Raw genomic sequence first — 56184 nt, forward strand, 5'->3', positions numbered from 1 at the left:
GGCTGCTTTCCAGCCCGTCCGGCGCCTGACGACGAACCGGCACCAATGCTCCACGGGCGACATGGCACCATGCGTGCATGTCCTCCGTGTTGACCGACATCTGCCGGTATCCGATCGTGCAGGCTCCCATGGCCGGCGGCGCGTCCTGCCCGCAGCTGGTCGCGGCCGTCGGTGATGCCGGGGGGCTCGGCTTCCTCGCCGCCGGGTACAAGACCGCCGACGGGATGTACCAGGAGGTCAAACAGCTCCGGGGGCTCAGCGGAGCTGCGTTCGGGATCAATCTGTTCATGCCGCAGCCGCACCACGACGACCACGCCGCCGTGGAGGTGTACCGCGAACAGCTCGCCGGTGAGGCGGGCTGGTACGGCACCCCGCTCGGCGACCCCGACGCGGGTCACGACGACGGGTACGAGGCCAAGCTCGCGATACTCCTCGACGATCCCGTCCCGGTCGTGTCGTTCACCTTCGGCTGCCCCACCCCCACCACCCTCGACGCCTTCACCCGCGTCGGCACCCTCACCGTCGTCACGGTGACCACGCCCGAGGAGGCCCAGACCGCCGAGTGGTCGGGCGCCGACGTCGTCTGCGTCCAGGGCGTCGAGGCCGGCGGACACCAGGGCACGCACCGCGACGACCCCGCCACCGACGGCGCGGGTATCGGGCTGCTGTCGCTCGTCACGCAGGTACGGGACTCCGTACGGCTGCCGATCATCGCGGCCGGCGGGCTCATGCGCGGCGCCCAGATCGCCGCCGTCCTCGCCGCGGGCGCCGGCGCCGCCCAGTTGGGCACCGCCTTCCTCGTCTGCCCGGAGTCCGGTGCCCACGCCCTCCACAAGCACGCCATGACCGACCCGCTGTTCACCCGCACCGAACTCACCCGCGCCTTCTCCGGCCGGCCCGCGCGCGGTCTCGTCAACCGCTTCATGCGCGAACACGGCCCCTACGCCCCGCCCGCGTACCCGGAGGTGCACCACCTCACCGCCGGACTCCGCAAGGCCGCCGCCAAGGTCGGCGACCCCCAGGGCATGGCCCTGTGGGCCGGCCAGGGCCACCGGATGGCCCGCGATCTGCCCGCCGGACAGCTCGTCGACGTCCTCGTCGACGAACTCGAAGCCGCCCGCGCCTCGTTGACCCTGGGAAACGCCTCATGACCGCACCTGTCTTCGTCGTCGACACCCCCGGCGCCCTGCGGCCGGGCACCGTCACACTCGACGGCCCCGAGGGCCGCCACGCCGTCTCCGTAAGGAGGCTGCGCGTGGGGGAGGAGGTCGTCCTGACCGACGGCGCGGGCACCGGGGCCTACGGGACGGTCGCCGCCGTCCACGGCAAGGACCGGCTGGACGTGGCGGTCGGCGGCCTTCGTACGGAGGACGAGCCCGCGCCCCGTATCACCGTGGTCCAGGCGCTGCCCAAGGGCGACCGGGGCGAACTGTCCGTCGAGACGATGACCGAGACCGGCGTCGACGCGATCGTGCCCTGGCAGGCCGCGCGCTGCATCACGCAGTGGAAGGGCGAACGGGGCGCCAAGGCCCTGGGGAAATGGCGCGCCACCGCCCGCGAGGCGGGCAAGCAGTCCCGCAGGCTCCGCTTCCCCGAGGTCGCCGAGGCGATGTCCTCCAAAGAGGTCGCGGCGCTACTGGCGGCGGCCGACTTCGCCGCCGTCCTGCACGAGGACGGCAGCGAGCCGCTGGCCACCGCCGAACTCCCCGGTACCGGAAGCATCGTGCTCGTCGTCGGCCCCGAGGGCGGCGTCTCACCGGACGAACTGGCGCTGTTCGCGGACGCCGGCGCCACCCCGTACCGGCTCGGCCGCACCGTCCTGCGCACCTCCACCGCCGGCACGGCCGCCGCCGCGCTGCTGCTGGGCCGCACCGGCCGCTGGTCCTGATCGCGGGAGACCGGCGGGCGGATAGCATGCCCTGGTACGGAAGTACGCCTCCGTACAGAAGTGACCAGGGGCGACCGGCCGACCGATGAGGAGACCCGGACCATGGCGGGAGAACGACAGGCCGACTGCCTGTTCTGCAAGATCGTCGCCGGGGAGGTGCCCGCCACCGTCGTACGCGAGACGGACACCACCGTGGCCTTCAGGGACATCAACCCGCAGGCCCCCACGCATGTGCTGGTGATCCCCAAGGTCCACTACCCGGACGCGGCCTCGCTCGCCGCCGCCGAGCCGCAGATCGCCGCCGACATCCTGCGCGAGTCCGCCGAGGTCGCCGCCGAGGACAAGACCGCGGGCAGCGGCTACCGGATCGTCTTCAACACCGGCAGCGGCGCGGGCCAGACCGTCTTCCACGCGCACGCCCACGTCCTGGGCGGGCGCGGCCTCAACTGGCCCCCCGGGTAGGCGGCCGACACCTTGTCCGTACGAGAGCTCGTCGTCCTGGGCACCGCCAGCCAGGTCCCCACCCGGCACCGCAACCACAACGGCTATCTGCTGCGCTGGGACGGCGAGGGCATCCTCTTCGACCCCGGCGACGGCACCCAGCGCCAGATGGTGCGCGCCGGAGTCGCGGCGTACGACATCAACCGCATCTGCGTCACGCACTTCCACGGCGACCACTCCCTCGGCCTCGCCGGGGTGATCCAGCGCGTCAACCTGGACCGGGTCCCGCACGAGGTCACCGCGCACTACCCGGCGAGCGGACAGCACTTCTTCAGGAGGCTGCGGTACGCGACGGCGTACCGCGAGACCGTCGGCATCACCGAGGCGCCCGTCGACGCCGACGGCGTGCTCGCCAGGACCGCCTCGTACACCCTCCGGGCCCACAAGCTCTCGCACCCCGTCGAGTCCTACGGCTACCGGATCACCGAGCCCGACGGCCGCCGGATGCTCCCGGAACGCCTCGCCGCGCACGGCATCGAGGGGCCCGACGTGGGGCGCCTCCAGCGGGACGGCGAACTGCGCGGGGTGACGCTCGCCGACGTCAGCGAGGAACGCAGGGGCCAGCGCTTCGCTTTCGTCATGGACACCCGGCTGTGCGACGGGGTACACGCGCTGGCCGACGGCTGCGACATGCTGGTCATCGAGTCCACCTTCCTCGACGATGACGCGCAACTGGCCGCCGACCACGGTCATCTGACCGCCGGTCAGGCGGGGACGGTGGCGGCGGAGGCCGGTGTACGGCACCTCGTACTGACGCACTTCTCGCAGCGCTACGGGGACCCGGCGGAGTTCGAGCGGCAGGCCAGGGCGGCCGGTTACGAGGGCGAGCTGACCGTCGCGGCCGACCTCGTACGCGTACCGCTGCCCAAACGCTCCGGTTGACCCGCCGGGGCCCCGGCCGCTTTCCCGCACGGCAGGGGCCGTCGGCCGGTCAGGGCCGGGCGGTCGCCGGTCTCCACCCGTCGAGCACCTTGGCCGCCGCGTCACGGGTACGGCGCGAGGCGTCGTCCGTGAGCGCGGTCAGCGACTCGATCGCCCCGTCCGCGCCCGCCGGCGGGCCGCCGTACTCCCGCAGATACTCGCCCAGGCCGTGCACGGCCTGGTAGCGGACGGCCTCCTCCGGGTCGTCCAGGTGCGCCACGAAGCGCGCCCCGTCCGCCGTGTCCGGCTCGTCCAGCAGCGACAGCGCCGCCGCGCGGACCTCGGCATTCGCCGACCGCTCGTCCAGCAACAGCCTTATCGACGGCAGGACTTCGGGATAGTGGGCCAGCGCGCGACCGGCCTGCCAGGCCACCTGCGGGTCGGTCACCAGACAGTCCAGCAGCGACCGCGCCGCCCTGCCGCGGTCCCGGCTAGGCAGCCGGTGCCGGCCCAGTCGGCCCAGTTGGCCAAGGCCGTTCAGCCCCCCGGCCCGCACCCGTACGTCCTCGTCCCGCAGGAGCGGAAGGAGGAGATCGAGGTCCCGCCGGTCGCCGAGCCCGCCGACGGCCCCGGCCGCCGCCGCCCGGAGCTCGGGGTGGCAGGGCCACTGCGTGAGGACGGACCTCAGCCGCCGGACGGCGGCCGAAGTGCCCATACGGGCCAGCGCCTCCACGACGGTCGGACCCAGCTCGGGATGGTCGATCCAGCGCCGCGCCGCCGGCAGGGCGCGGTGCTCACCCAGCCATCCCAGGGTCCCGAGCAGCGCACGTGCGACATCCGGGTCCCGTTCGTCGTCCAGCCGCGCGAGCAGCAGATCGGCGGTTCCGCGCCTCGGACCGTCGCCCAGTTTGCGCACCACCGCCCGGCGCACCTCCGGGGCCGGGTCGTGCAGACCCTCGATCAGTGAGTCCCACAGCCGCGGCGTGCAGCGGGAGGGCAAGGTGTCCAGCGCACGGGCACGGGCCGCGCCGGATCCGTGCCGCGCCGAGCGAAGAAGCTCCGCTTTGACGTCGCTGTCATCCATCCGCTTCCACACCAGCATCCGCGCGTGCCCCCAGACCATGCTCTCGGGGTCTCCCAGCAGCCGCACCACCGCCTCGATGTCACCGATCGTCCCCAGTCGCGTCAGTGCGACGAGCGCGTTGAGGCGCACATGCCGGTCCTCGTCCCGCAGCAGCCGTGTGAACGCCTCCGTGACGGCCGGGCCGGTCAGCCCGAGCCGGTCGGCGGCGAGCGAGGCCCGGCGCCGTACACGCGGGTCGGCGTCCCCCATCAGACCGATCAGTAACTCGCCGGTGGCGGTGCTGGCGGTGGTGGCGGTGCCGACACCGCGGGCGGGCCCGCCGGGAGCGCCGAGGCGGCCGAGGCCGACCGCGGCGGCGGCACGGACCGAGGGATCCGGATCGGCGCCCGCCGCGACGAGCGCCGACGCGTCCCCGGCGCTTCCGGTCCGGCCGAGCCCCTTGGCCGCGGCGGCCCGCCGCCACGGCTGCGGCGCCGACAACTCCCGCAGGAAAAAGGCGATTTGATGTTCGTTGCTCATGATGCCCCCTTTCAGTGTGAGACGTCCGACGGGCGCGGGGGTTGCCCCCGCCGCCGTTCCCGTCACCGACGTGACCCGACCGCCCGGCACGCTCCTCACGCCGACTGTCAGTGCCATCGGGCACACTGTCCGGATCCGTACGCCGATCCGGGAGCGCGACCGTGACCCCACGTGAAGGAACGCCGCAGGAGCACACCGCCCATGTCGACCCGCTGGGCGCCCTGCGCGCCCCGGACGACCCGGACTGCGACGTCTACCTGACCGGCACGGTCTTCCTCGACATCATCTTCACCGGCCTCGCCAGCGCCCCCGTGCGCGGCACCGAGTCCTGGGCCAGGGGCATGGGTTCGAGCCCCGGCGGCATCGCCAACATGGCCAGCGCGCTGGCCCGTCTCGGCCTGCGTACGTCGCTCGCCGCCGCCTTCGGCGACGACCACTACGGCGAGTACTGCTGGGACGCCCTGGAGCAGGGCGAGGGCATCGACCTCTCGCGCTCCCGTACCGTCCCCGGCTGGCACTCGCCGGTCACCGTCTCCATGGCGTACGAGGGCGAGCGCACGATGGTCTCGCACGGCCACGAGGCCCCGCCGCCCGAAGGCGCCCTGCCCGAGTGCCCGCCACGCGCGCGCGCCGCCGTCGCCGCGCTCACACCGGGCCGCAGCGACGGGTGGATCGCCCGCGCCGCCGAGCACGGGGCGCGGGTCTTCGCCGACGTGGGGTGGGACGACACCGGCCGCTGGGACCTGGCCGGACTTCCCGACCTGGCGCACTGCGAGGCGTTCCTGCCCAACGCCGAGGAGGCGATGCGCTACACCCGTACCGACTGCCCCAGGGCCGCCGCGCGGGCGCTCGCCGAGCTGGTGCCGCTGGTGGTCGTGACCCTGGGCGCGGAGGGTGCGTACGCGGTGGACAGCGCCAGCGGCGCCACCGCCGAGGTGCCGGCCATCGGTGTGGAGGCGCTCGATCCGACGGGCGCGGGCGACGTGTTCGTCGCCGGGTTCGTCACCGGCACGCTCGCCGGCTGGCCGCTCGCCGACCGGCTCGCGTTCTCCGGACTCACCGCCGCCCTGTCGGTCCAGGAGTTCGGCGGATCGCTGTCGGCGCCCGGCTGGGCGGAGGTCGCCGCCTGGTGGAGTTACGTCCAGGAGTCGTCGGACCAGGATCCGGCGGCGCTGCGCCGATACGCCTTCCTGACAGGGCTGTTGCCCGCGCCGAGCCGGCCGTGGCCGCTGCGCAGGGCCGTGCCGACGATCGGCTTCGGGCGTTCCGGCTGATCTCAGGTACCCGCGATCGGACGTTCCGGCTGACCTCGGGTGCCCGCGCCGGCGCCGTCGGTTGCCGCTGCGCGGTCTATTGACTTGCCCCACACCACCTGTAAACATCCGAGGTGTCTGGTAGACAACGTTGTCAAACGGGAGGGGTCCACCATGTCCAGATTCGGCACACGTTGGCGAACGGCGGTGGGAACGGTCGCGGCGGCGGTGGTGGCGGGCATGCTGGGAGCCCCCGCCGCGAGCGCCGCACCGCCTTTGGTTTCGGATCCCACCGTCTATGTCAATCCCATGGTGGGCACGACCACTTCGGGAATGACCTTCCCCGGGGCGTCGATGCCTTTCGGCATGGTGCAGAACAGCCCCGACACGAATGTGGGAAATGCCGCGTACAACTACGACGCGACCACGCTGACGGGCTTCAGTCAGGTGCATCTCTCCGGTATCGGCTGCCCCGCGGGCAGTTGGATACGTGTGATGCCGACCGTGGGCGACGTGACCGACACCTCTCTGTCGGCGAACATGTCGAAATTCAGTCATGACACCGAGGTGGCGAAGCCGGGTTACTACGGCGTCACGCTCGAAAAGAACAACATCCGCGCCGAGTTGACGTCGACCACCCGCACCGGTGTGGACCGTTTCACCTATGACAAGGGCGCGCAGGACCGCAAGCTGATCGTCAATGTGACGGATGTGTGGGGCCAGACGTTCGCCAGCGACGTCAAGGTGGTCGGCGACAAGATCCAGGGTTCCGTGACGAGCGGTTCGTTCTGCGGGCCCGACCGGCCGAGCCGCTACACCCTGCACTTCAGCATGACCCTCTCCGAGCCGATCGCCGGCGTCGCCACCTGGAACCGCGGCGAGAAGGTCCCGGTCGCCGGGCGTACGGCGGCCACCGGCGGCGCCGTGATCTCCTTCGCACCCGGCGGCAAGGCCCCGGTCGTCACCCACACCGGCGTCTCGTACACCTCGGTCGAGGGCGCGGAGAAGAACCGTGTCGCCGAACTCTCCACGGGCTCCAAGGGTTCGAAGGGCGCCGCGGACAAGCTGAAGTCCTTCGACACGGTGCGCGCCGACGCCCACAAGGCGTGGCAGAAGCAGCTCCGGAGCGTACGGGTCTCCAGTGACTCGGACGAGGACCTGAAGACCTTCTACACCGAGCTGTACCACAGCCTGCTGCACCCGTCGGTCGCCCAGGACGTGGACGGCACCTATCAGGGCTTCGACGGAAAGAAGCACAAGGTCGCACCGGGCGACGACTATTACCAGATGCTGTCGATGTGGGACACGTACCGTTCCCAGAATCAGCTTGTCGCGTTTCTCGAACCCAAACGCGCGACGGATATCGCCCGTTCGATCCTGGCGATCTACGAACAGGGCGGCTGGGTGCCCCGCTGGTCGCTCGGTCAGGCGGAGACGAATGCGACCAGCGGTGACCCCGTCACTCCGTTCATCGTGACCCTCTATTCGCGCGGATTGCTCGACGACGAACTCTCCGAGAAGCTGTTCGCCGCGCTGTGGAAGAACGTCAACGAGGTGCCGCCGCCCGCCACCAACATCAAGGCGCGTGAATTCAACCCGCAGTACATCGAGAAGGGCTACATTCCCGCCGAGCTGAGTGCGAACGAGGCCGCTTCCATCGGTCTCGAATACTCCCTCGCGGACTGTGCGCTCGGCACGATGGCCATCGGTCTCAAGAAGTACGAGGAGGCGGACCAACTCCGCCCGCGCTGCGACGAGTTCGCGCACATCTGGAATCCGGACGCCGAGTCCAAGGGCTACACCGGATTCCCGCAGGTCCGCGCCGCCGACGGCAGCTTCGTACCGACCGACGCCGTCGTGAACGGCAAGGGCTTCAAGGAAGGCACCGCCTGGCAGTACCAGTGGCTCGGCCAGCAGCACCCCGAGGCCCTGTTCGAGCTGATGGGCGGCGCCGACGAGGCCGAGAAGCGGCTCGACACGTTCTTCACCTTCCCGGCGATCGAGGACGACGTCTCGACGGCGGCGTCCAAGCACTGGGTGACCGGGCCGATCGACTACAACGGCCACTTCGAGTTCAACCCGAACAACGAGCCCGACTTCCACGCCCCGTGGATGTACGCGTGGACGGACAGCCCCTGGAAGACGTCCGCGGTCACCCGCGCCCAGCGGGCCCTCTACACCGACACGTACAACGGCGTTCCCGGCAACGACGACCTCGGTGCCAGCTCGGCGATGGCCGCGTTCGCGATGCTGGGCTTCTTCGAGGCGCAGCCCGGCTCCGGCAACTACATCTTCTCCGCGCCGATGTTCCCGAAGGCCGTCATCACCCGGCCCGACGGCACCCGGCTGACCCTGAACGCGCCGGGGGCGAAGGCGTCGACGATCCAGTACATCGACACGCTGACCGTCGCGGGCAGGAAGACCGGGCGCAGCTGGATCTCGGAGCACGACCTGCTCTCCGCCGGCACGGTGAACTTCAAGCTCACCACCGACGGCGCGAGCAGCGACTGGGGCCGCGGGGCGGAGAACCGGCCGCCCGCCATGCTGGGCGCGCAGGAGGCCCCGGCCGCGAAGTCCTCGGTGAAGCTCAAGGCATCGGACGACTCGCAGTGGTACGGCACCAAGGACCCGGTCGAGCTCACCGCCAAGGTGACGCTGGACCCGAAGGCCGAGCCGGCCGGGACCGTGGTCTTCAGGTCGGGCGGGCAGAAGCTGTCCACCGCGCCCGTGCGGTCCGGCAAGGCGGCCTACACCCTGAGGCCGGACACCACGGTCGGCAACAGGACGTTCACGGCCGAGTACGTCCCGGCCGAGGGGGAGCGGGCGACCGGCTCCACCAGCGACCCGGTCGTGGTGAAGGTCAGGAGGCGCTAGCTCCTGTCCGCCGGACAGGCCCGGGAAGTGCCTTGTCGGTCAGTCCGGCAGCAGATGTGAGACGAGGCCGCGCGCCCAGTCGAGGGTGAGAGGGGCGTTGGTGAAGACGGCCCGGTAGTAAAGAGGCGCGAGTACGGCGTCCGTGGTGTGTTCCAGGGTCGGGGGCTGATGCCCCCGGCCCTGTTCGCGTTCCAGGATGGCTTCGAGCTGCCGCTCGCGGTCGCCGCGGCAGGCCGCGGCGCCCTGTTCGCCGCCGGTGCCGATGGTGGCGCGTACCAGGGCGAGGGTGTCCGGGTCGCAGAGGTCCTTGGCGAGGTCGCACGCGTAGCGTTCCAGGTCGCCGCGGAGGCTTCCGGTGTCCGGCACCACGATGTCGCCGGAGAAACGGCTGGTCACGACGTCGGCGAGCAGATCACCGACGGCGCCCCAGCGGCGGTAGACCGTGGTGGCGTGCACGCCGGCGCGGGCGGCCACGACCGGGATCGTCAGGGGTTCGTTGGGCTCGTCGGCGACCAGTTCCTCGACGGCCCGGTGGACGGCCGCGCGGACTCGGGCGGAGCGGCCCCCCGGCCGGCTCCCGGTCGTTGAGGCGGAGGACGCAGTAGTGGGCACGTGGCCAGTATCGCATTGATCACTGCGACTAAAAAGCAGTGATCAATGCTTTTGTGTTAGCGTGAAGCCACTAACGCACAGATCGCTGCGAGATGACTATGTCTACTGACTCCGCCGTATCCGCCGACTCCGCCCTGTCCGCCGTGCGGCCCGACGAGGGCAGGCACCGTGTGCCACGCGGTACCGCCTTCCCCGGCGTCGCCGCCGTCTTCGTCGTCTTTCTGGCCGCCTCCAGCGTGCCGTCCCCGCTCTACCCCGTCTACCAGCAGCAATGGCACTTCTCGGCATGGGTGCTGACCGTCGTCTTCGCCCTGTACGTGGTCGGCCTGCTGGGCTCGCTGCTCGTCGTCGGGGCGCTGTCGGACCACCTCGGCCGCCGGCCGGTGCTCGCCGCGGCGATCGCGCTGGAGATCGTCGCGCTCGTGGTCTTCCTCGCCGCCGGGAACGTGGTCGTCCTGGCCGTCGCCCGGGTGCTTCAGGGCATCGCCACCGGTGCGGCGACGACCACGCTCAGCGCCACGCTCGTCGACCTCGAACCGCCGCACGCCCCGGGGCGCGCGGGGGTCGTCACCTCGGTGGCGCCCCTGACCGGACTCGCCCTCGGCGCTCTCGGTTCCGGTGCGCTGGTGGAGTTCGGCCCCGCCCCGACCCGGCTGGTCTACGGCCTGCTGCTCGGCGCCATGGTGCTGGCACTGGCCATGACCGCACTTCTGCCGGAGACCTCCCCACGCCGGCCGGGAGCCGTCGCCTCCCTGCGCCCACGAGCGGCGCTGCCCGCTCACCTGCGCGCGGACATCGTGCCGGTGGTGCCGGCCATGGTGGCCGCCTGGGCGCTGGCCGGGCTGTTCCTCTCCCTCGGCCCGTCCGTCGCGGGCGAGCTGTTCGGGCTGCGGAGCCGGCTGGTCGGCGGCGTCGTCGTGACGCTCCTGGCGGGCACCGGGGCGCTCACGGTGGCCGTACTGCGCACCCGTTCCGCGGCCTCGCTGCTGGCTCCCTCGTCCGCGCTGCTCGGGCTCGGCGTGCTGACCGCCCTCGCGGGAACGGTGACGGACCTCGTCTGGCTCGCCGCCGCCGGGACCGTCGTCGCGGGCGTCGGCTTCGGCGCCTCGGTACTGGCGACGTTCGGCACGTTCGCCCGGCTCGCCGGGCCGCACGAGCGCGGCGCGGTCTTCGCCTCCGCGAACATCATCAACTACCTCGGCAACAGCGTGCCCGCCGTGCTCGGCGGCATCGCCGTCACCGCCGTCGGCCTGCGGACCGCCACCGAGATCTACGCACTGGCGATCGTGGCGATCGTCTCCGCCGCCTTCCTCCTGCGGCTGGGCCAGCTGCGGGCCCAGCGCCGAGCGGTCGCGGCCCCGGGCGACTGAGGCCCCGGGCGAATGACGCTTCCCGGGCCACCGGCTCCACCGCTCCGTAGAGACCGCCGCATCCCTCCAGAAGCCCCATCCGGCACCATACGTAACGTACGAAAGAAGGAAGCACTGTGACCACCTCAAGCGCCACCACCGGCGAGAACCTCCATGTCCGGCGATCGGACCACACGACCATCCGGTACACCGCCACCGGACCCGCCGACGGGCCGGTCCTGGTCCTCATCCACGGCTGGGCGTGCGACCGCGGCGACTACGACGCCGTGACCGGCCACCTGCCCGCCGGCTACCGGGTCCTCGCCGTCGACCTCGCCGAGCACGGCGAGTCCCGCTCGACGCGAGCCGTATGGACCATCGAGGAGTTCGCCCGCGACGTGGCGGCGGTGCTGGAGGCCCAGTCCGTGACCACGGCCGTCGTGGCCGGGCACTCCCACGGCGCGGCGGTCGCCGTCGAGGTCGGCCGGCTGCTCCCCGACACCGTCTCGCACGTGGTCGCACTCGACGGGCTGCACTATCTGTCCCTGTTCCCGGCGCAGAGCGAGGAGCAGGCCGGCGCCCTGCTGGGCCTGTTCCGCGACGACTTCCCCACGGCGGTGCGCGGCCTGGTCGAAGGGGGCTCCCCGGCCGGGACCGACCCGGCGCGCAAGGACGCCTACTTCCAGAAGATGGTCAGGGTGCGCCAGCCCGGGGGTCTGCGGGCCATCGAGGGCCTGGTGCACTGGGACATGGACGCGGCGCTGCGCGAGACGAAGCAGCCGATCACCGTGTTCGCCATTCGTGATCTGATGGCGCAGGAGGCGATCGACCGCTACGCGGACCGCCTCGACATCGTGCTGGTCGACCTCGGGAGCCACCACTTCCAGGTGGAGGCTCCGGAGGGTACGGCGAGGCTGCTGGCCGGTGTCGTGGGCTGACGGGACGAACGCGCGCGGAAAAGCCCTACGGGCTTGTCAGTGCGGGGTCGTACGCTGGTACCCAGAGGTTGTCGAGCGGCGAGAACCCTGCAACGGGAGGTATGTGCAGGCCACAGTGCCGGCCCATGACTCAGACACCCACAGTTCCGACCCCCGCGCCCGGTCAGGCGCGAGCCCACTTCACCATCCCCGCCAAGCACCCGATGGTGACGATCCTGGGTTCCGGTGACTCGTTGCTGCGCGTGATCGAGAAGGCGTTCCCGGCCGCCGACATCCATGTCCGGGGCAATGAGATCAGCGCCGTGGGCGACGCGGCCGAGGTCGCTCTCATCCAGAGCCTGTTCGACGAGATGATGCTGGTGCTCCGCACCGGTCAGCCGATGACGGAGGACGCAGTGGAACGCTCGATCGCCATGCTCAGGGCGAGCGAGAACGGCGGCGCGGACGGTCCCGAGACTCCCGCCGAAGTTCTCACTCAGAACATCGTCTCCAGCCGTGGCCGCACGATCCGCCCCAAGACGCTCAACCAGAAGCGTTATGTGGACGCGATCGACAAGCACACGATCGTCTTCGGTATCGGCCCGGCGGGTACGGGCAAGACGTATCTCGCCATGGCCAAGGCCGTGCAGGCCCTTCAGTCCAAGCAGGTCACCAGGATCATCCTGACCAGGCCCGCGGTGGAGGCGGGGGAGCGGCTCGGCTTCCTGCCCGGCACGCTGTACGAGAAGATCGACCCGTATCTGCGCCCTCTCTACGACGCGCTGCACGACATGCTCGACCCCGACTCGATCCCGCGCCTGATGGCGGCGGGCACGATCGAGGTGGCGCCCCTGGCGTACATGCGCGGCCGGACGCTGAACGACGCATTCATCATCCTCGACGAGGCGCAGAACACCAGCTCGCAGCAGATGAAGATGTTCCTGACGAGGCTCGGCTTCGACTCGAAGATCGTCATCACGGGCGACGTGACCCAGGTCGACCTTCCCGGCGGGACGAAGAGCGGGCTGCGCCAAGTGCAGGACATCCTGCACGACGTGGAGGACGTGCACTTCTCCCGGCTCACCTCCGAGGATGTCGTACGGCACAAGCTCGTCGGCCGTATCGTCGACGCCTACGAGCAGTACGACAGCCGCAACGGCAACGAACCGCACAGCTGAGCAGCGGCACGACCAGCGGCACTAACCGGGAGAGTCACACCGCACCATGTCGATCGACGTCAACAACGAGTCAGGCACCGAGGTCGACGAGCAGGCGATCCTCGGGGCCGCCCGCTACGCGCTCACGCGGATGCGTATCCACCCCCTCTCCGAGCTGTCGGTGATCGTGGTGGACTCGGCCGCCATGGAGCAGCTGCACATGCAGTGGATGGACCTCCCGGGTCCGACCGATGTCATGTCCTTCCCGATGGACGAGCTGCGTCCGCCGGTGAAGGACGACGAGGAGCCCCCGCAGGGGCTCCTCGGTGACGTCGTGCTCTGCCCGGAGGTCGCGAAGACCCAGGGCGAGGAAGCGCCGACGCAGCACTCCATGGACGAGGAGCTTCAGCTCCTCACCGTCCACGGTGTGCTGCACCTCCTCGGGTACGACCACGAGGAGCCGGACGAGAAGGCCGAGATGTTCGGCCTCCAGGCGGCCATCGTGGACGGCTGGCGGGCCGAACAGGGCCTGACCGGTCCCTCTCCCGCGCCGACCGTCTCGTGATCGCGCAACTGATCGTCGGGGCGGTCGCGCTGGTCGTCGTCGCCTGGCTGGCGGCCTGCGCCGAGGCGGGCCTGGCCCGCGTCTCCAGCTTCCGCGCCGCCGAGGCGGAGCGCTCCGGGCGGCGCGGCGCCGACAAGCTGGCGCAGATCGCCGCCGACCCGACGCGGTATCTCAACGTGGCGCTGCTGGTGCGGGTCGCCTGCGAGATGGCGGCGGGGGTGCTGGTCACGTACGTCTGCCTGGAGGAGTTCTCCGAGACCTGGGCCGCGCTGCTCGTCGCGATCGGCGTGATGGTCCTCGTGAGTTACGTCGCCGTGGGCGTCTCACCGCGCACCATCGGCCGCCAGCACCCGCTGAACACGGCGACCGTCGCGGCGTACGTGCTGCTGCCGCTGGCCCGGATCATGGGCCCGATCCCGCAGCTGCTGATCCTCCTGGGCAACGCGCTCACACCCGGCAAGGGCTTCCGTAAAGGACCGTTCGCGAGCGAGGCCGAGCTGCGGGCGATGGTGGACCTTGCCGAGCAGGAGTCGCTGATCGAGGACGACGAGCGCCGGATGGTGCACTCGGTCTTCGAGCTGGGCGACACGCTGGTGCGGGAGGTCATGGTCCCGCGTACGGACCTGGTCTGCATCGAGCGCTACAAGACGATCCGGCAGGCCCTGACGCTGGCGCTGCGCTCCGGCTTCTCCCGGATCCCGGTCACGGGGGAGAACGAGGACGACATCGTCGGCATCGTCTACCTCAAGGACCTCGTCAGGAAGACGCACATCAACCGTGACTCCGAGGCCGATCTGGTCTCCACCGCGATGCGCCCGGCGGCGTTCGTGCCGGACACGAAGAACGCGGGCGATCTGCTGCGGGAGATGCAGCAGGAGCGCAATCACGTCGCCGTCGTCATCGACGAGTACGGCGGCACGGCCGGCATCGTGACGATCGAGGACATCCTGGAGGAGATCGTCGGCGAGATCACGGACGAGTACGACCGTGAACTGCCGCCGGTCGAGGAGACCGGCACCGACTCCTACCGGGTCACGGCCCGGCTCGACATCGGCGATCTCGGGGAGCTGTACGGGCTCGACGAGTTCGACGACGAGGACGTGGAGACCGTGGGCGGTCTGCTCGCGAAGGCGCTCGGCCGGGTGCCGATCGCCGGTGCCAGCGCGCTGGTGGAGCTGCCGGACGGGCGCACGCTGCGACTGACGGCGGAGTCCCCGGCGGGCCGCCGGAACAAGATCGTGACGGTCCTCGCGGAGCCGGCCGAGCCGGCGACGACACGGTGAACGCCTCCCGGGACGGTTCGCTGTCGCGGGACGAACTGCGGGCGTTCTGCCTGGAGTTCAACGCGGTGACGGAGGAGTTCCCCTTCAACCCGGAGACCTCGGTCTTCAAGGTGGTGGGAAAGGTCTTCGCGCTCACGGCCCTGGACGGCGAGCCGTTGAAGGTCTCACTCAAGTGCGACCCGGACGAGGCGATCCGCCTGCGCGCGGCCCACCCGGAAATCGTCCCCGGCTGGCACCTCAACAAACGCCACTGGAACACGGTCACGGTCCCCGGCCTCCCGGCGCGGACGGTGCGCGAGCTGATCGAGGACAGCTACGACCTGGTGGTGGCCGGCCTCCCGAAGTCGGAGCGCCTCCGGCTGGACCGGCCGTAGCGGGCTCTTCGGGCGGATCAGTTGTTGGGCCGCAGCCGGCGCCGTACCTGACGCCGGACGGCCGGACCGATCCGCACCGGCAGGCTCTTCTCCAGACTGGCCAGCCGCCGCTCCATGAGGTTGAGCTGCCTCTGGAGCTCGTTGTTCTTCTTGGTGAGTATGTTGATACTGCGGTCGGCGACGGTGTGACGCTCGTGCAGCCTGCTGAAGCGGTAGTGCAGCGAGCCGTCGTCGGTGCCGTCCCACACGCCCAGTGACGGCGGCAGATCGAGGGCGCCGAGCCGCAGGTCGTAGGCGGCGCCGCCGTCGCCGTGCGTGAAGGTGTTCTCCAGACCGTTCCGGTCGAGGAAGGCCACGAAACGGTCGAAGCGCTCCTTGTGCCCGTTCACCAGCTCGCTGTAGTCGGCCTGCTCGTACAACTCGCGCGGATGGATGTCGGCGGGCGTGGCGCTGAGCATCCGGTGCGGGATGCCGAAGTAGCGGCAGAGTTCCAGGGTCCGGGAGTCATGGACGAGGACGACGCTGGGCGTGCCGGCGAGCAGGGGCGCGATGTTGCCGTGGATGCGGGTGCCGTAGACGAAGTCGTACGTCGCCAGTTCGTCCATCCAGGTCTTGGGATCGAGCGGGACCCGCACCCGGTTCTCCGAGAACAGCGGGTGCGTCAACTGCCTGGGGAAGCGGGTCGTGGGGCCGGTGACGGCGGAGGTGTCGCCCCAGAAGAGGACTTCGGCGTCGGCGATGTTCTGCGCGTAGTACCTGAGATGCGGGAAGCGGCTCAGCGCGTGACGGGCCAGGCCTTCCATGTCGCCGACGGCTGTCGCACCGGGCGACATGTTGATCGCTATCCGGGAGTGGGCGTCGATCTGGCCCGGGTCCCGCAGGGTCGGGAAGGTGCCGCCGTGGAGGAACATCGACGGACAGCCGATGACCTCGACGTGCCGCTTGAAGCCGAGCCGTTCCAGGTAGGAGGCGGTCAGTTCACCGCGTACGCCGATGGACGCGGATCTCTCCAGGACGGCCTTGACGAATCTCTTCACCGAGGCCTCGATGGGCGCGAGCCGGGCGGTGTCGTAGTCCTCGGGCACCTGCGCGCCCACGCCCACGACGACGACGGGGATGGTGAGCTGCTCGATGAGGGCGGAGAGCTTGTTCAGGTTGGGCTTGAAGGACGGCCGGAAGGCGTTGGCCAGCGGCACGACGAAGACGTCGTAGTCCCGGTTGATCTGCCGCGCCCGCTCCGGCGTCGCGACGGTGCCGATACCGTTCGACGTGACTTCGGTCCGCTCGGTGAGCAGGATCTTGTGCGCGGCGTCGCTGAAGAGCAGATTCCCGGAGTTCGTGCCGATCAGGTCCTTCTGCAGGAACTCCTGCTGACTGGCGACGTAGAACGGGCTCTTCCCGGAGCGTATGAGTATGCGTTTCATGGACCTCTTCCTCGTCTGCTCGGACAACCCGCCCGGGAGCCCGGCACGGCACGCTCGCCCCCCGACGACATCGGTCCTGATCAGGTGACCGGCCGGTGTGGAACGGGAGGATACCCGAGGTCAAAAGCTAGAAGACATGGCTATTTCACCCTTTGTTGGCATGCCATTCATGCGATCTTAAGCTCGCATCCTGAGCCGGAATCGTGACGTTTCACGCTCGGCCGGACGGGCGCTGCGCTCTGTGCGTCGTCGACGGGTCCGGGCGGAGGGAGCCGAGGCGGATGACGGTGATCCCGCGCAGCCGGACGAGCGACTGTCCGGCGCGGATCCAGCGGATGCGGGGATCTTCGAAGCCCACGCTGTTCGCGTCCCACGCGATCGGGGCCGGATACCCCGGACGGTAGAGGGCCCCTCGTACCCCGACGAGTTCGAACGCGCGCCCCCAGGACGGTGCACCGTCGCCGGAGGTGGGGGCAGGCATGGGCCGACTTCACCGCGCAGGGCGAGCAGAGCGGCGGTTGGACCTCTCCGACGGGACGCCCGTCGTGCTGATCTGCCGCACGGCGTTCGCCGGCGACGGGCGAGCGGTCGAAATCAACGAGATGGTTCTCGACTCGGCGGCGTACGTTCTTGAGTACGACTTCGACGCCTAGTACGTCTCGGGGAGCGCCTGATGGCAGTTGAGCGCGGGGAGGCCCCGCAGGACGGGCTGGACCAGGTCCAGCGGCACTTCAGGAACCCTCCGGGTGTGGTTCAAGTGGGGCCGGGCTGGCGGGATCTGGTGCTGGCGTGTCATCGGGCCGTCGTGGCGGAGTTTCCCGAGTACGAGTTGCTCGCCGTGAAGCAGAAGTGGGCGTCCCTGGCCTTCCAGGCGTTTCCTCGCGCGTGGGAACGGGGCGGGAACTGGACGGACGGCGAGTGCGAGCGGTTCCACGCGCTGATCGAGGTGTTCGCCCGGCGCAGCGAGACGGTCTGTGAACGCTGTGGCGCGGACGGGTCCCGGCGTGAAAGCAGGTGGATCGAGCTGGTCCTGTGCGACCCGTGCGAGTCGCGGGTTCCGGAGGACGGGGACGTCCTGCGCGACGGAGGGGCGGTCCGTCGGTGATCGGGACGCTGCAATCCGTCGTACTGGACTGCCCGGACGTGCTGGAGCTCGCGCGGTTCTATCAGGGGCTCCTCGGCGGCACCGTCAATCGGCCCGACCCCCGGTGGGCCGTGGACGACGGCTTCGCGACCCTGCACACCGGTGACGGCCCGGTGTTCGCGTTCCAGCGGGTGCCGGACCACCGGGCGCCGCGGTGGCCCGACGGGGAGTATCCGCAGCAGTTCCATCTGGACCTCGACGTCGCGGACATCGAGCGGGCCCGGGAGCAAGTCCTCGGCCTCGGCGCCGTGTTGCTCCGGGTCGACCCCGCCGGGTGGAGCGTCTTCGTGGATCCGGCGGGGCATCCCTTCCGTCTGCTCGGCCGGCCGGGCTCTCTATGCTCGGGCGCATGACGACGCAGAACACCGACCTCGACCCCGAGGACCGCAAGATCATCACGTTGGCCCGCAGCGCGCGTGCCCGTAACGGGGTGCCCGAGGGGGCCGCCGTGCGGGACGACACCGGGCGGACCTATGCCGCCGGGACCGTCGACCTCGACTCCCTCAAGCTCAGCGCGCTGCGGACCGCCGTCGCCATGGCCGTCGCGAGCGGCGCCACCTCGCTGGAGGCCGCCGCCGTCGTCACCGACGCCGAGGCGGCGAGTGACGAGGACCGCGCCGCTGTACGCGACCTCGGCGGAGCCGGTACGCCCGTGCTGGTGGCCGCTCCCGACGGGACCGTGCGGAGCACGGTGAGCGCCGGCTGAGCCATCCGGAGGGCCCGCCTCCGGACCGACTGGTCGGCGAGGGCGGGACCATCGGGGAGAATGGGCGGCATGAGCGCTCGTACCCCTTCGTCTCCCGAGACTTCCGCCGAACCGTCCGAAGCCCCCCACCGGGCCGGTTTCGCCTGCTTCGTCGGTCGCCCCAACGCGGGCAAGTCCACCCTCACGAACGCTCTGGTCGGCCAGAAGGTGGCGATCACGTCGAGCCGGCCGCAGACCACGCGCCACACGGTGCGCGGCATCGTGCACCGGCCCGAGGCGCAGCTGATCCTGGTCGACACCCCCGGTCTCCACAAGCCGCGCACGCTGCTCGGCGAGCGGCTGAACGACGTCGTACGGACCACCTGGGCCGAGGTCGACGTCATCGGTTTCTGCGTGCCCGCCGACCAGAAGCTCGGCCCCGGTGACCGCTTCATCGCCAAGGAGCTCGCCGGGATCCGGAAGACGCCGAAGGTCGCGCTCGTCACCAAGACCGACCTCGTCGACTCCCGCGTCCTGGCCGAGCAGTTGATCGCGATCGACCAGCTCGGCAAGGAGCTGGGCTTCGAGTGGGCGGAGATCATCCCGGTCTCGGCGGTCAGCGGCGACCAGGTCGAGCTCGTCGCCGATCTGCTGGTCCCGCTGCTGCCGGAGAGCCCGCCGCTCTACCCGGAGGGTGACCTCACCGACGAGCCCGAGATGGTCATGGTGGCCGAGCTGATCCGCGAGGCCGCGCTCGAAGGCGTACGGGACGAGCTGCCGCACTCGATCGCGGTCGTGGTCGAGGAGATGCTGCCGCGCGAGGACCGGCCGGCGGACAAGCCGCTGCTGGACATCCACGCGAACGTCTACATCGAGCGGCCGAGCCAGAAGGGGATCATCATCGGCCCCAAGGGCAAGCGGCTCAAGGAGGTCGGGACGAAGTCCCGCAAGCACATCGAGGCGCTGCTGGGCACGCCGGTCTTCCTCGATCTGCACGTCAAGGTCGCGAAGGACTGGCAGCGCGATCCGAAGCAGCTGCGCAAGCTCGGCTTCTGACGACGCACCCCGACGAGGACCGGCCCATGCGCGGCAGTACCAGGATCCGTCTGATCGAGCCCGCCGACGCCGCCCCGATAGCCGCGCACCGGGTGCGGGACGTCGAGGCTTTCCGGCCCTGGGAACCGGCCCAGCCCGCCGACTTCTTCACCCCGGAGGGCCAGGCGGAGCGGATCGACAGCCTGCTGGCCGGACACCGGGCCGGCACGGTCTGGCCGGGCGTGGTGCTCGCCGACGGCCAGGTGGTCGGGCAGGTCACCGTCGGAGGCATCCTGCCGCAGCCGCACCTGCGCCGCGGCTCCGTCGGATACTGGATCGGCAGCGTCGCCCAGAACCAGGGGCACGCCGGGCAGGCCGTCGGGCTGGTACTGCGGGTGATGAGGGACGAACTCGGTCTGCACCGCGCCGAGGCGTCCACCAATCTGGAGAATCTGCCGTCGCAGCGGGTGCTGCGCCGCAACGGGTTCAGCCCGTACGGCGTCGCGCACTCCTCGATCCTTCTCGACGGGAGCTGGCGGGACGGACTGCTGTGGGAGCGGCTCCTCGGCGACTGACGGGGCGGCCGACGGGGCGACCGACCGGTCGTTTCGGACCGGAACCGGCCCGCGCCATAATCGGCCGGATGATCGGACACCTGTTCTCCACCGTCATCGACTGCCCCGATCCGTCCGAGCTGGCCGACTTCTACGGGAAACTGCTGTCACTCCCACGGCTGGAAGACACCGGCGAGTTCGTCATGCTCGGCACCACGCCACCTACTCACGTCGTGACGTTTCAGAAGGTCGACGACTACCGGCCGCCGCAGTGGTCCGTCCCCGGCCATCCTCAGCAGATGCACATCGACGTCATGGTCGCCGATCTCGACGTGGCCGAGCGCCAGGTCCTCGCCCTGGGCGCGACCCTGCTCGACGGCTCGGACAAGCCGATCGGCTACCGGGTCTACGCCGACCCCGTCGGCCACCCCTTCTGCCTCGTCACGCCCCTGGACTGAGCGGTGAAGCGCCTGCGAAATGGAGGTTTCGCAGGCGTTTGGCCCCTACCTCCGATGATCCCGCATACTGATACGGGACCGCGCGGACCGGACGGCTCCGCTAGGCTGCGGGACATCATGCGTTTCGGGCTGCTTCTCCTTAGCTGCCGCGGCGAGGGTCTGTAGTCGTAGGCCGACCCCCTCCCCGCGGAGTCTGGTGATGCGGTTTTCCCGCCCCGTCGGCCGTTCCAGCGGACACACGAGGAGCCCCACGCAATGTCTGAGCGCACTTCCGAGCGCCTGTCCGACCCCGCGGCAGCCGGATCGGCCGTCGGCCGTCCCACCCCGATCACCAACGCGACGCACACCCAGAAGCCGTCCGGGATGCCGATCCACAAGTACGGCCGCTACGAGGCCGTGGACATCCCCGACCGGACGTGGCCGGACAACCGCCTCACCCAGGCGCCCCGCTGGCTCTCCACCGACCTGCGCGACGGCAACCAGGCGCTGATCGACCCCATGTCGCCCGCCCGCAAGCGCGAGATGTTCGACCTGCTGGTGCGCATGGGCTACAAGGAGATCGAGGTCGGTTTCCCCTCGTCCGGCGAGACCGACTTCGCCTTCGTGCGGTCGATCATCGAAGAGGGCGCCATCCCCGAGGACGTGACCATCTCCGTCCTGACGCAGGCCAGGGAAGAGCTGATCGAGCGCACCGTCCAGTCGCTCGTCGGCGCCCACCGCGCCACCGTCCACCTGTACAACGCCACCGCCCCCACCTTCCGCCGCGTCGTCTTCCGCGGCAGCCGTGAGCAGGTCAGGCAGATCGCCGTGGACGGTACGCGACTGGTCTCCGAGTACGCCGAGAAGATCCTGGGCCCGGAGACGGTCTTCGGCTACCAGTACAGCCCGGAGATCTTCACCGACACCGAGCTGGACTTCGCCCTGGAGGTCTGCGAGGGCGTCATGGACGTCTGGCAGCCCGAGGAGGGCCGCGAGATCATCCTGAACCTGCCGGCCACCGTCGAGCGCTCCACGCCGTCCACGCACGCCGACCGCTTCGAGTGGATGTCGCGGAACCTGTCGCGCCGTGAGCACGTGTGTCTCTCCGTGCACCCGCACAACGACCGCGGCACCGCCGTCGCCGCCGCCGAGCTGGCGATCATGGCCGGGGCCGACCGGATCGAGGGCTGTCTGTTCGGCCAGGGCGAGCGCACCGGCAACGTCGACCTGGTGACCCTGGGCATGAACCTGTTCTCCCAGGGCGTCGACCCGCAGATCGACTTCTCGCAGATCGACGAGATCCGTCGCACCAGCGAGTACTGCAACCAGATGGAGATCCACCCGCGCCACCCCTACGCGGGCGACCTCGTCTACACCTCCTTCTCCGGCTCCCACCAGGACGCCATCAAGAAGGGCTTCGACGCGATGGAGGCGGACGCCGCCGCCCAGGGCAGGACGGTCGACGAGATCGAGTGGGCCGTGCCCTATCTGCCGATCGACCCCAAGGACGTGGGGCGTTCGTACGAGGCGGTCATCCGGGTCAACTCGCAGTCCGGCAAGGGCGGTATCGCCTACGTGCTGAAGAACGAGCACAAGCTGGACCTGCCGCGCCGGATGCAGATCGAGTTCTCGCGGATCATCCAGGCGAAGACGGACTCCGAGGGCGGCGAGGTCACACCGAAGCAGATCTGGTCGGCCTTCGAGGACGAGTACCTGCCCAACTCGGACGGCACCGGCGCCCGTTGGGGCCGGATCCAGCTGCGTTCCGGCCAGAGCACCACCGACAAGGACGGCACGGACACCCTCACCGTCGAAGCCGTGGTGGACGGCCAGGAAACCGTGCTCACCGGCTCCGGCAACGGGCCGATTTCGGCCTTCTTCGCCGCGCTGGCCGCCGTCGGCGTCGACGCCCGGCTGCTGGACTACTCCGAGCACACCATGAGCGAGGGCGCGAGCGCGCAGGCCGCCTCGTACATCGAGTGCGCGATCGACGGAAAGGTGCTGTGGGGTATCGGCATTGACGCCAACACCACGCGCGCCTCACTGAAGGCCGTCGTCTCCGCGGTGAACCGCGCAACGCGCTGACCTGAGCGTTTACCGCCAGAACCGGAGCCCCGTCCACCAAACGCGGTGGGCGGGGTTCGGCCATGTCGTGGCGACCTGACGCCGAGGTAATGACGCCGCATCGTTGCTGTGGTTAACATCACGTCAATGCGGCAAAGTTGCCGAAGCGTTATGGAGGTGCGCGACGTGCTGCCAGGCCAGGGATCGAACGGCAGGAAACTGCGCATCTGCGGCATTCACACCGCGTGGAACACCATCGGGGACGGCGAGTTCTTCTGCCCCGACTGCGGCGGTGACCGCAACTACCGCCGACGCACCGGCCGTCGCCGCTTCGCCGTGCTCGGCGTGCCGCTGCTGCCGCGCGGTGAGGCCGGCCCCGTCATCGAATGCGCCGCCTGCCACGGCCACTTCGGCACCGACATCCTCGACCACCCCACCACCGTCCGCTTCTCCGCGATGCTCCGCGACGCCGTGCACACGGTGGCGCTCGCCGTCCTCGCCGCGGGCGGCACATCCTCCCGTACGGTCCGGGAGACCGCGGTCGGCACGGTCAGGTCGGCCGGGATCGAGGACTGCACCGAGGAGCAGCTCACGGAGCTCGTGGAGGCGCTGGCCGCCGACACGGGGCGGTTCCTGATCGACCCGGGCCCGTGCGGCGCGGCGCTCGCCATCGAGCTGCACGAGGCGCTGGAGCCGCTGGCCCCGCATCTCGCCGCGGCCGGCCGGGAGTCGATCCTGCTCCAGGGCGCGCGGATCGCGCTGGCCGACGGGCCGTACAGCGCGGCGGAGCGCGACGTGCTGACCATCGTCGGCGGCGCGTTGCAGCTGTGCGCCGACGACACCGCCCGGCTCCTCGAATCGGCCCGTACGCCCTCGTCCTGAGCCACCCCTCCGGCGACCCGGCCCGCACGCCCGCATACTCCCCCGGGAGTAGCGGCGCGGCCCTGTCACCCGGGGTGGTAATCCCCATCTCGCTCTCACGCGCGATGACTTCGGCGCTCCCTTCCGCGAGGCTGGAACCAGACTCTGACCGGCTGTGCAGAAGGGGGGCCCGCGATGGGGTCCGAGAACAAACGCAGACGTCTGCTGCCCTGGGCGGTGGTCGGGCTGTGGGTGATCGTGATCGCCGTGGCCGCCCTGTTCGCCGGGAAACTCAGCGACGTACAGCGTGACGAAGCCGTCGACTACCTCCCGGCGAGCGCCGACTCCACCCACGTGGAGAAGGTCCGGCAGGAGCTGCCCGGCGGCCGGACGACGGATCTGATCGTCGTCTACCACCGCGACGGCGGGCTCACCGCCGCCGACCGGACGACCGCCGAGGAGCAGCTGACCCGGATCGCGGCCGAGCAGAAGCTCACCGCCCCGCCCAAGGGCATCCCGTCGAAGGACGGCACAGCCCTGATGTACCCGATCGCGAGCGCCGTCCCCGACGGGCCGGGCGTCGACACGGAGGCCGCGCAGATGGCCTTCGTCGAGGACGTACGGGCCGTCACCACGGGCGACGGCGCCGAGAGGAACGGCCTCGACATCGAGGTGGGCGGAGCCGGCGCGCTCCAGTCCGACATGGAGGCCGTCTTCGAGTCCATCGACGGCACCCTGATGATCGCGACCGTGCTGGTCGTCGCGGTCCTGCTGATCCTCACCTACCGCAGCCCGTTCCTGTGGATCGTGCCGCTGTTCGTCGTCGGCGCCGCCGCCGTCGGCTCCATGGCGGTCGTCTACGGGCTGGTGCAGGCGTTCGACGTGGTCGTGACCAGCCAGAGCGCGGCCATCATGACGGTGCTCGTGTTCGGCGCCGGCACGGACTACGCGCTGCTGCTCGTCGCCCGCTACCGGGAGGAGCTGCGCCGCGTACCCCACCCGTACGACGCCATGCGCACCGCGCTGCGCACCTGCGGCCCCGCCGTCATCGCCTCGTCCGGCACCGTCGCCGCCGGTCTGCTGTGCCTGCTGGCGGCCGACCTCAACAGCAGCAGCGGCATGGGACCGATCGCCGCCGTCGGCGTCGTGTGCGCGCTCATCGCGATGCTCACACTGCTCCCCGCCGTCTTGGTGCTCCTCGGCCGCCGCGTCTTCTGGCCGCTGATCCCCGCCCACGGCGGTGAGGTCAAGCAGCGCCGCTCCTTCTTCGCCGCCATGGGCACATCGGCCGCCCGCAGGCCGGTCGCCGTGCTCGCCACCGGACTGGTGGTGCTCGGCGCCCTCGCCCTCGGCGTGCTGAACCTGCCCGGCCCCGTGAAGCAGGAGGACAGCTTCATAGACCGGCCCGAGTCGGTCACCGCCATGGCGCGCCTGGCCGACGCCTACCCGGAGCAGAGCGCCCAGCCCATCAGCGTCATGGCGCCGACCGGCCGGGCCGACGCGGCGCTCGGCACCGCCCGCACGGTCCCCGGCGTCGCCGACGCCGAACGGGGCCGCAGCGGCGGCGGCTGGACCGAGATCGCGGTCTTCGCGAAGGACGCGCCCGAGTCGGCGGGGGAGACCGCCACCATCGAACGGCTGCGGTCCACCCTCGGCGACGAGACCTATGTCGGCGGGCCCAGCGCACAGCAGATAGACCTCGCCGACACCAACAGGAGCGACCGGCTGTATGTCATACCGCTCGTCGTCATCGCCGTCCTGCTGATCCTCGTGGCCCTGCTGCGCAGCCTCGTCGCACCGCTGATGCTGGTGTTCGCCGTCGTGGTCGTGTGGGGCGCGTCGATGGGCATCGGCGGGCTGGTCTTCGAACCGCTGCTGGGCTTCGCCGGGGTCGATCCGGGGCTCGCGCTGCTCTCGTTCGTCTTCCTCGTCGCGCTCGGCGTCGACTACGGCATCTTCCTCATGCACCGGATGCGGGAGGAGGCCCTGAAGGGGGCCGAGCCCGAGGCCGCCGCCCTGACCGCGCTGCGCACCACGGGCGGCGTGATCGCCTCGGCCGGTGTCGTACTCGCCGCGACCTTCGGTGTCCTGGCCAGCCTGCCGCTGGTGATGCTCGCCGAGATGGGCATCCTCGTCGCCGTGGGCGTCCTGCTGGACACCTTCCTGGTGCGTACGTATCTGGTGACGAGCGCGAGCGTGCTGCTCGGCCGCAAGGTCTGGTGGCCGGGAGCGCTGTCCAGGCCGCCGGCCGCGCCGGTGCCCGCGGGGGAACGGGGCGACGGTGAACAGGACGACCGGGAGCGGGAGTCGGTCGGCACGGGAGTCTGAGCGACGGTGAGTCCGGAGGGGCGGTACGGCTCCGAGGGCGAGGGAGCCGCACCGCACCGGGCGCCGCCCACGCGGCCGTTCCGCGCCGGAGCGCGACGAGAGAGGATGAGCCCGTGTCAGAGACCTCCAGCAGAGGACCGCGCGCCGAACGCGTCTTCGCGGTGCTCAACCGCGACCCGCTCGACGCACCGCACCAACTGCGCACCGACCTGGTGGTCGCAGGGGTCGCCGGCGCGCTGAGCGTCCTGCTCGCCTTCGTCGTGACCGACGGCAAGCGCCTCGACGCGCTCGGCTGGGCGCTGATGGCCGCTGTCGTCACGCCCCTGATCTGGCGCCGGCGCCACCCCGTGGCCGTCCTGGTGGTCATGGTGGCCCTCGTCGCCCCGTACCACGCGCTGGACTACCCGCACGCCGCGACCACCCCGGCCACCATGGTCGCCCTCTACACCCTCGCCGTCACCGGCCCGCCGCTGCGCGCCGCGCTGCTCGGTGTCGGCATCGTCTGTCTCACGCTCACGGTGATGCTGGTCATCAACACCGACCGGGGCGTGGAGATGCTCCGCACGTCCGGCTGGATCATCGCGGTCGTCGTCATCGGCATGGACGTACGCGTCTACCGCAAGTACATCGCGGCGGTCGTGGAACGCGCCGAACGGGCCGAACGGACCCGCGAGGAGGAGGCGGCCCGGCGCGTCGCCGAGGAACGCCTGCGGATCGCCCGGGACCTGCACGACCTGCTGGCCCACAGCATCACGCTCATCGGCGTACAGACGTCGGTGGCGTCGCACGTCCTGACCGTCGACCCCGACCGGCTGGACCGGGCCGCGATCACACAGGCGCTCGACGGCATCTCGGACACCTGCCGCGAGGCGCGCTCCGAACTGCGCACCACGCTGGAGGTGCTGCGCGCCGGGACGGCCGAGGGCGAGGAGGGGGCCTGGGGCGGGGCCCTGCCCGATCTGGCGGCGCTGTCGGGCCTGGTGGCGGCCGCGCGGACGGCGGGCGCGGAGACGATGCTCACGGTGCGGACGGAGGGCGTACGCGTACCGCCGGTGGCCGAGGCCGCCGCGTACCGGATCGTGCAGGAATCGCTCACCAACGCCGTACGGCACGCGGGCCCCGCCCCACGGGTGCGGGTGCTGGTGGAGACGTGCGACAGCGCCCTGCACGTCACCGTGACCGACAACGGGGGCGCGCTCGGCGGCAGGGAGCCACCCGCCGAACGCGGCTACGGCATCGTCGGCATGCGCGAGCGGGCCCGCAGCGTCGGGGGCACGCTCGACGCGGGGCCCTACGACGACGGCTTCCGGGTGGCCGCCGTCCTGCCGCTGCGGGAGCACGGTGAACGGGCGGAAGGCGAACAGGCGGAAGGTCAACGGGCCGACGGGGAGCGGACGGGTGACCGGCCGACAGGCGGCGAACCGGCCGGTCCGGCCGAACCGGGCGGCGACCGGCGGGAGTCCGTCGCATGATCCGTGTCCTGCTCGCCGACGACCAGCGCCTCGTCCGGGCCGCCTTCGCGATGCTCGTCGAGTCCGCCGCCGACATGGAGGTCGTGGGCCAGGCCGGCACCGGCCGGGAAGCCGTCGAACTGGCCCGTTCCGCACGCGCCGACCTCGTCGTCATGGACATCCGGATGCCCGACATGGACGGCATCGAGGCGACCCGGCTGATCGCCGCCGACGACGACCTCGCCGGTGTCAAGGTGCTGGTCCTCACCACGTACGACACCGACGACCATGTCGTGGAGGCGCTGCGCGCCGGGGCGTCCGGCTTCCTCGTGAAGGACACCAGACCGGCCGAACTCCTCACCGCCATCAGGACGGTGGCGGCCGGCGACTCCCTGCTCTCCCCGGGCCCGACGGCACGGCTGATCGCCCGCGTACTGAGCGCCCGCAGCCGGATCCCGGAGGCGGTGACGGCCGGTGGCCCCGAATGCCTCTCGGTCCGCGAACGGCAGGTGCTCGCCCTCGTCGCGCGCGGCCTCACCAACACGGAGATCGCGGACATGCTCCGGCTCAGCCCGCTGACCGCCAAGACGCATGTGAGCCGCATCATGGGCAAGCTGCGGGCACGGGACCGGGCGCAACTGGTGATCATCGCCTACGAGTCGGGGCTGGTGACCCCCGGTGATCCGCCGCTCACGGCCGCGGCCCCCGGCTGACCCGGAACCGGGGCGGCAGCCCCGCGCACCCTCCCGGTGCGGGAGAATGGCGCCATGAGCCTGTTCCGCGACGACGGCATCGTGCTGCGCACCCAGAAGCTGGGTGAGGCGGACCGCATCATCACGTTCCTCACCCGTGGGCACGGCCGCGTCCGGGCAGTCGCGCGCGGAGTGCGCCGTACGAAGTCCAAGTTCGGTGCCAGGCTCGAACCGTTCTCCCATGTCGACGTGCAGTTCTTCGCACGCGGCAGCGAGCTTGTCGGACGCGGGCTGCCGCTCTGTACGCAGAGCGAGACCATCGCCCCGTACGGCGGCGCGATCGTCACCGACTACCCCCGCTACACGGCCGGTACGGCCATGCTGGAGACCGCCGAGCGGTTCACCGACCACGAGGGCGAACCCGCGGTCCAGCAGTATCTGCTCCTCGTCGGCGGACTGCGTACGCTCTCGCGCGGGGAGCACGCCCCGCATCTGATCCTCGACGCCTTCCTGCTGCGCTCCCTCGCGGTCAACGGCTACGCGCCGAGCTTCGACGACTGCGCGAAGTGCGGTCTCGACGGCCCGAACCGGTTCTTCTCGGTCGCGGCGGGCGGGGTCATATGCGGTGACTGCCGGGTGCCGGGCAGCGTCGTACCGTCGTCGGAGGCGGTCGGACTGCTCAGCGCGCTGCTGACCGGGGACTGGGGGACGGCGGACGCGTGCGAGGCTCGTCATGTCCGGGAGGGCAGCGGGCTGGTGTCCGCGTATCTGCACTGGCATCTGGAGCGCGGTCTGCGCTCACTCAGATATGTAGAGAAGAATTAGGAGACACGAGCGCATGGCACGACGCGGAATCCTGGGCCGGCCCCGCCGCGAGTACAAGGTCCCCGAGCCGCACCCCTCCGGTGCGGTCCCGCCGAAGATCCCCGGCGAGCTGGTGCCCAAGCATGTCGCGTGCGTCATGGACGGCAACGGCCGCTGGGCCAAGGAGCGCGGTCTGCCGCGCACCGAGGGCCACAAGGTCGGCGAGGGCGTCGTGCTGGACGTGCTCAAGGGCTGTCTGGAGATGGGCGTCAAGAACCTGTCCCTGTACGCCTTCTCCACCGAGAACTGGAAGCGCACGCCCGACGAGGTGCGCTTCCTGATGAACTTCAACCGCGATGTCATCCGGCGCCGCCGCGACGAGATGAACGAACTCGGCATCCGGATCCGCTGGGTCGGCCGGATGCCCAAGATGTGGAAGTCGGTCGTCCAGGAGCTGCAGGTCGCGCAGGAGCAGACCGTCGACAACGACGCCATGACGCTCTACTTCTGCGTCAACTACGGTGGCCGCGCGGAGATCGCGGACGCGGCGCGGGCGCTCGCGGAGGACGTGGCGTCGGGCAAGCTCGACCCGTCCAAGGTCAACGAGAAGACCTTCGCCAAGTATCTGTACTACCCGGACATGCCGGACGTCGATCTCTTTCTGCGGCCGAGCGGTGAGCAGCGCACGTCCAACTACCTGATCTGGCAGAGCAGTTACGCCGAGATGGTCTTCCAGGACGTGCTCTGGCCGGACTTCGACCGACGGGACCTGTGGCGGGCCTGTCTGGAATTCGCCCACCGGGACCGCCGCTTCGGCGGAGCGCTGCCCAACCAGTCCGACAAGTCGGGCGAGTTGAGCGAGCAGAACCACCCGGGCGAGGGCGTGTAACGCGAGGGCGCTTGACCCGCAGCGCGGTGTACGGGGCGGGGCGCCCGGAGGGGCGGCCCCGCACCGGTCACATCACCGGCCGGACAGACCGCTGCTCGCGGCGCACTCCGCGCAGGTGCCGAAGACCTCCACCGTGTGGGCCACGGCCACGAAGCCGTGCTGGGCGGCGATCGTCTCGGCCCACTGCTCGACGGCCGGGCCCTCGACCTCGACGGCCTTGCCGCACACCCGGCACACCAGATGGTGGTGGTGATCACCGGTCGAGCAGCGTCGGTAGACGGACTCCCCGTCGTTGGTGCGCAGCACATCGACATCGCCCGCGTCGGCGAGCGACTGGAGCGTGCGGTAGACCGTTGTCAGACCGACGGAGTCGCCGCGGTGCTTCAACATGTCGTGCAGCTCCTGCGCGCTGCGGAACTCGTCCACCTCGTCCAGCGCGGCGGCCACCGCGGCACGCTGCCGGGTCGATCGGCCGCGTACAGGGGCAGTGCTCGCCCCACCGCCAGGCGCAGTCGTCACGGGTGCCTCCAATACTTCTGCCCGAATCGCTTGTCTGTCGGGCCATTCTGCCAGCTCGCGTCAGACCGTGGCCTCGTCCGACGGCCCGCGCATGGCGGGAACGGCGGGAGAGTCCGCCGGGTCCTGCACGCATTCGCTCTCCGCCGACCTCATCGCCCGTGCCCGCCGTCTCGCGAGCGGGGTCGCGAGCACGGTCAGTACGAGGAAGACGCCGATGGCCAGCAGGACAATTGTCGCTCCCGGCGGGACGTCCTGGTAGTACGAGGTGACCGTGCCGGCCAGCGTGACCGCCGTACCGATCACCACCGCCAGCACGAAGGTGACGGCGAAGGAGCGGGTGATCTGCTGTGCGGCGGCGACCGGCACCACCATCAGCGCGCTGACCAGCAGCAGGCCCACGACCCGCATCGCGACGGTGACGGTCACGGCGGCCGTGACGGCGACGAGCAGGTTCAGGGCGCGTACCGGCAGCCCGGTGACCCGCGCGAACTCCTCGTCCTGGCTGACGGCGAACAGCTGCCGCCGCAGCCCCACGGTGACCAGCACCACCAGGGCCGCCAGGATCCAGATCGCGTCCAGATCGGCCTCGGAGACGGTGGAGAGCGAGCCGAAGAGATACGAGCTGAGGTTGGCGTTGGAGCCCGTCGGCGAGAGGTTGATCAGCAGGACGCCGCCCGCCATACCGCCGTAGAAGAGCATGGCCAGCGCGATGTCGCCGCGCGTGCGGCCGTACGCCCGGATCAGCTCCATCGCGATGGAGCCGACGATCGCCACGAGCGTCGCCATCCACACCGGGCTGGTGGAGAGCAGGAAGCCCAGGCCGACGCCGGTCATGGCGACATGGCCGATGCCGTCGCCCATCAGTGCCTGGCGCCGCTGGACGAGATAGATGCCGACGGCGGGCGCGATGACGCCGACCAGTACGGCCGCGATCAGGGCCCGCTGCATGAGGGCGGTCTCAAGGATTTCCATGATCAGGTCAGCAGTCCTGTACGGTGCGGCTCGCCGGCCGACGAATGCGGATGGACGTGGTCGTGGCCGGGCAGCGCGTGCTGGCCCAGAGCCTTCGGCGGTGGGCCGTCGTGCATCACGCAGCCGTCGCGCAGCACCACCGCGCGGTCGATCAGCGGCTCCAGCGGCCCCAGTTCGTGCAGGACGAGCAGGACGGTCGTGCCGGCCGCCACCTGGTCACGCAGCGTGGCCGCCAGGATCTCCTGGCTGGCCAGGTCGACGCCCGCCATCGGCTCGTCCATGATCAGCAGTTCGGGTTCGGCGGCGAGGGCGCGCGCGATGAGCACGCGCTGGTGCTGGCCGCCGGAGAGCGCGCCGACCGCGTCCTTCGCCCGGTCCGCCAGACCGACCAGCTCGATGGCGCGCTGAACGGCCGCCCGGTCGGCCTTGGAGGGCCACCGCAGCAGCCCGGTGCGCGCCAGCCGCCCCGAGGCCACGACCTCGCGGACGGTCGCGGGGACGCCGCTCGCGGCCGTGGTGCGCTGCGGCACGTAGCCGACGCGCGCCCAGTCGCGGAAGCGCCGCAGCGGGGTGCCGAAGAGGGTCACCTCGCCGCTGGTGAGGGGGACTTGGCCGATCACGGAGCGTACGGCCGTGGACTTGCCCGAGCCGTTGGCGCCGAGCAGCGCCACGACCTCGCCGCGCCGCAGGGTGAGGTCGATGCCGCGCAGTACGGGGCGGGAGCCGAGCGTGGCGGTGGCGCCACGCAGCGACAGAACGGTGGGTGCGGGTACGGGTGGGGGCGCGGCGGCGTCCTGCTCGGCCACCTCTGTCTGCCCGGTGTGCGTTGTCGCCACGTCCCGTCCCTCCGTTGCCGCTGTCAGCTGGTTCACTTCGCGCCGAGGGCTTTCTCCAGCGCGGCGAGGTTGGACTTCATGACCTCGACGTAGTCAGCGCCCTTGGACTTCTCTGTGATTCCCTCCAGGGGGTCCAGGACATCTGTCCGCAGACCGCTGTCGGCGGCGACGGTCTTGGCCGTCCTGTCGCTGACGAGCGTTTCGAAGAAGACCGTGCCGACCTTGTCCTCGGCCGCGATGGAGCGCAGCTCCTTGATCCGTGCCGGGCTGGGCTCGGACTCGGGGGAGATGCCCGAGATGGACTCCTGCGTGAGGCCGTAGCGCTCGGCGAGATAGCCGAAGGCCGAGTGCGTGGTGATGAAGGTCTTGGTGTCGGTGTCGGCGAGGCCCTGCTTGAAGGCGGTGTCGAGGGTGGTGAGCCGCTCGACCAGGGCGGTGGTGTTCTTCCGGTACGCGGCGGCGTTGTCCGGGTCGGCCTTCTCCAGGGAGGCGCCGACGCCCTTGGCGACCTCGGCGTACTTCACGGGGTCGAGCCAGATGTGCGGGTCGGTGCCGGCCTCGCCCTCGTGGGCGTGGTCCTCCTCCTCGGCGTGCTCCTCGCCCGCGTGCTCCTCGTCGCCGTGCGCGTGGCCGACCTCCGAGCCGTGCTTCTCCAGCGTGGTGAGGGAGGCGGCGTCGACGGTGTCCGGTACGCCGGCGGCGGTGATGGCCTCGTCGACGGCGGGCTGCAGGCCCTTGAGGTAGAGGATGTAGTCGGCCTCGCCGAGCTGGGCGGCCTGCCGGGTCCCCAGCTCCAGCTCGTGCGGTTCGACGCCCGGCTTGGTGAGCGTGGAGACGTCGACGTGCGTCCCGCCTATCTCCTCGGCCAGATACTGCATGGGGTAGAACGACGCGACCACCGCGAGCTTGCCCCCGCCCTTCCCGCCCGCGCCGCCGTCGGCCGCGTCGGAGGGGGAGCACGCGGACAGCGCGACCAGGCCGAGGGTGACGGATCCGGCGAGCGCGGCGGTGGGTATGAGGCGTCGTACGTTCATGACAGTCATTTTCAACAAAAGTGGAAACGATTGTCAACAAGGGGTGGTGAGGGCCACTGCGGGACACCGATTTGATACAGGGGGTGCGCCCGCCGCTAATCTGAAGCATTCGCCGTTCGCCGTCGTAATGAAGAGAGCACCGTGGCCGCCGACAAGATCGACAGCATCGTCAACCTGAGCAAGCGCCGTGGCTTCGTCTATCCGAGCAGTGAGATCTACGGCGGCCAGAAGGCCGCCTGGGACTACGGGCCGCTCGGGGTCGAGCTGAAGGAGAACATCAAGCGCCAGTGGTGGCGTTACATGGTCACCTCGCGCGAGGACGTTGTCGGTCTCGACTCGTCGGTGATCCTGGCCACCGAGGTCTGGGAGGCCTCGGGCCATGTCGCCACGTTCACCGACCCCCTCACCGAGTGCACCTCCTGTCACAAGCGTTACCGCGCCGACCACTTGGAGGAGGCGTACGAGGAGAAGCACGGCAAGCCCCCGGCCAACGGCCTCAAGGACCTCAACTGCCCCAACTGCGGCAACAAGGGCACCTTCACCGAGCCCAAGTCCTTCTCCGGGCTGCTCTCCACCCACCTCGGCCCGACGCAGGACACCGGCTCCGTCGCGTATCTGCGCCCCGAGACCGCCCAGGGCATCTTCACCAACTTCGCCCAGGTGCAGGTGTCGTCGCGCAAGAAGCCGCCGTTCGGCATCGCGCAGATGGGCAAGTCCTTCCGTAACGAGATCACGCCCGGCAACTTCATCTTCCGCACGCGCGAGTTCGAGCAGATGGAGATGGAGTTCTTCGTCAAGCCCGGCGAGGACGAGACGTGGCAGGACTACTGGATGGAGCAGCGCTGGAACTGGTACCGGGACCTGGGCATGCGCGAGGAGAACATGCGCTGGTTCGAGCACCCGAAGGAGAAGCTCTCCCACTACTCCAAGCGCACCGCCGACATCGAGTACCGCTTCAGCTTCGGCGGCTCGGAGTGGGGCGAACTCGAAGGCGTCGCGAACCGCACCGACTTCGACCTCACCGCGCACTCCAAGGCGTCGGGCCACGACCTGACGTACTTCGACCAGGAGGCCGGTGAGCGCTGGACGCCGTACGTCATCGAGCCCGCCGCCGGTGTCGGCCGCGCGATGCTGGCCTTCCTCCTCGACGCGTACAACGAGGACGAGGCGCCGAACGCGAAGGGCGTGCTGGAGAAGCGCACCGTGATGCGGCTCGACCCGCGTCTGGCGCCGGTGAAGGCCGCGGTGCTGCCGCTGTCGCGCAACCCGCAGCTGTCGCCGAAGGCGAAGGGGCTCTCGGCCGACCTGCGGAAGAACTGGAACATCGAGTTCGACGACGCGGGCGCGATCGGCCGGCGTTACCGCAGGCAGGACGAGATCGGTACGCCGTTCTGCGTCACCGTCGACTTCGACACCCTCGACGACGACGCGGTGACGGTGCGCGAGCGCGACACCATGAAGCAGGAGCGCGTCTCGCTGAGCCAGATCCAGGGTTACCTGGGTGAGCGGCTGCTCGGCTGCTGACGGCGGTCGTCGGTCGCGTTCGCTGATCACAGCCGCTCATCCCAGCCGCTGATTACGTTCGTGGCTCGAAGCCCCCGGTTCCATGACGGAGCCGGGGGCTTCGTCGCACACTGCTCAGTGGCCGCATTCGTCAACAGGAGGCACTCATGCCGCCCACGACCAGCAGCAAAGTAAGCCGATGGGACCAGCACGGCCGCGAGCATGTCGTCCATGTCCAGAAGGCGGGCATGCAGCGGTCGTTGACCTGCGACACCTGCGGCTGGAGCAAGAACGCGCAGTTCCTGCCGTGGCTCAAGGCGGAGGAACATCTCACCGAGGCGCATCAGGCGACCGTGGATCCGACGGCGACCGGCAACGGCTGAGAGCCGTCGCGCGGGGCCGTGGGGCCGGGAAAATGAGGTGACGGGCGCCACCCGCCCGGTGGTAGCGTCTTGGGCATGTTCTTCCAGATCTACGAGTGAGAACGCGGCGGTCACGGTCCGCCTCTCACCAGACGCATCCGCAGATCACTTCGCCTTCACCAAATCGGGAGAACCCGTGGCAAAAAGCCGGAACAACCTTCTCGGCGTGGGCGGACAGCGTAAGAAGCTGTCCCGCGCCGACCAGCAGGGCAACGGCCCCAGCCGGAACGCCGACCGCAAGGTCGCCGAGGACAAGAAGCAGGAACTCGTGCGGAAGATGCGCGAGCGGGCGACCGGTACGGAGTCCGAGGAAGGCACCGAGGACGCGACGGACACCACCGACGCGAACGGCGCGGCCGATGTGACCGACGGGCCCGCCGCCCAGTCCTGACCCCGCCCTACCGCTTCAGCGTGACGACGGCCCGGATCACCCCTGTGATCCGGGCCGTCGTTCGTGTGCGTCGCTACTTCACCTCGCGCGGCAGCCGCAGACTCAGCAGCCCCGTCAGGACGATGGCCGCCAACTGCACCAGCAGCGTCACCGTCAGGGCCGTGCCCATCCCCGCGCTGTCCGTCAGGCTCAGGAAGAGCGAGCCCAGCGTCGCCACCCCCAGCGCCAGCGCGGACTGCTGGGCCGTGATCATCACACCGCCGCCCACACCGGCCCGCTCCGGCGGTACGTCGGACAGCACGATCCGGAAGATGACCGGCAGTTGGAGGCCCTGGCCGAAGCCCGCGATCGCGGTACCGGGCAGCAGGTCCAGCGCGCCGATCGACGGCCAGTCGCGCCACACCGTGAACGCCAGCAGCGCGATGCCGACCGCCTGGAGCACCGCGCCCGCCGTCACGACCAGGCTGCCGTGGCGCCGTACCAGCCGCGGCCCGGCCAGCGTGGCGAAGAAGAAGGCCACCGCGCAGGGCACCAGCACCACCCCGGCGGCGACGGCCGTCATACGCAGCCCCTGCTGCATGGCGATGGCGATCACGAACATGAAGCCGCCGAAACCGATCGAGAACGGCAGCACGAGCGCGAGCCCCCGGCGCAGCGAGACCAGCGCGAACAGGCTCGGCGGGACCAGTGGCGTACGGCCCTGCCGGTCGGCGCGCCGCTCCACGGCCAGGAAGGCGAGCGCCGCGACGGGGAAGGCCGCCAGCGACACCCAGGTCCAGGCGGGCCAGCCGGCCGCGCGGCCCTCCGTGAGCGGCGCGAGGAGCGTCATCAGGGCGACGGCGAGCAGCACCGTGCCCGGTACGTCGATGGGCGCGGGCCGCTGGGAGCGGGTCTCCGGCATCGTACGGAAGGCGAGCACCAGTCCCGCGAGGGCGATGGGCACGTTCACCAGGAAGATCGCGCGCCAGCCGCTGCCCGCGATGTCGGCGGCCACCAGCACGCCGCCGAGTATCTGGCCGATGACCATGGAGAGCCCGGCGGTGGCGCCGTACAGGCTGAGCGCCTTCGCGCGCCGGTGCCCCGACGTCGCCGACTGGATGGTGGCCAGCACCTGCGGCAGCATCAGCGCGGCGGCGGCGCCCTGCGCGACGCGGGCGCCGACCAGCGTCCAGGCGTCGGGCGAGAGCCCGCAGGCGAGCGAGGTCAGACCGAAGGCCGCCATGCCCGCCATGAAGAGGCGCCGGCGGCCGAACATGTCGCCGAGCCGGCCGCCGAGGACGAGCAGGACGGCGTAGCTGAGTCCGTAGCCGGCGACCACCAGCTCCAGCAGGGCGGGGCCCGCGTTCAGGTCGTGCTCGATCGTCGGCAGGGCGACGTTGACGATGAAGAAGTCGATCAGCGGGAGCGCGGCACCCAGGAGCACGGTGAACAGGCCGAGCGGGCCCAGCACGGAGCCGTGGTCGTGGACGACGGCCGGTTCGGTGCCGGTGGATACCGAGGTGCCGGTGGCTGCCGAGGTGCCGGTAGGCGGCGCGGTGGATGTGGAGAGAGGTGCGGATGTTCTACTCACCCCACCGAGAATCCTTCAGCCCGGACCCTGGTACCAGAGTGTCTTTATCCTGGTAGCGGAAGTACCTGGTAATGGGCTGAGGTGAGGGAGAGACTGGGGCGATGACCACCGTGGTCCGCGAACCGGACATCCGACGGCACGAGCTCGCGGGCTTCCTGCGCAGCAGGCGCGAGCGCATCACCCCCGAGCAGGTCAGCCTGCCGCGCGGCAGCCGCCGCCGTACCCCGGGCCTGCGCCGCGAGGAGGTCGCGCACCTCTCCGCCGTCGGCGTCACCTGGTACACGTGGCTGGAGCAGGCCCGGGACATCCAGGTGTCCGCCCAGGTGATCGACGCCCTCGCCCGCGCGCTGCTCCTCGACAGGAGCGAGCGCGCGCACCTGTTCGCGCTGGCGGGCGCCGTCGACCCGGCCCCCGGGACGCCCTGCCCCACCATCACGCCCGCCGTGCGGCTGATGCTGGAGCGGCTGGATCCGTTCCCGGCCTGTGTGCAGAACGGGCGGTACGACATCCTGGCCTACAACCGCTCGTACAGCACGCTGATGTGCGACCTCGACGCGCTGCCGCCCGAGGACCGCAACTGTCTCTGGCTCGCCTTCACCAACGAGGAGTGGCAGTCCGCACTCGGCAACCGCGCGGAGACGGTCCGGCTGATGGCGGCCCGGTTCCGCGCCGACATGGCGGAGCACCTGGCCGAGCCCGCCTGGAAGGCGCTGCTCGGACGGCTGCGGGCGGCGTCGCCCGAGTTCTGCGAGATCTGGGAGAGGCACGAGGTCGTCGGCCTGGCCTCCAAGACGAAGAGGTTCGTCAACGCGCGGGTGGGCGCGCTCAGTCTTGAACACACCAACCTGTGGCTGAGTCCGGGCAAGGGCAGCCGCATGGTCTCGTACGTCCCGGTGGACGACGAGTCCCGCGAGCGCCTGGAGCGCCTGCACGAGCTGACGCTCGCCGGGGTCTGAGGCTGGTCCCGGGGGCGGGGGGCCGGGGGCCTCAGTCTTCGGCGCGGGCCTGTTGCCGGTGGTGGTCGAGCACCTTGGCCATGAGCGCGGTCAACCGGTCGCGCTCGTCGGCCGAGAGCGGCGCCAGCAGCGCGTCCTGCGCCTCGTCGAGAGCCTCGCCGGTCCGCCGCAGTGCCGCCTCCCCGTCCGGGGTGAGGGTGATGACGTTACGGCGCCGGTCGGCCGGGTCGGGCGCGCGAACGGCCAGCCCCCCGGCGGCGAGTTCGTTGACGGCGGCCACGACATAACTGCGGTCGATGGCGCACCGGCGCCCCAACTCGGCCTGGCTGGACGGGCCGAACTCGGCGAGGGCCGCCAGCAGCGCGTAGTGGTAGCGCCCCGCACCGGTCGCGTCGAACGCCTCGCCCGTCAGCCGCGCGGCGTGCGTGGCGGTCTGGGTGATGAGCCAGCTCGGGGTGGTACGCAGCCGGGCCGGTGCGCGGTGCGCGTCGGTGGTGTCCATGCCCGGGAGCCTAGTGGCGTGCTCGGACGGCCCCGTAACTGGCGGAAAGGCGCGGGCGGAGCGGCGACGTCGGCAGGTCCCTCGTGCGGCCGATCGGGGAGAAGAGCAGGATCAGCGCGGCGAGCGGCACACCCGCGGTGGTGATCCACATCGCCGTACGGATTCCGAGCACCGTCCCCAGCGTGCCGCCCAGCAGCGCGCCGACCGGGATGGTGCCGTAGTTGAGGAAGGCCGTGCTTGCGGTGAGGCGGCCGAGGAGGTCCGGCGGGCAGTAGCGCTGCTGGAAGCTCGCCTTGATGACGTTGCCCGCCACCACGCCCGCCGCGACGCAGAATCCGCCCGCCACGTAGAACAGCACCCCGGCTCCCCCGACGGTCAGCGGGATGAGCAGCGCGAAGACGGCGAGGCCCAGCTCGAAGACCAGCGTGGCGCGTGCGGTGCCCACCCGCGCCGCGACCCGGCGCGCGACGAACGCCCCGGCCACGCCGCCCGTACCCGCCGCGGCGACGAGTCCGCCGACCGGGCCCGGGTCCAGGCCGACGGTCCGTACCAGGAAGACCACGAGGATCGACTGATACCCCATCAGGGCCAGGTTGGACGCGGCGCCGAAAAGCGTCAGCGTACGGAGCCAGGGGTCCCGCGCGACCAGCCGCAGACCCTCACCGACCTCGGCGGCCAGCGCGCCGCGCGGGCGTGCGGCCCTCGGGACGCGCGGCTCGCGGTGGCGGATGCGCGACAGGCACAGGAGCGATACGAGAAAAGTGGCCGCGTTGGCGAACATCCCGTTCACGGCGCCCGCCAACTGCGCGATCAGACCGCCCGATCCGAGCCCGGCGATCTGCGCGGCGGACGCGCTGCCGTGCAGTTTGGCGTTGCCCTCGGGCTGGTCCTCGGGGGCCAGGATGGTGGGGAGATAGGCGGTGTACGCGGTCTGGAAGAAGACCGCCGACGTGCCCGTCAGCAGCGCGACGCCCACCAGCAGACCGACGCTCAGCAGCCCGGCCCACGCGGCGAGCGGGACGGCGGCGAACAGCACCAGCGAGACCGCCGCCGCGGCAAGCATGATCGGCCTGTGCCGGGTCCGGTCCACCCAGGCGCCGACCGGCAGGCCGATGACCAGCCAGGGAGCCCAGGTCGCGGCGGTCAGCAGACCGACCTCGAACGTGCCCGCGTCCAGGGTGGAGACGGCGATCAGCGGCATCGAGACCCCGGTCACGGACGTACCGAACTTGCCGGCGGTCTCGCCCAGCCACAGCAGCCGGAAGTCGTGGTGGCGGCGCAGCAGACCGCCGCGTATCGCGCCTGTTCCGGGCTTCACCGGGTGTCACGGCGCTTGCGGGGGAAGGACTGGAGCTGTACGACGACGGGCAGGGCCTCGGGGTCGTCCGTAGCCGTGTTTGCGCCGTCGGTGGGGGCGGGTGTGTGGCGGGCGATGACCGCCATCAACTCGGCGTTCAGGGCGCGCAGTTGATCCGGTGTCAGACGCAGATCGTGCCAGTCCGAGATGGTGCCGGAGGCCCGCCAGCCGTCGTCCCAGTCCTCGTTCAGATAGTCCGTGACCCGGCTGAAGTACTGGCCCACCAGCTCGTGGAGATAGACGGAGAGCGCGCCCCGGGTGCTGGGATCGTCGCGGAAGTCCGCGGTGTTCAGCTCGTTCGGGACGCCGGTCCTGCGCCACCAGCGCTCGCGCTTCGTGCCGCGTCCGGTCTCCTCCTCGATGAAGCCGTGCTCGGCGAGATGACGCAGATGCCAGCTGACGGTGCCGGTGTTCTCGCCGAGGCGTTCGGCGAGGCCGGTGGCGGTGGCGGGTCCGTCGAGGCTGAGCAGTTCGAGGATGTTCATCCGCAGGGGGTGGGCGAGCCCGCGCAGGCTGCGGGCGTCGATACGGCGGGTGGGCCGGGCGGGCGGCGGCGAGGAGGGCTCGGGTTCGTCGGGCATGGCGGCATCGTATGTTGCAGAGGCTCCTCTGCATAGGAGTATCTGCAGAGGAGCCTCTGGAACATGGAGAGGCGGGGGTACGGGGCGCCCTGCCCCGCCCCTCAGGACATGGAGCCCGGCGAGCCCGGCACCCCCGCCGGATCCAGCCGTTCCGCGTTACGGCGCGCCGTACCCAGCGCCCACTCCCCGCTGGTCAGCGCGCCGACCCCCAGCACGGACACACCGAGCCCGGTGATGATCCACCACGCGGGGCGGCTCGCGTCCGCGAAGGCCGCGTTGTCGATGGCGCCCCGGCGCGTGACCGCCGACGCCGCGCCGGCCGCCAGCACCGCCCCGATCACGGCGACGCCCAGCGTCGTCCCGATCTGCCGGCTCGTCGACGCGACCGCGGCGGCCACCCCCGACTGGGACAGCGGCATGCCGGACACCGCCGTGTTGGTGATCGGGGCGTTCACCATGCCGAAGCCGATACCGAACAGCACATAGCCCGTGAAGAGCAGCCCCAGGTGTGTCTCCGCCTTGAGGACCGCGAACATCAGCCCGCTCGCCGCGAGGGCCGTGCCCGCGATCAGCAGCGGGAGGCGCGCCCCGTACGAGCCGACGAGCCGCCCCGACAGGGGTGCGCAGACGAAGGCGAGCGCCGCCATCGGCAGCATGTAGAGACCGGCGTCCAGGGCGGAGAGATTCCGGACGTTCTGCAGGTAGAGCGTGTTCATGAACAGGAAGCCGCCGAGCGCGCCGAACGCGCACACGGCGATGACCGTCGCCCCGCTGAACGGCGCGCTGCGGAAGAAGCGCAGATCGATCAACGGCTCGTCGCGCCTCGGCTCGTACAGGATCAGCCCCGTCAGCGCGCACACCGCGACCCCGGCGAAGCCCAGGATCAGCGGTGACGTCCAGCCGGCGGTCGGCGCCTCGATGATCGCGTACGTCACCGCGCCGAGGGTGGCCATGACCAGCAACTGGCCGACGGGGTCGGGTCGGCGCGGCTTGGCGGCGCGCGACTCGGGGACGTAGCGCCAGGTGAGGATGAACGCCGTGATCCCGACCGGCACATTGATCAGGAAGATCGCGCGCCAGCCGACCGTCTCCACCAGCAGCCCGCCGATGAGCGGCCCCGCCGCCATCGAGATACCGACGACCCCGCCCCAGATCCCGATCGCACGGGCGCGCTCACGCCGCTCGGTGAAGACGTTGGTGATGATCGACATCGCGACGGGGTTGAGCATCGAGCCGCCGACGGCCTGCACCATCCGGAACGCGACCAGCGACTCCAGATTCGGTGCGACCGAGCACAGCGCCGAGCCGAGAGTGAAGACCACCAGCCCGGTCTTGAAGACCCGCCGTCTGCCGATGCGGTCGGCGGTGGAGCCCGCGAGCATCAGCAGCGAGGCGATGACCAGGGTGTACGCGTCGATGGTCCACTGCATACCGGCGACCGTGGTGTGCAGGTCCTTCTCCATGGACGGCAGCGCGACGTTGAGGACCGTGGTGTCGAGGCTGACGATCAGCAGACTCATGCAGCAGGTCCCCAGGATCACCATCCGTCTGCGGGGACCGCACACCTCGGCGGACTCCTGGGACGGGTCCGGCGACGGCTCGGGCGGGGGCTCCGGCGAGGACGTGGGGTGGGGAGCTGGCATGGGGCGATGGTAAGTCCGGCACCCCGGCGGCCCCCCGCCCGCCATGCGCGACAATGGACGGATGACCGCTCCGCTCGCCCCGTCCCCCGCACCGCCCGGCACGCTCGCCGTCGGCCCGTACCCCGTACGCCCGCCCGTGGTGCTCGCGCCGATGGCCGGGATCACCAACGCCCCGTTCCGGACGCTGTGCCGGGAGTTCTCGGGCGGCAAGGGGCTGTTCGTCAGCGAGATGATCACCACGCGGGCGCTGGTCGAGCGCAACGAGAAGACGATGCAGCTCATCCGCTTCGACGCCACCGAGACACCACGCTCGATCCAGCTGTACGGGGTCGACCCGGGCACCGTCGGCAAGGCCGTCCGCATGATCGCGGACGAGGGCCTGGCCGACCACATCGACCTGAACTTCGGCTGCCCCGTCCCCAAGGTCACCCGCAAGGGCGGCGGCTCGGCCCTCCCGTACAAGCGGCCCCTGCTGCGCGCGATCCTGCACGAGGCCGTGTCGAACGCCGGGGATCTGCCGGTCACCATGAAGATGCGCAAGGGCATCGACGACGGCCATCTCACCTACCTGGACGCGGGCCGCATCGCCGTCGAGGAGGGCGTCACGGCGATCGCCCTGCACGGCAGGACGGCCGCCCAGCACTACGGCGGCACGGCCGACTGGGACGCCATCGCCCGCCTCAAGGAACACGTCCCGGAGATCCCCGTCCTCGGCAACGGCGACATCTGGTCGGCGGACGACGCGCTGCGGATGGTCCGCGAGACCGGCTGCGACGGTGTGGTCGTGGGGCGCGGCTGCCTCGGCCGGCCGTGGATCTTCGGCGATCTGGTGGCGGCCTTCGAGGGTACGGGGGAGCTGGCCCGGCCCGCGCTGCGCGAGGTCGCCGGGGTCATGCGGCGGCACGCGGAGCTGCTGGGGGAGTGGATCGGGGACGAGGCGCGCGGGGTGATCGACTTCCGTAAGCACGTGGCCTGGTATCTGAAGGGTTTCTCGGTCGGCTCCGAGATGCGCAAGAAGCTCGCGATCACCTCGTCGCTCGCCGAACTGGACGCGCTGCTGGGGGGGTTGGACCTGGACCAGCCGTGGCCGGACGGCGCCGACGGGCCGCGCGGGCGGACGTCGGGGAACAACCGGGTGGTCCTGCCGGACGGCTGGCTGAAGGACCCGTACGACTGCGCGGGCCTCGGCGCGGACGCGGAACTGGACACGTCGGGCGGCTGAGCCGGGGGCTGAGGGCAAGGGCCAAGGGGGGATCGGCGGTCCCTGGATCGGTGGTGCCTTCATCCGCGCTCCGGCCCGGACGACAGTTGGTCACATGACCACGAACGAGAACGACAACGGCAACGGCAGCACGACCGACAACCGGCGGACCGTCGCTCTGATCACCGGTGGAAACCGGGGACTCGGCCGGGCCACCGCGCTCGCGCTCGCCGAGGCCGGCACCGACGTGATCCTCACCTACCGGTCCGGCAAGGACGAGGCCGCCTCGGTCGTCGACGCCGTCTCGGCGCTGGGCCGTACCGCCGTCGCCGTCGAACTGGACACGACACGGTTCGACACCTTCCCCGCCTTCGCCGGCTCCGTACGGGAGGCCCTGCGTACGACCTGGGACCGCGACAGCTTCGACTTCCTGGTGAACAACGCCGGCGCGGCGGCACTCACCCCGGCCGGCGAGACACAGGCCGAAGCCTTCGACCTGATGGTCGACGTGCACTTCAAGGGCGTCTTCTTCCTCACCCAGACACTGCTGCCGCTGATCGCGGACGGCGGACGCGTCGTGAACCTCTCCACCGGACTGACCCGGTTCGTGGGCGAGGGCATGTCCGTGTACGCGGCGGCGAAGGGCGCCGTCGAGATCTGGACGAAGTACCTGGCCCAGGAGTTGGGCCCGCGCGGCATCAGCGTCAACGCGGTCGCTCCCGGCCCGATCGCGAACGACTTCGGTGGCGGCATGGTGCGGGACAACAACGAAGTGCGCGCCGCCCTCGCCGGTCAGACGGCCCTCGGGCGCGTCGGCGAGTCCGAGGACATCGGCGGGGTGATCGCCTCGCTGCTGTCGCCGGGCACCGGCTGGATCACGGCGCAGCGGATCGAGGCGTCGGGTGGTTCGCGGCTCTGAGCGGCCGCGCGTGCGTCGTCCGGCGCACGCGCCTCCGCCCTCTGCCAGCATGGGGGCGGCCGACACCGGCCGCCCCCACTCCCGCTCTCATTCCCGCTCCCATCCCGACCTCGACCGATACGGAGGCCCCCGTGGACCGGCCACAACTCGCGGACTTCCTGCGCACCCGCCGCGAAGCGCTGCAACCCGAGGACGTCGGCCTGCCGCGCGGCCCCCGCCGCCGTACCCGTGGGCTGCGCCGCGAGGAGGTCGCCGCGCTGAGCGGCATGTCCACCGACTACTACAGCCGGCTGGAACAGCAGCGCGGCCCGCAGCCCTCCGAGCCGATGCTCGCCGCCATCGCGCGCGGCCTGCATCTGTCCCTGGACGAACGCGACCATCTGTTCCGTACGGCGGGGCACAACACCCCCAGCCGGGGCCTGCGCGGCGACCACGTCAACCCCGGCATCATGCGGATCCTGGACCGCCTGGGCGACACCCCCGCCGAGGTCGTCACCGCCCTCGGCGAGACGCTGGTGCAGACCCGTCTCGCCGTCGCGCTGCTGGGCAAGGAGACCGACTTCAGCGGCCTGGAGCGCAGCCAGGTCTACCGGTGGTTCACCGACCTCCGCACCCGGCGGATCTACCCGGAGCCGGACCACGCGCTGCAGGGCCGGTTCCTCACCGCCGGTCTGCGCGACGCGTACTCCCGCCAGGGTGCCGACTCCCGCGCCGGTGAGATCGTCGGGGCACTGCTGGAGCGCAGCGAGGAGTTCGCCGAGGTGTGGAACCAGCACGAGATCGGTGTACGACGCCAGGACGACACCAAGCGCATCCAGCACCCCGAACTCGGCACACTCGAACTGCACTGCCAAGTCCTCTTCGACGCGGACCAGTCGCAGGCCCTGCTCGTCTTCACCGCGACGCCCGGCACCGAGAGCCACCAGAAACTCCAGCTCCTGCCGGTGCTGGGCGACCGGCAGCCGTACGTCTGAGGTGCCGTACGGCCACGGCTGCAGGCGCCGACTCAGGGGTTCTGGAAGGTGACCTCCGGGTGAGCCGGGGACGGCCCGTCCAGCAGCGGCTGGTGGACGCCCCGTAGCTCCTGGTCGAAGAAGGCCCCCACGTACGCCGTGGTGATCGCACCCGACCGGTCGCCGGGCAGTGGCGCCGACGGGTCGGTCATGCCGAGCCGGCCCGCGAGGACCGGCAGATCGATGAAGGTGAAGTGCCCGGAGCCGCGCACCGTGAGCCAGCGCTTCCAGCCGTCGAGGTGCTGCCAGGTGCTGGGCCAGGTGGTGTCCGTGCCGGAGGGCGCGTGGCTGCCGGGGGCGCCGAGCATCAGGAAGGGGCGGCCGCCGAGGCCGGCGGCGGGGACCGGCCGGAAGAACGTGCCGTCCATGTTCAGGCCCGCGCGGATCCGGGGGTCGACGGTCATGGCGTGGGCCGAGGCGTTGCCGCCGAGCGAGTGGCCCGCCGCTCCGACGCGCTTCGGGTCGATCATCGCCGCGTGCTTCCAGAGGGCCCCGGGCTTTCCGGCCGCCGGACGACGGGTCAGTTCGTCGAGGACGAAGGAGATGTCGGCCGCGCGGTCGACGGCGGCCCTGGCCAGCCGGTCACGTGAAGCCTCGTCGCTCGGTGCGGCGTTGAGGACGTCGCACGCCGCGCAGGTGAGGGTGCGCCCGCCGGGGAAGCTGGTGCCGAACGATTCGTACGCGTGGTCCAGCAGGGCCACCACGTAGCCGCGCGAGGCGAGTTCCTCCGAGAGGGTGGTGAGGACTCCCCGCGTCAGGCTGAAGCCGGGGGAGAGCACCACCAGCGGGTGTTTGCCGCCGACGGGACGCGCGCCGACGCGCGCGTTCGTCAGCGTGCCGGTGACCTGCTCGACGGTGACGACCCCGTCGAGCTGCCGGCTCTCCAGAAGCAGCCGGGCCTCGTCGGCTGTCAGGTAGGGGGCACGGGTGCCGGAGCCGTCCGCGCGGGCGGGGTAGTACATCGACACCATCAGCTCGCGCGCCCCGGCCGTGGGTACCCACGGGTCACGGCGGCTCCGGTCGACGAGGTGACGGACATCCCGGCCGACCGCGAACGGGCCGGTGGGGCGGGGGATGTGGAGCACGGAGGGAGTGGGCGTGGGCGCGGACACGGGCTCGGCCGTCGTCGTGGTCGACGGCTGGGCGTAGGCGCCGGGCGACGCGGCGGCGGCCGACAGCGGCAGTGCGAGAGCGACGACAACAGCGGCTGTCCTGAGGCGAGTTCGGTTCATGAGGGGGAGCCTAGGAACGGGGCACGGCTCGCCGTACTGACGAAAGTCAACCCTCGTCCCTGTCTTCCGGCGTCAACTCCCCTTGCGGCCAAGTCTGTTGCGGCGGCGTCGGTTACGAGGGCGGCACAAGCCCCGCCTCGTGTGCCACGATCGCGGCCGCCGCCCGGTTGTCCACTCCCAAACGGGCGAGGATCGAGCTCACGTGCGCCTTCACCGTCCCCTCCACCACATGCAGGCGGCGGGCGATCTGCCCGTTGGAGAGCCCGCCGCCCAGGCAGATCAGTACGTCGCGTTCCCGGCCGGTGAGTGCGTCGGTCCTGGCGCGGGCGGCGGCGCGGCGACCCGCCATGGCGCCCGCGCCGGTCGCCGCGAGATGCGCGACGACGCGGGCGGCGACCTTGGGTGACAGATAGGCGGCGCCTTCGGCCACCGCGCGGACTCCGGCGATCAGTTCCTCCGGTTCTCCCGACTTGATCAGAAAGCCGGCCGCGCCGCCGCCGAGCGCCTGGAGGATGTAGTCGTCCTCGCCGAACGTCGTCAGCATGATGACGTTCGTGTCCGGCACGGTGGCGCGGATCTCCGCCGCGGCCTCGATGCCGCCCAGGCCGGGCATACGGATGTCGAGGACGGCCACGTCCGGACGGTGACGCCGGGTCAGCTCCACGGCGTCGTGTCCGTCGCCGGCCTCGGCGACGACGTCCATGTCCGGGGACGTGGACAGCACGGCACGCACTCCGGCGCGGATCATCGGTTCGTCGTCGGCGATCAGTACCCGGATCATCGCGGGCCCGTCCGGTCGCTCATGGGGTGAGGGCGTCCAACGACACCAGGGTGTCCCGCCGGTAGCAGAGCCGGTAGACGTCGCCGGAGCGATCGTCGAAACGGTCGGCCGTCATCGCGTAGTACTCGCACGTCGTTCCTCGCTCTCCCGGTTCCGCGCCGGGCGGCCGTCGGTTCGTCTCGCGGTCGGGCAACAGCGGTTCCACCGCGGACCTTTCGAGCCCCACCCGCAGACGGGCGTAGTCGCCGGGTTCGAGCACCGACCGTGCCGCCGACAGCATCTCCCATCTGGCGAGCGCCCCGCTCAGCAGCGCCGCCGTGACCAGGGGCAGCATGACCGCCGCGATCAGGGTTCTGGTGACGCGGCGGCGCGCGTGGCGGTGTTCGTGGGGCAGTTCGCCGGTCGACCGGTGCGGGTCGGACGGTGGTGGGCGCCGGACCGGCGGGGTGTGCGGAATGCGGGCCCGGACGGTGAAGCCTCCGTCGCGAGGGCCGTACTCGAAGGTGCCGCCGGTCAGCCGGACCCGTTCGTCCAGGCCGATGAGACCGCGTCCCGCCTCGGCCGTCACTGTCCCCTTCCGGGACGGCGGCAACGACGCCGACGATCGCCTGGGACCGTTCTCCACCGCGACGGTCGTCTCCCCGGGCACATGCCTCACCCGCACCGTCGCCGTCGCGTCCGGCGCGTGCTTGGCGACGTTCGTCAACGCCTCCTGTACGACGCGGTGGGCGGCCCGCCCGACCATCGGCGGCAGATCCGTCGGCTCACCGTCCACGCACAACTCGACCGCCAGCCCCGACGCGGACGCTTCCTCGGCCAGCCGGGCGATACCCGTCCCCTGTCCCTCCGGAGCCCCGTCGGCCTCCTCGCGCAGGACGCCGATCACCTCGCCCAGCCGCTCCACGGCCGCCGCCGCCCTGGTTCTGATGTCCCCGGCGACCGCCCGGTGTTGTTCCTCAAGGCCGGGGGCGAGCTTCAACGCGCCGGCCGACAGCGCGATCAGGCTGAGGTCGTGGCCGAGCACGTCGTGCATGTCCTGGGCGATCCGGGCCCGCTCGCGCGACCTGGCCTGCTCGGCGACCAACCGCTGTTCGCGTGCCAGCTGTTCGGCCCGCTCCCAGCCGGCCTGCGTGAGGTCCTGCCACTGGCGCCAGAACCGCCCCGCGAACCACGGCAGCATCCCCCCGAAGGTCACCACCGCGACGAACGTGCCCCCGAACGCGTACCAGGCGGGAACGGTGGTCACCGCCACCACCCCGGCCGCGAGCACCGCGACCAGCAGGAGTGCGGTCGGACCCGTCCTGCCGGGCCGGCGCCCCGCCAGGAACGCGGCGAGCACCGTCGGCACGGTCCACCACAGGCTCACCGCGCTCAGGCCGGCGCCCACCGCGGCCGCCGCCGTCGGAAGACTCCCGGAGGAGAGGGCCCTGCGGGCCGTCGCGCTGTTCACCCGTACGACCGTACGGAGCGCGAGGACGTTCCGACACTGCCGAAAGTCCAATCAACGGCCGGCGGCGCCCGGCACCGCGTGGCGCTCCAGCGGCGCCGCCGCGGCCGAGTTGGAGACGCTGAAGGCGACGGTGCCCGCGCGGTAGCGGTCGTCGGTCCACTCGATGGGGCGGCCCGCCGCCGTGTACGTGAGATACCGCTGGCGCAGCAGCGGGCTGCCCCGGCGGACCCGCAGCAGCCTGGCGTCCTCGCTGCCCGCCGCGAGCGCGTCGATCAGATGCTCGCCGTAGTGGGCGACTATGCCCGCGTCCGCCGCGATGCTGTCCATGATCGACACGCAGTCGTCGGGCAGCGCCCGGACGGCCGGGGCCACCCAGTCCGTGTAGGCGGTGCGCTCGACCAGGACCGGCTCGCCGTCGAGGTGGCGCAGCCGCAGCACGTCGAGGACCTCGCTGCCGGGGGTGATGCCGAGGCGGGCCGTCTCCTCGGCGGTGGCCGGGCGGGTCGTACGCGTCAGGATGCGGCTGGCGACCTCGCTGCCCATCGCCCGCGCCCACTGCGCGAAGCTGTTGAGCTGCTGGAAGCTGTGGCGCCGCTCCTGGCGCAGGACGACCCGGCGGGCCCCCTGGCGGGAGCCGATCAGGCCCTCGGAGGCGAGCAGCCCCACCGCCTGGCGGACCGTGCCGCGCGAGGCGGACCACTGGGCCGCGAGATCGCTCTCGGACGGCAGGCGCGCGCCGATCGGGTACTCGCCGTCGAGGATCGACCGGCGCAGCGCCTCCGCGATCTCCAGATAACGCGATCCCGTCGGTCCGGTCGATCCCGTCGGTCCCGTCGGTCCGGTCGATCCAGCCGGACCCGGTGAATCCGCTGAACTCGCTGAACTCGGTGAATCCGCCACGCCGTCGCTCTCCCCACGCCGATCGCTCGTGCCGGTCGGTCAGCCGGCCCGGCTGTGCACACGTACGCCGGTACGCGGACGCCTCCCCGGCACCGTACCCGCTCCCACGCACCCACCCCCCACCCTCCCGAATTCCTGTGCCGATCAGGTGCTTTGTGGGCGTTTTTGTCTTCCGCGGCCTGTGCCGCGACGGCCATCGGCCGTTCACCCCCCGGCCATCCGCACCGGGCGAACTGATCCCAGCTTGTCTGAACAAGTTGAGCCATCGGCTCGAACCCTCATCGCCTCCGGGAGACTCCGCGTGACCCGTATCCGCGTACGTGCCAACGGCCGGCTCATCGCCGCCCTGGCGCTCAGTACCGCCGCACTCACCACGCTCACCGCCTGCGGTGCGAAGTCCGAAACGTCCGCCGACGCCGACACCGCCGGCGGTGTGAAGGCCGGCGCCGCCGCGTCCGTCGCGGACTTCGGCGGCCTGGACGCCCTCGTCGCCGCGGCCGAGAAGGAGGGCACGCTCAACGCGATAGCCCTGCCGCCGGACTGGGCGAACTACGGCGAGATCATCAAGTCGTTCGAGGCGAAGTACAAGGTCGAGGTGAAGGTCGAGACGCCGGACGCCGCCAGCGCCGACGAGATCAACGCCATCAAGTCCCGCAAGGGCCAGGACCGCGCCCCCGACGTCGTCGACCTCGGCATCCCCTTCGACCGCAGCGGCGCCGCCGAAGGTCTCTTCACCCCCTACAAGGTGACGTCCTTCGACAAGATCCCCACGGCCCAGAAGGACCCGAACGGCCTCTGGTACAACGACTACGGCGGCTACATCTCCATCGGCTGCGATGCCGAGCGGATCAAGACCTGCCCCACCACCTTCGCGGATCTCCTCAAGCCCGAGTACAAGGGCAAGGTCGCGCTCAACGGCAACCCGAACAAGTCCGGTTCGGCCTTCGGCGGCGTGTACGCGGCGTCCCTCGCCAACAAGGGGAGCTTCACCGACATCCAGCCCGGCATCGACTTCTTCGGCAAGCTGAAGAAGAGCGGCAACTTCATCCCCGTCGAGTCCACCCCGGCGACGGTCCAGAAGGGCGAGACGCCCATCTCGATCGACTGGGACTATCTGAACGCCGGCTACGCCGACCAGTTCAAGGGCAAGGGCGTCGACTGGCAGGTCGCCGTACCGACCGACGGCGTGTACGCCCAGTACTACTCGCAGGCGATCAACAAGGACGCGCCGCACCCGGCCGCCGCCCGCCTGTGGATGGAGTACCTGTACAGCACGGAGGGCCAGAACCTCTTCCTGAAGGGGTACGCCAGGCCCGTACTGCTGCCCTCGATGACCGAGGACGGCTCCGTCGACAAGGCCTTCGTCACCAAGCTGCCCAAGGTCGACGGCGACCCGACGTTCCCCGAGGCCGCCGATCTCGACAGCGTCAAGGCCGTGCTCGCCGAGAACTGGGACAAGGCCGTCTCCTGATGGCCGTCGCCGCCTCCCCGCCCGCTCCGGGCACCGCCGACGGCGCCCGCCGTCGGCGGCGGGCGCCCCGGCCGCGCGCCTGGCTCGGGGCACTGCCGCTGCTCGTCTTCGCCGGTGTCTGCCTCGGACTGCCCGTCGCCGCCGTCGTGTACGGGGCCTTCACCACCAAGGACCCGGTCACCGGAGCCACTTCGGCCACCGGCGCGAACGTCACCACCTCGCTCCAGGGGCCGTACCTCACCTCCCTCACCGGGAGCGTCGAACTGTCCGCGCTGACCGCCCTGATCGGCACCGTCCTCGGCATGCTCATCGCCCAGGCCGTCGTCACCTCACGGCGGCGCGCGCTGCGCGAGTCCGTCCTCACCGCGTCCGGTGTCCTCGCCAACTTCGGCGGCGTGCCCCTCGCGTTCGCCTTCGTCGCGACCCTCGGTATCTCCGGTGTCGTCACGCAGCTCGCGCACCTCGACGCGGCGGGCTGGAATCTGTACTCCTTCACCGGACTCACCGTGATCTACCTCTACTTCCTGGTGCCGCTGATGGTGCTGGTCAGCGTCCCCGCGCTGGACGGCCTGCGCCCGCAGTGGCGCGAGGCCGCGCAGAACGCCGGGGCCACGGACGCGCAGTTCTGGCGCCATGTCGGGCTGCCGGTTCTCGCCCCCACCCTGCTCGGCGGATTCGTGCTGCTCTTCGGCAGCGCCTTCGCCGCGTACGCGACGGCCGCCGCGCTCGTCGGCGGGTCCGTGCCGCTGGTCACGCTGAAGATCGCCGCCGCGCTGTCCGGCAACGTGCAGGTCGGCCAGGAGAACGTGGCGCTCGCGCTGAGCCTCGACATGATCGTGATCGCCGGTGTGGTGATGGCGCTCTACCTGCCCCTCCAGCGACGGAGCACCCGATGGCTGCACTGACCCCGACGGCGCCTTCAAAGGAAGCAGCGCCCGTCGCGTCCTTCGTACGGAGGAGGAACCGCCCGCGCGTCTGGCGCGGCGCCGTACTGGCCCTGGCCGGGATCTACTTCGTCGTCCCCCTGCTCGCCTCGTTCGTCTTCACCGTGCACACGCCGGGACAGGGCGTCTCCTTCGAGGCGTACACCGGCATCCTGTCGGCCGACGGCTTCGCGGACAGCCTGCTGCTGTCGCTCGGACTCGCCGCCTGCACCATCGCGCTGTCCCTGCTGCTGGCCGTGCCCGCGCTCGTCGCCGTACGGCTCGGGGCGCCGCGGCTGCGCCCCGTCGTGGAGATCGTCTGCATGCTGCCGCTGGTGGTGCCGCCGATCGCACTGGTCAGCGGGATCACCACCGTGCTGCGCTGGGGACCGGAGCACCTGTCCACGACACCGCTGTACCAGACGTTCATCGTCGTGCAGAACGAGTCGTTCCCGCTGGTGCTGGTGATCGCGTACACCGTGCTCGCGCTGCCGTTCGTGTACCGGTCGCTGGACGCGGGGCTGCGCGCCGTCGATGTCCCCACGCTCGTCGAGGCCGCGCGCAACTGCGGGGCGAGCATGCCGTACGTGATCCTCCGCGTCGTCCTGCCCAATCTGCGCTCGTCGCTCGCGGGGGCCTCGTTCCTCACGCTGGCGCTGGTCCTCGGCGAGTACACGATCGCCGCGCTGCTCGGCTATCAGCCGTTCGCGGTGTGGATCGTCACCATCTCCGGCTCCCAGGCCCAGACGTCGGTCGCGGTGTCGCTGCTCAGCCTGCTGATCGCATGGGCGCTGCTGATGGCCCTGTCCCGCGCGGGAGCGCGCGCGGGCGCCGACGCCCCAACTCCCCTCTCCGGCAAGGAGTAGCCACCATGTCAGCCACCACCACGCTGCCCGGCGGCGCGGCCGCCGCAGCGCCGAACGCCCCCGGCGCGCTCGTCGAATTCCGCGGTCTGCGAAGGGAGTTCGGCCCCACCGTCGCGCTCGACGGTCTCGATCTGACCGCCCGCCCCGGCGAACTCCTCGCCCTGCTCGGCCCGTCGGGCTGCGGCAAGACCACCGCGCTGCGCGTCCTCGCCGGCTTCGAGCACCCCGACGCCGGCGACGTGCTCGTGGACGGCGAAGACATCACCCGGGTCCCGGCCAACCGCCGTGACGCGGGCATGGTGTTCCAGTCGTACAGCCTCTTCCCGCATCTGAGCGCCCGCGACAACGTGGCGTTCGGGCTGCGCGTACGGAAGGTGTCCGCCGCCGAGCGGCGCACCCGCGCCGCCGAACTCCTCGACCTCGTCGGCCTTCCCGAGCACGGTGACCGCTTCCCGCACCAGCTGTCCGGCGGCCAGCAGCAGCGGGTCGCGCTGGCCCGCGCGCTCGCGCTGCGCCCCCGTGTCCTGCTGCTCGACGAGCCGCTGTCGGCGCTCGACGCGAAGGTCCGGCTGTCCCTGCGCGAGGAGATCCGGCGGCTCCAGCTCTCGCTCGGCATCACCACGATCTTCGTCACGCACGACCAGGAGGAAGCGCTGTCGATGGCCGACCGCGTCGCCGTTCTCAACGCGGGCCGGCTTGAGCAGTGCGCGCCGCCCGCCGAGCTGTACGAGCGGCCCGCGACCGCCTTCGTCGCCGAGTTCGTCGGCACGATGAACCGGCTGCCGGGACGGCTCACCGACGGCGGCCGGGTGGCGGTCGCCGGAGTCACGCTGCCGGTGGACGGCGAGATCCCGGCGGGCCGCGACCTCGAAGTGGACGTGCTGATCCGGCCCGAGAACGTCACGGCGACCGCCGATGAACGGGGGACGGCCACGGTCGTCTCCGCGTCGTTCTTCGGGTCCGTGACCCGTGTGCTGCTCGATCTGCCCGGCGGCGGCTCCGTGAAGGCCGACGTGCCGTCACGGGACGCGGGGGCACTGGCACCGGGTGTCCGGGCCACGGTCCGGCCCGCCGACCGCCCCGTGCTGGTCGTCGCCCCGGCGGCCGGGACGGGCGCGTGAGCGCCCCGGGTGGCAGGCCCGCCGCCGTGCTCTTCGACATGGACGGCACCCTCGTGGACACCGAGACGCTGTGGTGGGAGTCGGCCGCCGAGGTCGCCGCCGGCCTCGGCCACCACCTCTCGGACGCCGACGCGCGCGAGGTCGTGGGCCGCGCCGTCGCCGACACGGCCGCCCATCTCGTACGGGTGACGGGCACGCCCTCCCTGGACGGGCCTGTCCCGGACGGTCCCTCCCCGGACGCGGTCGCCGCCGACCTCGCCGCCGCCTTCCTCCGGCGCGTCGACGCGGGCGCGCCGCCGCGCCCCGGAGCCCGTCGGCTGCTGGCCGCACTCGAAGCCGCCGGGGTGCCGTTCGCGCTGGTCAGCGCCTCACCGCGGACCGTGGTCGACTCGGTCGTCGCCGGCTCCCTGGCCGATGTCGCCTTCGCCTTCACGCTGTCGGCCGACGACACCGTACGGACCAAGCCGCACCCGGATCCCTACCGGGCGGCGGCCGAGCGCTTCGGCGTCGAGGCCAGGGCGTGCGTGGCCGTGGAGGACTCCCCGGACGGTACGGCCTCCGCCGAGGCCGCCGGGTGCCCCGTCCTCGTCGTCCCCTCGCTCCTGCCGGTGGCACCGGGGGAGGGCCGGTACTTCGCGGGCAGCCTGGAGGACGTGGATCTGGCGGTGCTGGAGACGGTTCTGGAGGGCGTGATTCTCGCCACGTCTGATAGATCCTTCGCTCAGACGAGCGGTTGACGACCGACTGCACTTCCGGAAGGGGTGGCACTGGGTGCCACCCCTTCCGTGTTCGAGAGGTGAACTCAGAAGTCGCGATACCGGCTCAGATGAGCGGGTTATGTCATGCAAAGGTCATGCCCGGTTCGAGGCGTGAAGGGGAGCGGGGTGGGTGACCCCCCGGCATACGCATTCGATCCAGTGGCGGACGGGTGGTTGCGGCCGTATGACGGACAAGTGGACATGTCCAGGCACCTTCGATCTGGGTATGTTCCTCGCCGTCAGGGCAGCCAGCGCCTCCCGGAGGAGTCGAGATCCGTGTCGGAAAGCAAAGACACCCACGTAGCGGCAGACAACGCCCCACAGGACCAGAAGTTCGTCTACGACTTCACCGAGGGCAACAAGGATCTCAAGGGCCTCCTCGGCGGCAAGGGCGCCAACCTCGCCGAGATGACCAACCTCGGACTGCCCGTCCCTCCGGGCTTCACGATCACCAGCGAGGCCTGCAAGGTCTACCTCGACACCGGCACGGAGCCGGCCGCCCTGCGTGCCGAGGTCAGCGCGCACCTCGACGCCCTCGAAGCGACCATGGGCAAGAAGCTCGGCCAGGCCGACGACCCGCTGCTCGTCTCCGTACGGTCCGGCGCCAAGTTCTCCATGCCCGGGATGATGGACACCGTCCTCAACATCGGGCTGTCGGACAAGTCCGTCGCCGGCCTCGCCAAGCAGTCCGGCGACGAGCGCTTCGCCTGGGACTCGTACCGCAGGCTCATCCAGATGTTCGGCAAGACGGTCCTCGGCGTGGACGGCGACCTCTTCGAGGAGGCGCTGGAGGAGGCCAAGCGGGCGAAGAAGGCCGCCACCGACATCGACCTCGACGCCGGCGACCTGAAGAAGCTGGTCAAGCAGTTCAAGAAGATCGTCGCGCGCGACGCGGGCCGTGACTTCCCGCAGGACCCGCGCGAGCAGATGGACCTCGCCATCCGCTCCGTCTTCGAGTCCTGGAACACCGACCGCGCCAAGCTCTACCGCCGCCAGGAACGCATCCCCGGCGACCTCGGCACCGCCGTCAACATCTGCTCCATGGTCTTCGGCAACCTCGGCCCCGACTCCGGCACCGGCGTCGCCTTCACCCGCGACCCGGCCAGCGGCCACCAGGGCGTGTACGGCGACTACCTCCAGAACGCGCAGGGCGAGGACGTCGTCGCCGGTATCCGCAACACCGTGCCGCTCGCCGACCTGGAGACCATCGACAAGAAGTCGTACGACCGGCTGCTGCAGATCATGGAGATCCTGGAGACGCACTACCGGGACCTCTGCGACATCGAATTCACCATCGAGCGCGGCGAGTTGTGGATGCTCCAGACCCGTGTCGGCAAGCGCACCGCCGGTGCCGCCTTCCGGATCGCGACCCAGCTCGTCGACCAGGGCCTGATCGACGAGGCGGAGGCGCTCCAGCGCGTCAACGGCTCGCAGCTCGCCCAGCTGATGTTCCCGCGCTTCGACGACGGCGGGAAGGGTGCCGAGCTGCTGGGGCGCGGGATCGCCGCGTCGCCCGGCGCCGCCGTCGGCAAGGCCGTCTTCGACTCGTACACCGCCGTCAAGTGGTCGCGCTCCGGCGAGCGGGTCATCCTCATCCGCCGTGAGACCAACCCCGACGACCTGGACGGCATGATCGCCGCCGAGGGCATCCTCACCTC

General features: G+C 71.0%; 55 protein-coding genes and 1 pseudogene (1 of these 56 only partly in view). 39 read left to right on the forward strand and 17 right to left on the reverse strand.

The features are described from left to right. Window positions 1-77: 77 nt before the first annotated feature. From ACFT9I_RS25550 to ACFT9I_RS25565, 4 genes are all read left to right on the forward strand, one after another. On the forward strand, window positions 78-1151 hold the full coding sequence (locus tag ACFT9I_RS25550; RefSeq protein ID WP_382567832.1) for a nitronate monooxygenase: 1074 nt from the start codon (window positions 78-80) through the stop codon (window positions 1149-1151). Beyond that, window positions 1148-1888: a 16S rRNA (uracil(1498)-N(3))-methyltransferase gene (locus tag ACFT9I_RS25555; RefSeq protein WP_382567834.1), complete on the forward strand. Its 741-nt coding sequence runs from the start codon at window positions 1148-1150 to the stop codon at window positions 1886-1888. Before ACFT9I_RS25550 ends, ACFT9I_RS25555 begins: the two co-directional genes overlap by 4 nt. Window positions 1889-1990: 102 nt before the next feature. After that, window positions 1991-2350, forward strand: a complete 360-nt coding sequence (locus tag ACFT9I_RS25560; RefSeq protein WP_382567835.1) for a histidine triad nucleotide-binding protein — start codon at window positions 1991-1993, stop codon at window positions 2348-2350. Between the two features lie 12 nt (window positions 2351-2362). Continuing rightward, window positions 2363-3271 (forward strand): ribonuclease Z, encoded by a 909-nt coding sequence (locus ACFT9I_RS25565; RefSeq protein WP_382567837.1) that lies wholly within the window; start codon window positions 2363-2365, stop codon window positions 3269-3271. Window positions 3272-3320: 49 nt separating this feature from the next. Here the strand turns inward: ACFT9I_RS25565 and ACFT9I_RS25570 are convergent, their stop codons facing one another. Further along, window positions 3321-4853 (reverse strand): HEAT repeat domain-containing protein, encoded by a 1533-nt coding sequence (locus ACFT9I_RS25570; protein WP_382567839.1) that lies wholly within the window; start codon window positions 4851-4853, stop codon window positions 3321-3323. 161 nt (window positions 4854-5014) lie between these two features. On the opposite strand from ACFT9I_RS25570, the gene ACFT9I_RS25575 reads away from it, so the two are divergent. Both ACFT9I_RS25575 and ACFT9I_RS25580 read left to right on the forward strand, forming a co-directional pair. Then, window positions 5015-6127, forward strand: a complete 1113-nt coding sequence (locus tag ACFT9I_RS25575) for a carbohydrate kinase family protein (protein WP_382567841.1) — start codon at window positions 5015-5017, stop codon at window positions 6125-6127. A gap of 153 nt (window positions 6128-6280) precedes the next feature. Then, window positions 6281-8980, forward strand: coding sequence for a GH92 family glycosyl hydrolase (locus ACFT9I_RS25580; protein ID WP_382567843.1), 2700 nt, complete (start codon window positions 6281-6283; stop codon window positions 8978-8980). 39 nt (window positions 8981-9019) lie between these two features. On the opposite strand, the gene ACFT9I_RS25585 is transcribed toward ACFT9I_RS25580, so the two are convergent. Continuing rightward, window positions 9020-9592 carry a TetR-like C-terminal domain-containing protein gene (locus ACFT9I_RS25585; RefSeq protein WP_382567845.1) on the reverse strand — a complete coding sequence of 191 codons (573 nt, stop codon included), beginning with the start codon at window positions 9590-9592 and terminating at the stop codon, window positions 9020-9022. A 98-nt stretch (window positions 9593-9690) separates the two neighbouring features. On the opposite strand from ACFT9I_RS25585, the gene ACFT9I_RS25590 reads away from it, so the two are divergent. From ACFT9I_RS25590 to ACFT9I_RS25615, 6 genes are all read left to right on the forward strand, one after another. Continuing rightward, complete coding sequence (locus tag ACFT9I_RS25590) at window positions 9691-10962, forward strand: MFS transporter (protein WP_382567847.1); 1272 nt, start codon at window positions 9691-9693, stop codon at window positions 10960-10962. A gap of 116 nt (window positions 10963-11078) precedes the next feature. Next, window positions 11079-11879 carry an alpha/beta fold hydrolase gene (locus tag ACFT9I_RS25595; protein WP_382567849.1) on the forward strand — a complete coding sequence of 267 codons (801 nt, stop codon included), beginning with the start codon at window positions 11079-11081 and terminating at the stop codon, window positions 11877-11879. Between the two features lie 125 nt (window positions 11880-12004). Beyond that, window positions 12005-13036 (forward strand): PhoH family protein, encoded by a 1032-nt coding sequence (locus tag ACFT9I_RS25600; RefSeq protein WP_382567850.1) that lies wholly within the window; start codon window positions 12005-12007, stop codon window positions 13034-13036. A gap of 46 nt (window positions 13037-13082) precedes the next feature. Then, window positions 13083-13580 (forward strand): rRNA maturation RNase YbeY, encoded by a 498-nt coding sequence (gene ybeY, locus ACFT9I_RS25605; protein ID WP_382567852.1) that lies wholly within the window; start codon window positions 13083-13085, stop codon window positions 13578-13580. Next, window positions 13577-14863 (forward strand): hemolysin family protein, encoded by a 1287-nt coding sequence (locus ACFT9I_RS25610; protein ID WP_382567854.1) that lies wholly within the window; start codon window positions 13577-13579, stop codon window positions 14861-14863. Before ybeY ends, ACFT9I_RS25610 begins: the two co-directional genes overlap by 4 nt. Before the next feature lie 20 nt (window positions 14864-14883). Then, the gene (locus ACFT9I_RS25615; protein WP_382567963.1) at window positions 14884-15237 is read left to right on the forward strand and encodes an MmcQ/YjbR family DNA-binding protein; all 354 of its coding nucleotides are present in this window, start codon (window positions 14884-14886) and stop codon (window positions 15235-15237) included. Between the two features lie 17 nt (window positions 15238-15254). Here ACFT9I_RS25615 and ACFT9I_RS25620 read toward each other — a convergent pair whose 3' ends face one another. Both ACFT9I_RS25620 and ACFT9I_RS25625 read right to left on the reverse strand, forming a co-directional pair. Beyond that, on the reverse strand, window positions 15255-16661 hold the full coding sequence (locus ACFT9I_RS25620; RefSeq protein WP_382567857.1) for a polysaccharide pyruvyl transferase family protein: 1407 nt from the start codon (window positions 16659-16661) through the stop codon (window positions 15255-15257). A gap of 211 nt (window positions 16662-16872) precedes the next feature. Beyond that, window positions 16873-17142, reverse strand: coding sequence for a hypothetical protein (locus ACFT9I_RS25625; RefSeq protein ID WP_382567859.1), 270 nt, complete (start codon window positions 17140-17142; stop codon window positions 16873-16875). Between the two features lie 46 nt (window positions 17143-17188). Here ACFT9I_RS25625 and ACFT9I_RS25630 point away from each other — a divergent pair. From ACFT9I_RS25630 to ACFT9I_RS25695, 14 genes and pseudogenes are all read left to right on the forward strand, one after another. Further along, window positions 17189-17314 (forward strand): annotated as a pseudogene (locus ACFT9I_RS25630) (GntR family transcriptional regulator); the annotation flags it as partial. A 20-nt stretch (window positions 17315-17334) separates the two neighbouring features. Then, window positions 17335-17766 carry a hypothetical protein gene (locus ACFT9I_RS25635; RefSeq protein ID WP_382567860.1) on the forward strand — a complete coding sequence of 144 codons (432 nt, stop codon included), beginning with the start codon at window positions 17335-17337 and terminating at the stop codon, window positions 17764-17766. Beyond that, window positions 17763-18158: a VOC family protein gene (locus ACFT9I_RS25640; protein WP_382567862.1), complete on the forward strand. Its 396-nt coding sequence runs from the start codon at window positions 17763-17765 to the stop codon at window positions 18156-18158. Before ACFT9I_RS25635 ends, ACFT9I_RS25640 begins: the two co-directional genes overlap by 4 nt. Beyond that, a complete protein-coding gene (locus ACFT9I_RS25645) occupies window positions 18155-18511 on the forward strand; it encodes a cytidine deaminase (protein WP_382567864.1) in 357 nt (118 codons plus the stop codon). Before ACFT9I_RS25640 ends, ACFT9I_RS25645 begins: the two co-directional genes overlap by 4 nt. 60 nt (window positions 18512-18571) lie before the next feature. Further along, window positions 18572-19546 carry a GTPase Era gene (gene era, locus ACFT9I_RS25650; protein ID WP_382567865.1) on the forward strand — a complete coding sequence of 325 codons (975 nt, stop codon included), beginning with the start codon at window positions 18572-18574 and terminating at the stop codon, window positions 19544-19546. A 26-nt stretch (window positions 19547-19572) separates the two neighbouring features. Next, window positions 19573-20100: a GNAT family N-acetyltransferase gene (locus ACFT9I_RS25655; RefSeq protein ID WP_382567867.1), complete on the forward strand. Its 528-nt coding sequence runs from the start codon at window positions 19573-19575 to the stop codon at window positions 20098-20100. Window positions 20101-20168: 68 nt separating this feature from the next. Continuing rightward, window positions 20169-20537, forward strand: coding sequence for a VOC family protein (locus ACFT9I_RS25660; RefSeq protein ID WP_382567868.1), 369 nt, complete (start codon window positions 20169-20171; stop codon window positions 20535-20537). 255 nt (window positions 20538-20792) lie between these two features. Next, a complete protein-coding gene (gene leuA, locus ACFT9I_RS25665) occupies window positions 20793-22601 on the forward strand; it encodes a 2-isopropylmalate synthase (protein ID WP_382567870.1) in 1809 nt (602 codons plus the stop codon). 165 nt (window positions 22602-22766) lie between these two features. After that, on the forward strand, window positions 22767-23462 hold the full coding sequence (locus ACFT9I_RS25670) for a TerB family tellurite resistance protein (RefSeq protein WP_382567872.1): 696 nt from the start codon (window positions 22767-22769) through the stop codon (window positions 23460-23462). Between the two features lie 174 nt (window positions 23463-23636). Then, window positions 23637-25769: an MMPL family transporter gene (locus ACFT9I_RS25675; RefSeq protein ID WP_382567874.1), complete on the forward strand. Its 2133-nt coding sequence runs from the start codon at window positions 23637-23639 to the stop codon at window positions 25767-25769. Between the two features lie 113 nt (window positions 25770-25882). After that, on the forward strand, window positions 25883-27241 hold the full coding sequence (locus ACFT9I_RS25680; protein ID WP_382567876.1) for a sensor histidine kinase: 1359 nt from the start codon (window positions 25883-25885) through the stop codon (window positions 27239-27241). Next, the gene (locus ACFT9I_RS25685) at window positions 27238-27933 is read left to right on the forward strand and encodes a response regulator (protein WP_382567878.1); all 696 of its coding nucleotides are present in this window, start codon (window positions 27238-27240) and stop codon (window positions 27931-27933) included. Before ACFT9I_RS25680 ends, ACFT9I_RS25685 begins: the two co-directional genes overlap by 4 nt. A gap of 54 nt (window positions 27934-27987) precedes the next feature. Then, window positions 27988-28737 carry a DNA repair protein RecO gene (recO, locus tag ACFT9I_RS25690; protein WP_382567880.1) on the forward strand — a complete coding sequence of 250 codons (750 nt, stop codon included), beginning with the start codon at window positions 27988-27990 and terminating at the stop codon, window positions 28735-28737. A gap of 13 nt (window positions 28738-28750) precedes the next feature. Further along, window positions 28751-29605 (forward strand): isoprenyl transferase, encoded by an 855-nt coding sequence (locus ACFT9I_RS25695; protein WP_382567882.1) that lies wholly within the window; start codon window positions 28751-28753, stop codon window positions 29603-29605. 72 nt (window positions 29606-29677) lie between these two features. Here ACFT9I_RS25695 and ACFT9I_RS25700 read toward each other — a convergent pair whose 3' ends face one another. The 4 genes from ACFT9I_RS25700 to ACFT9I_RS25715 all read right to left on the reverse strand — a co-directional run bounded on the left by ACFT9I_RS25700 (window position 29678) and on the right by ACFT9I_RS25715 (window position 32966). Next, a complete protein-coding gene (locus ACFT9I_RS25700; RefSeq protein ID WP_382567884.1) occupies window positions 29678-30124 on the reverse strand; it encodes a Fur family transcriptional regulator in 447 nt (148 codons plus the stop codon). A 60-nt stretch (window positions 30125-30184) separates the two neighbouring features. Continuing rightward, entirely contained in the window at window positions 30185-31096 is a 912-nt protein-coding gene (locus tag ACFT9I_RS25705) for a metal ABC transporter permease (RefSeq protein ID WP_382567885.1), read from the reverse strand. Between the two features lie 2 nt (window positions 31097-31098). After that, the gene (locus tag ACFT9I_RS25710; protein WP_382567965.1) at window positions 31099-31902 is read right to left on the reverse strand and encodes a metal ABC transporter ATP-binding protein; all 804 of its coding nucleotides are present in this window, start codon (window positions 31900-31902) and stop codon (window positions 31099-31101) included. 62 nt (window positions 31903-31964) lie between these two features. After that, window positions 31965-32966, reverse strand: coding sequence for a metal ABC transporter substrate-binding protein (locus ACFT9I_RS25715; protein WP_382567887.1), 1002 nt, complete (start codon window positions 32964-32966; stop codon window positions 31965-31967). A gap of 141 nt (window positions 32967-33107) precedes the next feature. Here ACFT9I_RS25715 and ACFT9I_RS25720 point away from each other — a divergent pair, with 141 nt between their 5' ends. The 3 genes from ACFT9I_RS25720 (at window position 33108) to ACFT9I_RS25730 (ending at window position 35282) form a co-directional block, all read left to right on the forward strand. Next, window positions 33108-34490, forward strand: coding sequence for a glycine--tRNA ligase (locus ACFT9I_RS25720; RefSeq protein WP_382567889.1), 1383 nt, complete (start codon window positions 33108-33110; stop codon window positions 34488-34490). 146 nt (window positions 34491-34636) lie between these two features. Further along, window positions 34637-34852, forward strand: a complete 216-nt coding sequence (locus tag ACFT9I_RS25725; protein WP_382567891.1) for a hypothetical protein — start codon at window positions 34637-34639, stop codon at window positions 34850-34852. Between the two features lie 175 nt (window positions 34853-35027). Next, on the forward strand, window positions 35028-35282 hold the full coding sequence (locus ACFT9I_RS25730) for a DUF6243 family protein (protein ID WP_382567893.1): 255 nt from the start codon (window positions 35028-35030) through the stop codon (window positions 35280-35282). Between the two features lie 73 nt (window positions 35283-35355). Here the strand turns inward: ACFT9I_RS25730 and ACFT9I_RS25735 are convergent, their stop codons facing one another. Further along, on the reverse strand, window positions 35356-36732 hold the full coding sequence (locus ACFT9I_RS25735) for an MFS transporter (protein WP_382567967.1): 1377 nt from the start codon (window positions 36730-36732) through the stop codon (window positions 35356-35358). 221 nt (window positions 36733-36953) lie between these two features. Here ACFT9I_RS25735 and ACFT9I_RS25740 point away from each other — a divergent pair, with 221 nt between their 5' ends. Continuing rightward, entirely contained in the window at window positions 36954-37808 is an 855-nt protein-coding gene (locus ACFT9I_RS25740) for a helix-turn-helix transcriptional regulator (protein ID WP_382567895.1), read from the forward strand. 31 nt (window positions 37809-37839) lie between these two features. On the opposite strand, the gene ACFT9I_RS25745 is transcribed toward ACFT9I_RS25740, so the two are convergent. The 4 genes from ACFT9I_RS25745 to ACFT9I_RS25760 form a co-directional block, all read right to left on the reverse strand. Further along, on the reverse strand, window positions 37840-38310 hold the full coding sequence (locus ACFT9I_RS25745) for a MarR family winged helix-turn-helix transcriptional regulator (RefSeq protein ID WP_382567897.1): 471 nt from the start codon (window positions 38308-38310) through the stop codon (window positions 37840-37842). 10 nt (window positions 38311-38320) lie between these two features. Further along, window positions 38321-39628 carry an MFS transporter gene (locus ACFT9I_RS25750; RefSeq protein WP_382567899.1) on the reverse strand — a complete coding sequence of 436 codons (1308 nt, stop codon included), beginning with the start codon at window positions 39626-39628 and terminating at the stop codon, window positions 38321-38323. Then, window positions 39625-40248: an ArsR/SmtB family transcription factor gene (locus tag ACFT9I_RS25755; RefSeq protein WP_382567900.1), complete on the reverse strand. Its 624-nt coding sequence runs from the start codon at window positions 40246-40248 to the stop codon at window positions 39625-39627. The genes ACFT9I_RS25750 and ACFT9I_RS25755 overlap by 4 nt, the downstream gene beginning before the upstream one ends. Before the next feature lie 101 nt (window positions 40249-40349). Next, window positions 40350-41792 (reverse strand): MFS transporter, encoded by a 1443-nt coding sequence (locus ACFT9I_RS25760; protein ID WP_382567969.1) that lies wholly within the window; start codon window positions 41790-41792, stop codon window positions 40350-40352. A 142-nt stretch (window positions 41793-41934) separates the two neighbouring features. Between ACFT9I_RS25760 and dusB the strand changes: the two genes are divergently transcribed. From dusB to ACFT9I_RS25775, 3 genes are all read left to right on the forward strand, one after another. Further along, entirely contained in the window at window positions 41935-43113 is a 1179-nt protein-coding gene (gene dusB / locus ACFT9I_RS25765) for a tRNA dihydrouridine synthase DusB (protein WP_382567902.1), read from the forward strand. Window positions 43114-43207: 94 nt separating this feature from the next. After that, window positions 43208-44011, forward strand: coding sequence for an SDR family NAD(P)-dependent oxidoreductase (locus ACFT9I_RS25770; RefSeq protein WP_382567904.1), 804 nt, complete (start codon window positions 43208-43210; stop codon window positions 44009-44011). A gap of 131 nt (window positions 44012-44142) precedes the next feature. After that, window positions 44143-44985, forward strand: coding sequence for a helix-turn-helix transcriptional regulator (locus ACFT9I_RS25775; RefSeq protein WP_382567906.1), 843 nt, complete (start codon window positions 44143-44145; stop codon window positions 44983-44985). A 32-nt stretch (window positions 44986-45017) separates the two neighbouring features. On the opposite strand, the gene ACFT9I_RS25780 is transcribed toward ACFT9I_RS25775, so the two are convergent. The 4 genes from ACFT9I_RS25780 to ACFT9I_RS25795 all read right to left on the reverse strand — a co-directional run bounded on the left by ACFT9I_RS25780 (window position 45018) and on the right by ACFT9I_RS25795 (window position 49279). Continuing rightward, window positions 45018-46256, reverse strand: a complete 1239-nt coding sequence (locus ACFT9I_RS25780) for an alpha/beta hydrolase family protein (protein ID WP_382567907.1) — start codon at window positions 46254-46256, stop codon at window positions 45018-45020. Window positions 46257-46368: 112 nt separating this feature from the next. After that, window positions 46369-47037: a response regulator gene (locus ACFT9I_RS25785; RefSeq protein ID WP_382567909.1), complete on the reverse strand. Its 669-nt coding sequence runs from the start codon at window positions 47035-47037 to the stop codon at window positions 46369-46371. A gap of 19 nt (window positions 47038-47056) precedes the next feature. After that, window positions 47057-48487 (reverse strand): sensor histidine kinase, encoded by a 1431-nt coding sequence (locus ACFT9I_RS25790; protein WP_382567911.1) that lies wholly within the window; start codon window positions 48485-48487, stop codon window positions 47057-47059. Window positions 48488-48538: 51 nt separating this feature from the next. After that, complete coding sequence (locus ACFT9I_RS25795) at window positions 48539-49279, reverse strand: GntR family transcriptional regulator (RefSeq protein WP_382567971.1); 741 nt, start codon at window positions 49277-49279, stop codon at window positions 48539-48541. Between the two features lie 409 nt (window positions 49280-49688). Here ACFT9I_RS25795 and ACFT9I_RS25800 point away from each other — a divergent pair, with 409 nt between their 5' ends. The 6 genes from ACFT9I_RS25800 to ppdK all read left to right on the forward strand — a co-directional run. Next, window positions 49689-50858 carry an ABC transporter substrate-binding protein gene (locus ACFT9I_RS25800; RefSeq protein WP_382567913.1) on the forward strand — a complete coding sequence of 390 codons (1170 nt, stop codon included), beginning with the start codon at window positions 49689-49691 and terminating at the stop codon, window positions 50856-50858. After that, window positions 50858-51763 (forward strand): ABC transporter permease, encoded by a 906-nt coding sequence (locus ACFT9I_RS25805; protein ID WP_382567914.1) that lies wholly within the window; start codon window positions 50858-50860, stop codon window positions 51761-51763. Before ACFT9I_RS25800 ends, ACFT9I_RS25805 begins: the two co-directional genes overlap by 1 nt. Next, window positions 51751-52647 (forward strand): ABC transporter permease, encoded by an 897-nt coding sequence (locus ACFT9I_RS25810; protein WP_382567915.1) that lies wholly within the window; start codon window positions 51751-51753, stop codon window positions 52645-52647. The genes ACFT9I_RS25805 and ACFT9I_RS25810 overlap by 13 nt, the downstream gene beginning before the upstream one ends. Window positions 52648-52652: 5 nt before the next feature. Next, window positions 52653-53768, forward strand: coding sequence for an ABC transporter ATP-binding protein (locus ACFT9I_RS25815; RefSeq protein ID WP_382567917.1), 1116 nt, complete (start codon window positions 52653-52655; stop codon window positions 53766-53768). Next, window positions 53765-54505: an HAD family hydrolase gene (locus ACFT9I_RS25820; RefSeq protein ID WP_382567920.1), complete on the forward strand. Its 741-nt coding sequence runs from the start codon at window positions 53765-53767 to the stop codon at window positions 54503-54505. The genes ACFT9I_RS25815 and ACFT9I_RS25820 overlap by 4 nt, the downstream gene beginning before the upstream one ends. A gap of 297 nt (window positions 54506-54802) precedes the next feature. Further along, window positions 54803-56184: the 5' portion of a pyruvate, phosphate dikinase gene (gene ppdK / locus ACFT9I_RS25825; RefSeq protein ID WP_382567922.1), read on the forward strand. The gene runs 1366 nt beyond the window's last position; the window shows 1382 of its 2748 coding nt (coding positions 1-1382); its start codon is at window positions 54803-54805; its stop codon lies off the right edge, out of view.

The organism is Streptomyces sp. NPDC057137 (assembly GCF_042670825.1).
Taxonomy (GTDB): Bacteria; Actinomycetota; Actinomycetes; order Streptomycetales; family Streptomycetaceae; genus Streptomyces.

What these genes read in the sequence shown, in the direction of transcription:
- ACFT9I_RS25685 (WP_382567878.1), top strand. Translation starts at nt 27,238, where the DNA reads ATGATCCGTGTCCTGCTCGCCGACGACCAGCGCCTCGTCCGGGCCGCC.
- ACFT9I_RS25645 (WP_382567864.1), top strand. Translation starts at nt 18,155, where the DNA reads ATGACGACGCAGAACACCGACCTCGACCCCGAGGACCGCAAGATCATC.
- ybeY (WP_382567852.1), top strand. Translation starts at nt 13,083, where the DNA reads ATGTCGATCGACGTCAACAACGAGTCAGGCACCGAGGTCGACGAGCAG.
- ACFT9I_RS25550 (WP_382567832.1), top strand. Translation starts at nt 78, where the DNA reads ATGTCCTCCGTGTTGACCGACATCTGCCGGTATCCGATCGTGCAGGCT.
- ACFT9I_RS25725 (WP_382567891.1), top strand. Translation starts at nt 34,637, where the DNA reads ATGCCGCCCACGACCAGCAGCAAAGTAAGCCGATGGGACCAGCACGGC.
- ACFT9I_RS25760 (WP_382567969.1), bottom strand. Translation starts at nt 41,792, where the DNA reads ATGGTGATCCTGGGGACCTGCTGCATGAGTCTGCTGATCGTCAGCCTC.
- ACFT9I_RS25570 (WP_382567839.1), bottom strand. Translation starts at nt 4,853, where the DNA reads ATGAGCAACGAACATCAAATCGCCTTTTTCCTGCGGGAGTTGTCGGCG.
- dusB (WP_382567902.1), top strand. Translation starts at nt 41,935, where the DNA reads ATGCGCGACAATGGACGGATGACCGCTCCGCTCGCCCCGTCCCCCGCA.
- era (WP_382567865.1), top strand. Translation starts at nt 18,572, where the DNA reads ATGGGCGGCATGAGCGCTCGTACCCCTTCGTCTCCCGAGACTTCCGCC.
- ACFT9I_RS25740 (WP_382567895.1), top strand. Translation starts at nt 36,954, where the DNA reads ATGACCACCGTGGTCCGCGAACCGGACATCCGACGGCACGAGCTCGCG.
- ACFT9I_RS25555 (WP_382567834.1), top strand. Translation starts at nt 1,148, where the DNA reads ATGACCGCACCTGTCTTCGTCGTCGACACCCCCGGCGCCCTGCGGCCG.
- recO (WP_382567880.1), top strand. Translation starts at nt 27,988, where the DNA reads ATGAGCCTGTTCCGCGACGACGGCATCGTGCTGCGCACCCAGAAGCTG.
- ACFT9I_RS25785 (WP_382567909.1), bottom strand. Translation starts at nt 47,037, where the DNA reads ATGATCCGGGTACTGATCGCCGACGACGAACCGATGATCCGCGCCGGA.
- ACFT9I_RS25620 (WP_382567857.1), bottom strand. Translation starts at nt 16,661, where the DNA reads ATGAAACGCATACTCATACGCTCCGGGAAGAGCCCGTTCTACGTCGCC.
- ACFT9I_RS25705 (WP_382567885.1), bottom strand. Translation starts at nt 31,096, where the DNA reads ATGGAAATCCTTGAGACCGCCCTCATGCAGCGGGCCCTGATCGCGGCC.
- ACFT9I_RS25625 (WP_382567859.1), bottom strand. Translation starts at nt 17,142, where the DNA reads ATGCCTGCCCCCACCTCCGGCGACGGTGCACCGTCCTGGGGGCGCGCG.
- ACFT9I_RS25810 (WP_382567915.1), top strand. Translation starts at nt 51,751, where the DNA reads ATGGCTGCACTGACCCCGACGGCGCCTTCAAAGGAAGCAGCGCCCGTC.
- leuA (WP_382567870.1), top strand. Translation starts at nt 20,793, where the DNA reads ATGTCTGAGCGCACTTCCGAGCGCCTGTCCGACCCCGCGGCAGCCGGA.
- ACFT9I_RS25805 (WP_382567914.1), top strand. Translation starts at nt 50,858, where the DNA reads ATGGCCGTCGCCGCCTCCCCGCCCGCTCCGGGCACCGCCGACGGCGCC.
- ACFT9I_RS25815 (WP_382567917.1), top strand. Translation starts at nt 52,653, where the DNA reads ATGTCAGCCACCACCACGCTGCCCGGCGGCGCGGCCGCCGCAGCGCCG.
- ACFT9I_RS25715 (WP_382567887.1), bottom strand. Translation starts at nt 32,966, where the DNA reads ATGAACGTACGACGCCTCATACCCACCGCCGCGCTCGCCGGATCCGTC.
- ACFT9I_RS25600 (WP_382567850.1), top strand. Translation starts at nt 12,005, where the DNA reads ATGACTCAGACACCCACAGTTCCGACCCCCGCGCCCGGTCAGGCGCGA.
- ACFT9I_RS25655 (WP_382567867.1), top strand. Translation starts at nt 19,573, where the DNA reads ATGCGCGGCAGTACCAGGATCCGTCTGATCGAGCCCGCCGACGCCGCC.
- ACFT9I_RS25745 (WP_382567897.1), bottom strand. Translation starts at nt 38,310, where the DNA reads ATGGACACCACCGACGCGCACCGCGCACCGGCCCGGCTGCGTACCACC.
- ACFT9I_RS25590 (WP_382567847.1), top strand. Translation starts at nt 9,691, where the DNA reads ATGTCTACTGACTCCGCCGTATCCGCCGACTCCGCCCTGTCCGCCGTG.
- ACFT9I_RS25560 (WP_382567835.1), top strand. Translation starts at nt 1,991, where the DNA reads ATGGCGGGAGAACGACAGGCCGACTGCCTGTTCTGCAAGATCGTCGCC.
- ACFT9I_RS25780 (WP_382567907.1), bottom strand. Translation starts at nt 46,256, where the DNA reads ATGAACCGAACTCGCCTCAGGACAGCCGCTGTTGTCGTCGCTCTCGCA.
- ACFT9I_RS25580 (WP_382567843.1), top strand. Translation starts at nt 6,281, where the DNA reads ATGTCCAGATTCGGCACACGTTGGCGAACGGCGGTGGGAACGGTCGCG.
- ACFT9I_RS25635 (WP_382567860.1), top strand. Translation starts at nt 17,335, where the DNA reads ATGGCAGTTGAGCGCGGGGAGGCCCCGCAGGACGGGCTGGACCAGGTC.
- ACFT9I_RS25695 (WP_382567882.1), top strand. Translation starts at nt 28,751, where the DNA reads ATGGCACGACGCGGAATCCTGGGCCGGCCCCGCCGCGAGTACAAGGTC.
- ACFT9I_RS25675 (WP_382567874.1), top strand. Translation starts at nt 23,637, where the DNA reads ATGGGGTCCGAGAACAAACGCAGACGTCTGCTGCCCTGGGCGGTGGTC.
- ACFT9I_RS25770 (WP_382567904.1), top strand. Translation starts at nt 43,208, where the DNA reads ATGACCACGAACGAGAACGACAACGGCAACGGCAGCACGACCGACAAC.
- ACFT9I_RS25660 (WP_382567868.1), top strand. Translation starts at nt 20,169, where the DNA reads ATGATCGGACACCTGTTCTCCACCGTCATCGACTGCCCCGATCCGTCC.
- ACFT9I_RS25755 (WP_382567900.1), bottom strand. Translation starts at nt 40,248, where the DNA reads ATGCCCGACGAACCCGAGCCCTCCTCGCCGCCGCCCGCCCGGCCCACC.